Origin of the sequence: Luteibacter yeojuensis (assembly GCF_000964085.1) — a bacterium.
Taxonomy (GTDB): domain Bacteria; phylum Pseudomonadota; class Gammaproteobacteria; order Xanthomonadales; family Rhodanobacteraceae; genus Luteibacter; species Luteibacter yeojuensis_A.
The window spans coordinates 1-55045 of record NZ_JZRB01000008.1 but is presented as its reverse complement, the minus strand read 5'-3'; the positions used below and the strand labels follow the sequence as shown (position 1 = coordinate 55045).

General features: G+C 68.1%; 59 protein-coding genes and 1 other RNA gene (1 of these 60 cut by a window edge). 36 read left to right on the top strand and 24 right to left on the bottom strand.

All coding sequences use genetic code 11. From position 1 onward, the window contains the following. The 9 genes from hemW to cydX form a co-directional block, all read left to right on the top strand. Positions 1-278 carry the 3' portion of a radical SAM family heme chaperone HemW gene (gene hemW, locus VI08_RS04760; RefSeq protein WP_045828412.1) on the top strand. Its footprint begins 880 nt before the window's first position, so the window shows 278 of its 1158 coding nt (coding positions 881-1158); its start codon lies beyond the left edge, outside the window; it ends in the stop codon at positions 276-278. A 101-nt stretch (positions 279-379) separates the two neighbouring features. After that, positions 380-2614 (top strand): DUF1631 family protein, encoded by a 2235-nt coding sequence (locus VI08_RS04755; RefSeq protein WP_045828411.1) that lies wholly within the window; start codon positions 380-382, stop codon positions 2612-2614. Then, complete coding sequence (locus VI08_RS04750; protein ID WP_045828410.1) at positions 2611-2958, top strand: PilZ domain-containing protein; 348 nt, start codon at positions 2611-2613, stop codon at positions 2956-2958. The genes VI08_RS04755 and VI08_RS04750 overlap by 4 nt, the downstream gene beginning before the upstream one ends. Positions 2959-3015: 57 nt before the next feature. Beyond that, positions 3016-3624, top strand: a complete 609-nt coding sequence (locus VI08_RS04745; protein ID WP_045828409.1) for a hypothetical protein — start codon at positions 3016-3018, stop codon at positions 3622-3624. A 91-nt stretch (positions 3625-3715) separates the two neighbouring features. Then, entirely contained in the window at positions 3716-5041 is a 1326-nt protein-coding gene (gene pepQ, locus VI08_RS04740) for a Xaa-Pro dipeptidase (protein ID WP_045828408.1), read from the top strand. Positions 5042-5375: 334 nt separating this feature from the next. Beyond that, positions 5376-5594: a cytochrome oxidase putative small subunit CydP gene (gene cydP / locus VI08_RS04735; protein WP_045828407.1), complete on the top strand. Its 219-nt coding sequence runs from the start codon at positions 5376-5378 to the stop codon at positions 5592-5594. Continuing rightward, on the top strand, positions 5594-7162 hold the full coding sequence (locus VI08_RS04730) for a cytochrome ubiquinol oxidase subunit I (protein ID WP_198148838.1): 1569 nt from the start codon (positions 5594-5596) through the stop codon (positions 7160-7162). The genes cydP and VI08_RS04730 overlap by 1 nt, the downstream gene beginning before the upstream one ends. Positions 7163-7172: 10 nt before the next feature. Then, the gene (gene cydB, locus VI08_RS04725; protein ID WP_045828405.1) at positions 7173-8303 is read left to right on the top strand and encodes a cytochrome d ubiquinol oxidase subunit II; all 1131 of its coding nucleotides are present in this window, start codon (positions 7173-7175) and stop codon (positions 8301-8303) included. A 14-nt stretch (positions 8304-8317) separates the two neighbouring features. After that, the gene (gene cydX, locus VI08_RS20730; RefSeq protein ID WP_052697687.1) at positions 8318-8446 is read left to right on the top strand and encodes a cytochrome bd-I oxidase subunit CydX; all 129 of its coding nucleotides are present in this window, start codon (positions 8318-8320) and stop codon (positions 8444-8446) included. Between the two features lie 11 nt (positions 8447-8457). Here the strand turns inward: cydX and VI08_RS04720 are convergent, their stop codons facing one another. Both VI08_RS04720 and VI08_RS22170 read right to left on the bottom strand, forming a co-directional pair. After that, positions 8458-9681, bottom strand: coding sequence for an aminopeptidase P N-terminal domain-containing protein (locus VI08_RS04720; protein WP_232309464.1), 1224 nt, complete (start codon positions 9679-9681; stop codon positions 8458-8460). A 44-nt stretch (positions 9682-9725) separates the two neighbouring features. Next, positions 9726-10292 (bottom strand): UPF0149 family protein, encoded by a 567-nt coding sequence (locus VI08_RS22170; protein ID WP_045828403.1) that lies wholly within the window; start codon positions 10290-10292, stop codon positions 9726-9728. Positions 10293-10377: 85 nt separating this feature from the next. Between VI08_RS22170 and VI08_RS04710 the strand changes: the two genes are divergently transcribed. From VI08_RS04710 to VI08_RS04665, 11 genes are all read left to right on the top strand, one after another. After that, positions 10378-10602 (top strand): TIGR02449 family protein, encoded by a 225-nt coding sequence (locus VI08_RS04710; protein ID WP_045828402.1) that lies wholly within the window; start codon positions 10378-10380, stop codon positions 10600-10602. An 8-nt stretch (positions 10603-10610) separates the two neighbouring features. Next, complete coding sequence (locus tag VI08_RS04705; protein ID WP_045828401.1) at positions 10611-10919, top strand: cell division protein ZapA; 309 nt, start codon at positions 10611-10613, stop codon at positions 10917-10919. Positions 10920-10927: 8 nt separating this feature from the next. After that, positions 10928-11111, top strand: a non-coding RNA gene (gene ssrS, locus VI08_RS21170) — 6S RNA. A 107-nt stretch (positions 11112-11218) separates the two neighbouring features. After that, a complete protein-coding gene (locus VI08_RS04700; protein WP_045828400.1) occupies positions 11219-11830 on the top strand; it encodes a 5-formyltetrahydrofolate cyclo-ligase in 612 nt (203 codons plus the stop codon). Continuing rightward, positions 11827-12285 (top strand): EVE domain-containing protein, encoded by a 459-nt coding sequence (locus VI08_RS04695; protein WP_045828399.1) that lies wholly within the window; start codon positions 11827-11829, stop codon positions 12283-12285. The genes VI08_RS04700 and VI08_RS04695 overlap by 4 nt, the downstream gene beginning before the upstream one ends. Continuing rightward, positions 12282-12935 (top strand): ribose-5-phosphate isomerase RpiA, encoded by a 654-nt coding sequence (rpiA, locus tag VI08_RS04690; protein WP_045828398.1) that lies wholly within the window; start codon positions 12282-12284, stop codon positions 12933-12935. Before VI08_RS04695 ends, rpiA begins: the two co-directional genes overlap by 4 nt. 109 nt (positions 12936-13044) lie before the next feature. Continuing rightward, entirely contained in the window at positions 13045-14493 is a 1449-nt protein-coding gene (gene rmuC, locus VI08_RS04685; RefSeq protein ID WP_045828397.1) for a DNA recombination protein RmuC, read from the top strand. A 78-nt stretch (positions 14494-14571) separates the two neighbouring features. Beyond that, the gene (gene folE, locus VI08_RS04680) at positions 14572-15168 is read left to right on the top strand and encodes a GTP cyclohydrolase I FolE (RefSeq protein WP_045828396.1); all 597 of its coding nucleotides are present in this window, start codon (positions 14572-14574) and stop codon (positions 15166-15168) included. 2 nt (positions 15169-15170) lie between these two features. Continuing rightward, positions 15171-16484 carry a hypothetical protein gene (locus VI08_RS04675; RefSeq protein ID WP_045828395.1) on the top strand — a complete coding sequence of 438 codons (1314 nt, stop codon included), beginning with the start codon at positions 15171-15173 and terminating at the stop codon, positions 16482-16484. Further along, the gene (locus tag VI08_RS04670) at positions 16477-17211 is read left to right on the top strand and encodes a hypothetical protein (protein ID WP_045828394.1); all 735 of its coding nucleotides are present in this window, start codon (positions 16477-16479) and stop codon (positions 17209-17211) included. The genes VI08_RS04675 and VI08_RS04670 overlap by 8 nt, the downstream gene beginning before the upstream one ends. After that, complete coding sequence (locus VI08_RS04665; RefSeq protein WP_045828393.1) at positions 17204-19996, top strand: AAA family ATPase; 2793 nt, start codon at positions 17204-17206, stop codon at positions 19994-19996. Before VI08_RS04670 ends, VI08_RS04665 begins: the two co-directional genes overlap by 8 nt. Positions 19997-20009: 13 nt before the next feature. On the opposite strand, the gene VI08_RS04660 is transcribed toward VI08_RS04665, so the two are convergent. The 4 genes from VI08_RS04660 to cysK form a co-directional block, all read right to left on the bottom strand. Continuing rightward, entirely contained in the window at positions 20010-20411 is a 402-nt protein-coding gene (locus tag VI08_RS04660; RefSeq protein ID WP_045828447.1) for a hypothetical protein, read from the bottom strand. Continuing rightward, positions 20408-21112 (bottom strand): DUF433 domain-containing protein, encoded by a 705-nt coding sequence (locus VI08_RS04655; protein ID WP_045828392.1) that lies wholly within the window; start codon positions 21110-21112, stop codon positions 20408-20410. Before VI08_RS04655 ends, VI08_RS04660 begins: the two co-directional genes overlap by 4 nt. A gap of 84 nt (positions 21113-21196) precedes the next feature. Continuing rightward, a complete protein-coding gene (locus VI08_RS04650; protein WP_045828391.1) occupies positions 21197-21622 on the bottom strand; it encodes a hypothetical protein in 426 nt (141 codons plus the stop codon). 148 nt (positions 21623-21770) lie between these two features. After that, positions 21771-22724 carry a cysteine synthase A gene (gene cysK, locus VI08_RS04645; RefSeq protein WP_045828390.1) on the bottom strand — a complete coding sequence of 318 codons (954 nt, stop codon included), beginning with the start codon at positions 22722-22724 and terminating at the stop codon, positions 21771-21773. Positions 22725-22807: 83 nt separating this feature from the next. On the opposite strand from cysK, the gene VI08_RS04640 reads away from it, so the two are divergent. The 4 genes from VI08_RS04640 to VI08_RS04625 all read left to right on the top strand — a co-directional run bounded on the left by VI08_RS04640 (position 22808) and on the right by VI08_RS04625 (position 27081). Further along, a complete protein-coding gene (locus tag VI08_RS04640) occupies positions 22808-23155 on the top strand; it encodes a hypothetical protein (protein WP_045828389.1) in 348 nt (115 codons plus the stop codon). 43 nt (positions 23156-23198) lie between these two features. Next, a complete protein-coding gene (locus VI08_RS04635; protein ID WP_045828388.1) occupies positions 23199-24386 on the top strand; it encodes a cation:proton antiporter in 1188 nt (395 codons plus the stop codon). After that, positions 24379-25641 carry a TCR/Tet family MFS transporter gene (locus VI08_RS04630; protein WP_045828387.1) on the top strand — a complete coding sequence of 421 codons (1263 nt, stop codon included), beginning with the start codon at positions 24379-24381 and terminating at the stop codon, positions 25639-25641. The genes VI08_RS04635 and VI08_RS04630 overlap by 8 nt, the downstream gene beginning before the upstream one ends. Before the next feature lie 78 nt (positions 25642-25719). Continuing rightward, positions 25720-27081 (top strand): GGDEF domain-containing protein, encoded by a 1362-nt coding sequence (locus VI08_RS04625; RefSeq protein WP_045828386.1) that lies wholly within the window; start codon positions 25720-25722, stop codon positions 27079-27081. 90 nt (positions 27082-27171) lie between these two features. On the opposite strand, the gene VI08_RS04620 is transcribed toward VI08_RS04625, so the two are convergent. The 4 genes from VI08_RS04620 to VI08_RS04605 all read right to left on the bottom strand — a co-directional run bounded on the left by VI08_RS04620 (position 27172) and on the right by VI08_RS04605 (position 30320). Then, positions 27172-27867: a VIT1/CCC1 transporter family protein gene (locus VI08_RS04620; protein ID WP_045828385.1), complete on the bottom strand. Its 696-nt coding sequence runs from the start codon at positions 27865-27867 to the stop codon at positions 27172-27174. After that, positions 27864-28472, bottom strand: a complete 609-nt coding sequence (locus tag VI08_RS04615) for an FUSC family protein (protein WP_045828446.1) — start codon at positions 28470-28472, stop codon at positions 27864-27866. The genes VI08_RS04620 and VI08_RS04615 overlap by 4 nt, the downstream gene beginning before the upstream one ends. A 142-nt stretch (positions 28473-28614) precedes the next feature. Further along, complete coding sequence (locus tag VI08_RS04610; protein WP_045828384.1) at positions 28615-29376, bottom strand: ABC transporter permease; 762 nt, start codon at positions 29374-29376, stop codon at positions 28615-28617. After that, entirely contained in the window at positions 29373-30320 is a 948-nt protein-coding gene (locus VI08_RS04605; protein WP_045828383.1) for an ABC transporter ATP-binding protein, read from the bottom strand. Before VI08_RS04605 ends, VI08_RS04610 begins: the two co-directional genes overlap by 4 nt. A gap of 120 nt (positions 30321-30440) precedes the next feature. On the opposite strand from VI08_RS04605, the gene VI08_RS04600 reads away from it, so the two are divergent. From VI08_RS04600 to VI08_RS04580, 5 genes are all read left to right on the top strand, one after another. Beyond that, positions 30441-30932 (top strand): DUF1993 domain-containing protein, encoded by a 492-nt coding sequence (locus VI08_RS04600; RefSeq protein ID WP_045828382.1) that lies wholly within the window; start codon positions 30441-30443, stop codon positions 30930-30932. Further along, the gene (locus tag VI08_RS04595) at positions 30929-31513 is read left to right on the top strand and encodes a DNA-3-methyladenine glycosylase I (protein WP_045828381.1); all 585 of its coding nucleotides are present in this window, start codon (positions 30929-30931) and stop codon (positions 31511-31513) included. The genes VI08_RS04600 and VI08_RS04595 overlap by 4 nt, the downstream gene beginning before the upstream one ends. A gap of 75 nt (positions 31514-31588) precedes the next feature. Then, the gene (locus tag VI08_RS04590; protein ID WP_045828380.1) at positions 31589-31864 is read left to right on the top strand and encodes a DUF2188 domain-containing protein; all 276 of its coding nucleotides are present in this window, start codon (positions 31589-31591) and stop codon (positions 31862-31864) included. A gap of 17 nt (positions 31865-31881) precedes the next feature. Then, on the top strand, positions 31882-33978 hold the full coding sequence (dinG, locus tag VI08_RS04585) for an ATP-dependent DNA helicase DinG (RefSeq protein ID WP_045828379.1): 2097 nt from the start codon (positions 31882-31884) through the stop codon (positions 33976-33978). Continuing rightward, positions 33975-34502 carry a HutD/Ves family protein gene (locus VI08_RS04580; RefSeq protein WP_045828378.1) on the top strand — a complete coding sequence of 176 codons (528 nt, stop codon included), beginning with the start codon at positions 33975-33977 and terminating at the stop codon, positions 34500-34502. Before dinG ends, VI08_RS04580 begins: the two co-directional genes overlap by 4 nt. An 86-nt stretch (positions 34503-34588) precedes the next feature. Here the strand turns inward: VI08_RS04580 and VI08_RS04575 are convergent, their stop codons facing one another. Then, on the bottom strand, positions 34589-35026 hold the full coding sequence (locus VI08_RS04575; protein ID WP_045828377.1) for a hypothetical protein: 438 nt from the start codon (positions 35024-35026) through the stop codon (positions 34589-34591). Positions 35027-35108: 82 nt separating this feature from the next. Here VI08_RS04575 and VI08_RS04570 point away from each other — a divergent pair, with 82 nt between their 5' ends. Then, entirely contained in the window at positions 35109-35609 is a 501-nt protein-coding gene (locus VI08_RS04570; protein ID WP_045828376.1) for a lipocalin family protein, read from the top strand. On the opposite strand, the gene VI08_RS04565 is transcribed toward VI08_RS04570, so the two are convergent. Both VI08_RS04565 and VI08_RS04560 read right to left on the bottom strand, forming a co-directional pair. Continuing rightward, entirely contained in the window at positions 35604-36203 is a 600-nt protein-coding gene (locus tag VI08_RS04565; protein WP_045828375.1) for a hypothetical protein, read from the bottom strand. The genes VI08_RS04570 and VI08_RS04565 overlap by 6 nt on opposite strands. A 222-nt stretch (positions 36204-36425) precedes the next feature. Beyond that, positions 36426-36866: a hypothetical protein gene (locus tag VI08_RS04560; protein WP_045828374.1), complete on the bottom strand. Its 441-nt coding sequence runs from the start codon at positions 36864-36866 to the stop codon at positions 36426-36428. A gap of 660 nt (positions 36867-37526) precedes the next feature. Between VI08_RS04560 and VI08_RS04555 the strand changes: the two genes are divergently transcribed. Beyond that, positions 37527-38027 (top strand): hypothetical protein, encoded by a 501-nt coding sequence (locus tag VI08_RS04555; RefSeq protein WP_157006331.1) that lies wholly within the window; start codon positions 37527-37529, stop codon positions 38025-38027. 32 nt (positions 38028-38059) lie between these two features. Further along, entirely contained in the window at positions 38060-38452 is a 393-nt protein-coding gene (locus VI08_RS04550) for a YchJ family protein (RefSeq protein ID WP_084621258.1), read from the top strand. Here the strand turns inward: VI08_RS04550 and VI08_RS04545 are convergent. From VI08_RS04545 to gltB, 6 genes are all read right to left on the bottom strand, one after another. After that, positions 38449-38898, bottom strand: a complete 450-nt coding sequence (locus VI08_RS04545; RefSeq protein ID WP_045828371.1) for a hypothetical protein — start codon at positions 38896-38898, stop codon at positions 38449-38451. The two genes, VI08_RS04550 and VI08_RS04545, sit on opposite strands and share 4 nt — an antisense overlap. Further along, positions 38895-39323: a hypothetical protein gene (locus tag VI08_RS04540; protein ID WP_157006328.1), complete on the bottom strand. Its 429-nt coding sequence runs from the start codon at positions 39321-39323 to the stop codon at positions 38895-38897. Before VI08_RS04540 ends, VI08_RS04545 begins: the two co-directional genes overlap by 4 nt. A gap of 128 nt (positions 39324-39451) precedes the next feature. Then, a complete protein-coding gene (locus VI08_RS04535; RefSeq protein ID WP_045828369.1) occupies positions 39452-40246 on the bottom strand; it encodes an SDR family NAD(P)-dependent oxidoreductase in 795 nt (264 codons plus the stop codon). Positions 40247-40355: 109 nt separating this feature from the next. Continuing rightward, complete coding sequence (locus VI08_RS04530) at positions 40356-41117, bottom strand: NRDE family protein (RefSeq protein ID WP_045828368.1); 762 nt, start codon at positions 41115-41117, stop codon at positions 40356-40358. Between the two features lie 151 nt (positions 41118-41268). Next, positions 41269-42705 (bottom strand): FAD-dependent oxidoreductase, encoded by a 1437-nt coding sequence (locus tag VI08_RS04525; RefSeq protein ID WP_045828367.1) that lies wholly within the window; start codon positions 42703-42705, stop codon positions 41269-41271. Beyond that, a complete protein-coding gene (gene gltB / locus VI08_RS04520; protein ID WP_045828366.1) occupies positions 42702-47150 on the bottom strand; it encodes a glutamate synthase large subunit in 4449 nt (1482 codons plus the stop codon). The genes VI08_RS04525 and gltB overlap by 4 nt, the downstream gene beginning before the upstream one ends. A gap of 348 nt (positions 47151-47498) precedes the next feature. Between gltB and VI08_RS04515 the strand changes: the two genes are divergently transcribed. Further along, positions 47499-48674, top strand: coding sequence for a murein hydrolase activator EnvC family protein (locus VI08_RS04515; RefSeq protein WP_045828365.1), 1176 nt, complete (start codon positions 47499-47501; stop codon positions 48672-48674). Between the two features lie 14 nt (positions 48675-48688). Further along, the gene (locus VI08_RS04510; protein ID WP_045828364.1) at positions 48689-50044 is read left to right on the top strand and encodes a S41 family peptidase; all 1356 of its coding nucleotides are present in this window, start codon (positions 48689-48691) and stop codon (positions 50042-50044) included. A gap of 72 nt (positions 50045-50116) precedes the next feature. On the opposite strand, the gene VI08_RS04505 is transcribed toward VI08_RS04510, so the two are convergent. The 5 genes from VI08_RS04505 to VI08_RS04485 all read right to left on the bottom strand — a co-directional run bounded on the left by VI08_RS04505 (position 50117) and on the right by VI08_RS04485 (position 52942). Then, entirely contained in the window at positions 50117-50728 is a 612-nt protein-coding gene (locus VI08_RS04505; RefSeq protein ID WP_045828363.1) for a hypothetical protein, read from the bottom strand. 5 nt (positions 50729-50733) lie between these two features. Beyond that, complete coding sequence (gene tatC, locus VI08_RS04500) at positions 50734-51486, bottom strand: twin-arginine translocase subunit TatC (protein WP_045828362.1); 753 nt, start codon at positions 51484-51486, stop codon at positions 50734-50736. Beyond that, positions 51473-51919 carry a Sec-independent protein translocase protein TatB gene (gene tatB / locus VI08_RS22165; RefSeq protein ID WP_084621256.1) on the bottom strand — a complete coding sequence of 149 codons (447 nt, stop codon included), beginning with the start codon at positions 51917-51919 and terminating at the stop codon, positions 51473-51475. The genes tatC and tatB overlap by 14 nt, the downstream gene beginning before the upstream one ends. A gap of 15 nt (positions 51920-51934) precedes the next feature. After that, positions 51935-52180: a twin-arginine translocase TatA/TatE family subunit gene (tatA, locus tag VI08_RS04490; protein ID WP_045828361.1), complete on the bottom strand. Its 246-nt coding sequence runs from the start codon at positions 52178-52180 to the stop codon at positions 51935-51937. A gap of 72 nt (positions 52181-52252) precedes the next feature. Next, entirely contained in the window at positions 52253-52942 is a 690-nt protein-coding gene (locus VI08_RS04485) for a lipid-binding SYLF domain-containing protein (protein WP_045828360.1), read from the bottom strand. A gap of 106 nt (positions 52943-53048) precedes the next feature. Between VI08_RS04485 and hemH the strand changes: the two genes are divergently transcribed. Next, a complete protein-coding gene (hemH, locus tag VI08_RS04480) occupies positions 53049-54170 on the top strand; it encodes a ferrochelatase (protein ID WP_045828359.1) in 1122 nt (373 codons plus the stop codon). Next, positions 54163-54999 carry an alpha/beta fold hydrolase gene (locus tag VI08_RS04475; RefSeq protein WP_045828444.1) on the top strand — a complete coding sequence of 279 codons (837 nt, stop codon included), beginning with the start codon at positions 54163-54165 and terminating at the stop codon, positions 54997-54999. The genes hemH and VI08_RS04475 overlap by 8 nt, the downstream gene beginning before the upstream one ends. Positions 55000-55045: the final 46 nt, after the last annotated feature.

Here is a 55045-nt window from a genome sequence, read left to right as displayed (position 1 = left end):
ACCTCGCCGCGGCCGGCGGCCCGGCCCGCATCGGCGGCGATAGCCTCGTCGAGGGCGCCGACCTGCCCTTCGAATACATGCTCAACGCCCTGCGCCTCATCGACGGGGTGCCCATGGCCGATTTCGCCGAGCGCACCGGCCTGCCGGCGAGCGCCATGGCCGCCGGGCTGGATGAGGGGCGGCGCAAGGGCTGGCTGGAGGCCGACCCGGCGCGGCTGAAGGCTACCGACCTGGGCCAGCGGTTCCTCAATGACGTGATCGAAGCCTTCATGGCGTGACCCCACCTTTTGGATAGGCCCAATGCCCTTCACGCCCCCGCTGGCGCGGGGGGTGGATGGCCGTCTAAACTTGCGCCCAAGGCCGGGGAGGGGCCTATCTCATGAATGCTTCTGGCACGCCGCCGTTCGGTCGGACGGGTCCGCATCCCGTCGCCCTATCGCCGCGTGCCGAACGCGAAGCGCAGCAGGGTCTTTCCCTTTGCCTCACCTGGCTCGACATGCCGCTGCGCGATGCGCTGCGCGACTTCGACCAGCGGATGTTCGCCATCGCCGAAAGCAGCCGCAACCACCTCGAGCAGCAGGATTGCTTCGAGAGCCGCGGCATCGTGCAGCGCGAGGGCCCGGCGTTCCGCAACCGCTTCGCGTCGCATCTTTCCGAGCGGTTCCGCGGGCTGGGCAATACGCCCGATAGCCGCCCGTCCACGAATGAATACGGCGGCCTCAACCTGAGCCTGGTCGACCCCGAGGAGCAGGAACAGACCGACGCCCTAAGCAGCATGGCCGCCCGCGCGGAAGCGCGCAGCGCCAGCAGCCTGTTCGAGCTGGGTTACCGTCTTGCCGTGCTGGCCGGCACGCCGCCGCTGGAGGGCGAGGCCCTGCCCGCCGGCCCGCGCGCGCTCACGGCCGCGCTGCGCGCCGCCATGGAGACCATGCCGCTGACCCCGGCGCACCGGCTCATCCTGTTCCAGGCCGTGGATACCCGCGTGCTCGGCCACAGCGAATCGTTCTACGGCGCCCTCAACGAGCATTACCGCACCCGCGGCATCCTGCCGGGTTTCCGCGTGTACCCCAACGTGCGCGTGGCCAGCACGCCCGCCGGCGACCGCCGCCGTGCGGCCGAGGCCGCCGGCGAGGGCGCGGGTGGCATGGGCGCCGGCGGTGGCGCGGGTGGTGCCGGCGGTGCCGCCCCGGAAGGCAACATCGGCGTGCTCGAAAGCCTGCGCCAGTTGCTCGCCGAGCGCGCGCAGACCGGCCGCGGCGCCGGCTTCGCGCCGGGCCGCCTGGCATCCGACGACGAACTGCAGACCGCGCTGCTGGCCCTGCAGGGCCACGTCAGCGACGTGACCGACGCCGCGCAGCGCGAAATCCGCAGCGCCTCGGCCCTGCGCGACGAACTGCTGGCCCAGCTCAACCGCGGCCGCCCGGCCGGGTCGCCGCAGGCCGAGCTCACGCCGGAACAGGGCGATACGGTGGAACTCACCGCCATGCTGTTCCAGAACCTGGGCCACGAACTCAGCGACGAAAGCGCCGGCCGCCGCGTGCTGGGCGGCCTGCAGTGGCCCATGCTGCGCGCGGCCGTCAACGATCGCGGCTTCTTCGACAAGGCCGAGCACCCGGCGCGCCAGCTGCTCAACACCGTGAGCGAAGCCGCGCACCACTGGCTCGACCCGGTGGAAGGCGAGCCCGACGCGGCCCTGCTCGACCGCCTGGAGCGCCTTGTGGTCGATGCCAGCATCGCGCAGGTGATCGACCCGTCGTGGCGCGCCGACATCGAGGCGCAGATCGCCCAGCTGACGCGCAAGGCCCACGTGGCCGAACGCCGCCAGATCGAAGCGATGGAGGGCCGCGACCGCCTCGAGCGCGCCCGCCAGCGCGCCAGCGAAGTGATGGGCGAGCGCCTCGGCGAGGGCGCGGGCGCGCCCCGGGGCGTGTTGCGCATCCTGCTCGAGCGCACCTGGGCCGACGTGCTGGCCCTGCACATCTTGCGTGGTGGCGAAACCGGCGAGGCCTACCTGCACTGCCTGGGCGTCACCGACCAGCTCCTCGGCCGCCGTCCCGTCCCCGACACGCTCAAGCTGCGCCAGGAAGTGGAGCGCGGGCTCGAACACCTGGGGATGCACCCCTCCGAAGCCGCGCAGGTGGCCGCCGGCCTGTTCGAGCCGGCGCAGGCGCGCCAGGGCGACGAAAGCCTCACCACCACCGACGTGGCCATGCGCCTCAAGCAGCGCCCGCGGCTGGGCGAAGGCACCGCGCACGGCGAACCCGTGGCGCCGATGGAGCCCACGCCGCTCGACCCTGCCGCCCGCGAGGTTTACGACGGCTTCGCCAGCCTGCGCTTCGGCACCTGGTTCGAGTTCGACCAGGCCGATGGCGAGCCCGTGCGCCGCAAGCTGGCCTGGTTCTCGCCGGCCACCGGCCGCTGCCTGTTCGTGAACCAGCGCGGCGTCCGTGCCGAGGACATGGACCTCACCCGCCTGGCCCGGCTGGTTTCGACCGGGGTGGCGAGGGAATGGCGCGAGGAGCGCGTACCGCTGATCGACCGCGCCTGGCACGCCGTGGCGCGCGCGCTGCGCCGCGAGCGCATGGCGAATGAACGCATGGCAGGCCACGCATGAAATCCGAATTCGAACAGCGCCGCGCCCCGCGCAAGCGCGCCAGCTCGCCCATGCCCGTCGTCGATGTCATGACCGACGCCGTCCTGGGCCAGCTGGGCAACCTTTCCGCCACCGGCATGATGCTGCTGGGCACCCGCGAGCCGCGCAGCGGCGCCGTGCACCAGGTGACGTTCCAGTTGCCCGACGCGCAGCACCGCGAGCACGCGGTGGTCATCGGCATCCAGGAGCAGTGGCACGAGCCCGCCGCCTCCGCGGGCCAGTTCTGGTCCGGCTACCGCATCATCTCGGGTAGCGAGGACGACGTGCGCGCCATCGATGAATGGATCGGGCCGCCGGCTGACTGAACGGTGGCCATCGGGGCGGCTTTACCCCGGCGGCCACGAAGGGCGACCATCGCGCCGATGAGCCACGCCACCACCCTCCTCGTCGATACCGACCTCGAACGCGACGACGCCGCCGCGGCCGCCACCGCGCTTTACCTCCAGCTGGTGGGCGACGGCACCATCTCGGCCACCCCCGGCGAGGGCAGCGAGCCCACGTTCGCCGTCCTCGACGTGCGGCTGGCTACCGACACGGGCATCACGGCCATCGGCCTGCACGCCAGCGGCCACCGCTGGCGGCCGGATGGCCAGGGCGCGGAGATGGTGGACGGCGGCCCGGAGAACGGCATCTTCTGCCGCTACGACGGGGGGTTCACCATCCGCTGCCCGCAGTGCCGCGAGCTGTTGTCGCCCGGCGACGAGGGCAGCGATGCGCTGGAGGATGCGCTGGCGGTGTGGTGTGATTCGCCGGATTCGGCGTTCGTGGCGTGTCCTGCATGCTCGACGTGGACGCCGCTGACGTCGTGGCGGTCGCCGGCGCACGATTTCGCGGTGGGGCATTTCGCCATCAGCTTGCACGGCGCGCACCTGCATGCCTTCACGGCCGGCCGCGACCACGCGGCCACGGCGCTGCGCCTTCGGCTCGGCGATATCGCTGGCGATTACACCGTCGTGTATTCCTCCGCCTGAGCGCCCGCCTCCCGTGGGCGCAAGGGTTGGATAAGCGCCTGCGGAGGCGCACCATTGGGGTTTGCCCCACCTCTCGTCCCCGGAGAACCCCATGAACGACGCGCTGGCCGCGCTGTACCCCCAACACCTCGCCACCCTTCGCGAGCGCGCCGACACCGCGCTCGCCCGTGGCGGCTTCGACCACCTCGTGGTGCCCGCCGGCCGCCCCATCACCAAGTTCATGGACGACCTCGACTACCCGTTCACCGTGAACCCGCACTTCAAGCACTGGCTGCCGCTGGTCGACGCGCCGGGCAGCTGGCTGGTCTACACCCCGGGCAACAAGCCCAAGCTGGTGTTCCTGCAGCCGCACGATTACTGGCATGTCGTGCCCGAAGCCCCCACCGGCTACTGGGTCGAGCACTTCGACATCGTCACCGTGCGCAAGCCGGCCGATGCCATCGCGGAGCTGCCGGCCATGGTGTCGCGCTGCGCGATCATCGGCGACCAGTACTGCGGCGCGGAGCAGGTGCAACCGAACAACCCGCCGGCCGTCATCGATTACCTGCACTACCACCGTGCGTTCAAGACGCCGTACGAGCTTGAGCTGATGCGCGAGGCCAGCCGCCGTGGCACGCGTGGCCACCGTGCGGCCGAGCAGGCGTTCCGCGAGGGCGCCAGCGAACTGGGCATCCACCAGGCTTACCTCGCCGCCGTGGGCCAGACCGATGCCGAGCTGCCGTACGCCAGCATCGTTTGCCTCAACGAGCACGCGGCCATCCTGCATTACACGCATTTCGGTCGCACGCCCCCGGCGGAAAGCCGCTCGTTCCTCATCGATGCCGGCGCCAGCGCGGCGGGCTACGCCAGCGACATCACCCGCACCTACGCGGGCAAGGGCGCGGGCGAATTCCAGGCACTGGTCGATTCGATGGATGCCGCGGAGCGCTCGTTCGTGGCGAAGGTGCGCGCGGGGCAGAGCTACCCCGAGCTGCACGTGCATGCCCACCATGTCATCGCCGGCGTGCTGCGCGAGCATGGTTTCATCCGCATGAGCCCGGAAAGCGCCGTGGAATCGGGCGTCACCTCGGCCTTCTTCCCGCATGGCCTGGGCCATGGCATCGGCATGCAGGTGCACGACGTGGCCGGCTTCCACGCCTCCGATGCCGGCGGCACCATCGCCCGGCCCGAGGGCCACCCGTACCTGCGCCTCACGCGCCAGCTCGAGCCGGGCATGGTGGTCACGATCGAGCCGGGCCTGTACTTCATCGACATGCTGCTCGCCGAGCTGAAGGACAAGCCGGTCGCCAGCGACATCGACTGGGCGAAGGTGGATGCGTTCCGCAAGTACGGCGGCATCCGCATCGAGGACGACGTGGTGTGCACCACGGGCGAGCCGGAAAACATGACGCGGGATGCGTTCGCGCTGCTTCCGTAAAACTACTGGCCACCTGATGTAGGAGCCCACTTTGTGGGCGACATGTTTCGCGAAACCGCCGCAAGTGTGCAGGCTTCTCGCGAGGAGCTGTCGCCCACAAGTGGGCTCCTACAGTTTTTTGGGCCCACGATTTTTTGTCCTGGCGTGGCAGATGGCCGCATGGCATGCCACCCCACCCCCGCTTCAACCCGCGCCAACCCGGCGTATGCTCGCACCAGGGGATGTGGGCGGCGTGCGCGGTCAGGCCGATGCGACAAAAGGCCATGCTCCGCGCCTGGGTGGCCGGGCATATGCTGCCGGCGAATGGTCCAAGGCTTTCGCTGGAGTCGCACCGATGGATGTCGACGTTCCCCCCAGGCGCCCGCGCTGGCGCGATAAACCGCTGCCGCGGCTCGCGCTCGAGCTGTCGGTCATCGTCGTCGCCAAGCTCGCCCTGTTGATGCTCATCTGGTACGTGGCCATCCGGCCCCTGCCCCGCGCGGATGTCTCGCCCGCCGGCGTCGGCAAAGCCCTTGCCCCTGCTTCCGCCTCCCCCCAGGAAACCAAGCCATGATCGTCGACCCCGAAGTCGTCGGCCTCTCACGCCTGCAGTTCGCACTGACGGCGCTCTACCACTTCCTGTTCGTGCCGTTGACGCTCGGCATGGCGTTCATGCTCGCCATCATGGAGAGCGTCTACGTGATGACCCGCCGCGAGGTGTGGAAACGCATGACCCAGTTCTGGGGCGTGCTGTTCGGCATCAACTCCGCGATGGGCGTGGCCACGGGCGTCACGATGGAATTCCAGTTCGGCACCAACTGGGCCTATTACTCGCACTACGTGGGCGATATCTTCGGCGCGCCGCTTGCCATCGAGGGCATGATGGCCTTCTTCCTCGAATCCACGCTGGTCGGCGTGTTCTTCTTCGGCTGGGAACGCACCACGCCGCTGAAGCACCTCATCGCCACCTGGTTCATGGCACTGGGCACGTCGCTCTCCGCGTTGTGGATCCTCATCGCCAATGGCTGGATGCAGAACCCCGTGGGCGCCGCGTTCAATGCCGAGACGATGCGCATGGAGGTGACGAAGTTCAGCGATGTCATCTTCAACCCAGTGGCGCAGGCGAAGTTCGTGCACACGGTGAGCGCCGGATACACCATGGGCGCGATGTTCGTGATGTCGATCAGCGCGTGGTACCTGCTGCGCGGGCGCAACATCGATTTCGCGAAACGCTCGATGACGGTGGCGGCCAGCTTCGGCCTGGCCGCGTCCCTCTCGGTGGTGGTGCTGGGCGATGAGTCGGGCTACACGGTCTCGGAGAACCAGAAGATGAAGATGGCCGCCATCGAGGCCATGTGGGAAACCGAGCCCGCGCCGGCATCGTTCACCCTCGTCGGCTTCCCCGACGTGGCGAAGCGCGAGACCCATGCGGCCATCCGCGTGCCCTGGCTGATGGGCCTCATCGGCACGCGTTCCATCGACGAACCCATCCTCGGCATCGATGCGTTGGTGAAGGACGCCACGGTGCGCATCGGCAACGGCATCAAGGCCTACGACGCGATGCTGGTGCTGCGCGAGGACAAGAACGATGCGCAGGCGCGGATGCTGCTGGCCGCGCATGACAAGGACATGGGCTACGCCTTGCTGCTGAAGCGTTTCATGGACGACCCCCGCAAGGCCACGCCCGCCGATATCGAGCGCGCGGCGGAGAGCACCATCCCCAACGTGCCCGTGCTGTTCTGGTCGTTCCGCCTCATGGTGGCGTGCGGGCTGTGGTTCATCGGGCTGTTCGCCTATGCGTTCTGGCGCGCGAGCAAGCGCCGGCTCGAAGGCCGCACCTTCCTCCGCCTGGCGCTGTGGAGCCTGCCGCTGCCATGGGTGGCCGCGGAGCTGGGCTGGATCGTCGCCGAGTACGGCCGCCAGCCGTGGGCGATCGAGGGCGTGCTGCCCACCGCGCTGGGCGCCTCGTCGCTGGCCCCGGGCCAGGTGTGGCTCTCGATCGGCGGCTTCGTGCTGTTCTACACGGCGCTGGCCGCGGTCGATGGCTACCTGATGGTGAAGTTCGCTAGAAAGGGGCCGGATGGGCTGGGCATGTGGCCACCCGCGCCGGAACCGTTGCCCGCCACCGCGCAGGCCGCCTGAGGAGACCGCCATGTTCGACTACGACACGCTCCGCGTCATCTGGTGGGCCCTGATCGGGGTGCTGCTCGCCGCCTTCGCCATCATGGATGGCTTTGATTTCGGCGTGGCCGCCCTGCTGCGCGTGCTGGGCCGCGACGAGCACGAGCGCCACGTGCTGTTGCAGACCATCGAGCCCACGTGGGAGGGGAACCAGGTGTGGTTCATCCTCGGCGGCGGCGCGGTGTTCGCGGCGTGGCCGCTGCTGTACGCCGCCTCGTTCTCCGGCCTGTACGTGGCCATGTTCGTGCTGCTGCTCGCCTTCATCATCCGCCCCGTGGGCTTCAACTTCCGCGAGAAGGTGGAAGACACGCGATGGACGCGGGCATGGGATTACGCGCTGGTGGCCTCGGGCGTCATCGTCATGACGGTGTGTGGCGTGGCGTTCGGCAACCTGTTCCTTGGCCTGCCGTTCCATTACGACGCCGACCTGCGCATGGCGTGGGACGGTGGCTTCTTCGACCTGTTCCACCCGTTCGCCCTGCTCTGCGGCCTGGTGAGCCTCAGCATGCTGCTGGCACACGGCGCGGCGTGGGTGTCGCTGAAAGCGGATGAGCGCATCGCGGCGCGGGCGGCGAACCTCGCGCGCGTTTTTTCGCTGGTGTACCTGGTGCTGTTCGTCGGCGCGGGCATCTGGCTCGCCTACGGCATGCCGGGCTACGCGGTGGCCGGGCCCGTGGTCACCGACGGCATCTCCAACCCGCTGGCGAAGCAGGTGGCCGTCGGTGCGTCGTGGTTCGCGGGGTACATGGAACGGCCGTACTTCTGGGCGGCGCCGGTGGTGGCGTTCGCCGGCGCGCTGGGCGTGCAACTGTTCGTGGCGCGCCAGGGTTTCCTCGGGTTCTTCAGCAGCTGCCTGTCGGTGGCGGGCACCATCGCCGCGGCGGGCTTCGCGCTGTTCCCGTTCCTCATGCCATCGTCGGTCGACCCGCGCTCGAGCCTCACGGTGTGGGATGCGTCGAGCAGCCAGGGCACGCTGTTCCTGATGATGTGCCTGGTGGTGGTGTTCCTGCCCATCATCCTGCTCTACACGACGTGGGTATTCCGCATCATGCGCGGCCGCGTCAGCCTCGAACAGGTGCGCAAGTCGCACCATATGTACTGAAGGAGCTGCACGCCATGTGGTATTTCGCCTGGATCCTCGGCCTTGGGCTCGCCTGTGCGTTCGCCATCCTCAACGCGATGTGGTTTGAGGTGCATGCGGATGACGAGGCGCATCAGAAGAAGGACGTACACGCCGATCTCTAGTCCTTCTGTGGTTATTTCGGCACCATCGCCGTCATGACTTCAGGCGCGCCCTTCGTCACGATCACGTCGTCTTCGATGCGGATGCCGATGCCGCGCCATTTCTCGGCCACGCCCTTGTCGTTGGGCGGCACGTAGATGCCCGGCTCCACCGTCAGCACCATGCCTTCCTCCAGCACGCGGGGTTCGCCGTCGATGCGGTAATCGCCCACGTCGTGCACATCCAGGCCCAGCCAGTGGCCGGTCTTGCTGGGGAAATACGGCTTGTAGGCGCCCTCGGCGATGGCGCGATCCACGCTGCCCTTCACCAGGCCCAGCGCGCAGAGGCCGCTGGCGATGACGCGGACGGCGGCGTGGTGCGAATCGGCGAAGGCGCGGCCGGGGCGCACGGCGTCGATGGCCGCCAGTTGCGCTTCGTGGACGATGTCGTACAACGCGCGCTGCTCTGCCGTGAAACGGCCATCGACCGGGTAGGTGCGGGTGATGTCGGAGGCGTAGCAATCGACCTCGGCGCCGGCATCGACCAGCAGCAGGTCGCCGGCCTTCAGCGTGGCGCGGTTGGCCTGGTAGTGCATGACGCAGGCGTTGGCGCCGCCGGCGATGGTGGGCGGGAACGCCGGCACCGCGCCGCGGCCGCGGATGGTGCGGAGGATCTCGCCCTCGATCTCGTATTCGGCCACGCCGGGGGCGGCCATGGCCATGGCCGCGAGGTGGGCGGCGCCGGCCACCTCGGCGGAACGGCGCATCAGCGCCAGCTCGTCGCGCGACTTGAACAGGCGCAGGTCGTGGAGCAGGTGGCCCAGGGCCACCAGGTCCTTCGGCACCACGCCGCCACCGCGGGCGGTGCGCAGCCGGCGCATCCACGCCAGCAGGCGGGCGTCGAAATCCGGCTCCTGGCCAAAATGGCAGTACACCCGCGCCCGGCCCTCGATCATCCCGGGCAGGATGTCGTCGATATCGTCGATGGGGAACGCGTCGTCGAGCTTCAGCTCGCGGGCGGCGCGATCGGTGCCCATGCGCTCGCCATCCCAGCGTTCACGCTCGGCGTCGCGCTCGCGGCAGAACAGCACGGTCTCGCCATGGGCGCGACCCGGCAGCAGGGCCAGCACGGCCTCGGGTTCGCCGAAACCGGTGAGGTAGTGGAAATCGGAATCCTGGCGGTACGGCCACGGGGCGTCCGCGTTGCGCATGCGCTCGGGGGCGGTGGCGAGGATCAGCACCGCGTCCTCGCCCGCCATGCGCATCAGCTCCCGGCGGCGCCGGGCGTATTCCGCTGGCGCGATCAATGCAGGGTATCGCTGGCCGGTTCCTGGCGCGGCGCAAGCTCGGCATGCAGGGTGAGCGCGCCCACGCGCACGTACTCTTCCAGTTCGGTGAGCGATGCTTCGTCGCCTTCCACGTCCTCGTCCAGCGTGACCTCGGTGGCGGCGAGGGTGGCCATGTCGCGGAGGATCTCCTTGGCATCGTCGCTGAGGCCCTTGGCCGCCTCGGGCGAACCACCCAGGCCGAAGCCACCCAGGAAGCCGCGCGTCCAGTCGGCCAGGCCCTCGACGCGCTCGTGCAGCGGGGCCTCGTCGTCGGGGATCCACGGCATGAAGCTGAGATCGGCATCGGCCAGCCATTCTTCGGTCTGGTGGCGCAGGCGCGCCAGCATGGCCTGTTCATCGGCGGTGGGCGCCGGGTCGGGCTCGAACTTCAGTGCGTCGAGGATGTTATCCGCCGGAAACGCGCCGCCCGCGCTGATGTAACCCACGAGCGAGCCATGGAATTCGCTGACCGACGTGGACAGGTTGCAGCGCCCGATGAGTTCGGCGATGTCTTCGGGGTCGACGGTCTGGTTGCTGGGCATGGCGCTGGCTCCTGGTGTCCTATTCCGTGAAGTCTAAGCCTTCACGGCCTGCTGACAAGGCGCGAACCCCTGTTATAGTCCGCGCATGACGAACCCGGACGCCTTCAAGACTGAATTGGAAAGCCTGAGCGCCACGCTCGACCGGCTCGTCGACACCGTCCGCCGCCTGACGGAAGAAAACCGCAGCCTGCGGCATAGCCAGGAGCAGCTCGCCAACGAGCGCTCCAGCCTCATGGCCCGCAACGAGCAGGCCCGCAGCCGCGTCGAAGCCATGATCCAGCGCCTGAAGGCGCTCGAGAACACGGGTTGAACCCCAGCATGAACGCCCAGACCCACGAACCCGTCTCCCTGCGGCTCCTCGACCGTGAATTCCACATCGCCTGCGCGCCGGATGAGCGTGAAGGCCTGGTGGCGGCGGCGCGCTTCCTCGATGACAAGATGCGTGAGCTGAAGTCCAGCGCCAAGGTGCCGGGCTTCGACCGCATCGCCGTCCTGGCGGCCGTCAGCATCGCCCACGAGCTGCTCACGCTGCGCGGCCAGCACAACTCGCAGGAACAAGCCCTGACCGACGGCCTGGCCGCTTTGCGCCGAAAGCTTGATGGCTTGCTCGACGCATCGGTAAAATAAGCGCCGGGCGTTCCCTGCGGTGCCCGCCAGCGCACTTTACATTTGCCTTGTTCCTACATACGACCCCGGGTCGGCCTTACACGGTTGTTGCGCATGTCCGCCTTCGTACGGAAAGCCTTGAGACCGTGTGGCTCTCCCACCTGATCCTTTGGATCAAGGTCGTTTGGTGCGCAGCGACATCGCGGAGAACGCCTCTTTCTTTTGCCGGCCGGCCCCTTGGGGCCGGTCAGCGCCTTGCCCGCGGCACCGGGCGTGGCGGCTCGCGGGCGCCCAGGCCAGTGCCGTTCGGCTGAACGACCATGTCAAAGCTTCCCGAGAGACGTGAACTCCGCGCCGATCTCGTCCAGCGCCGCCGCGAGCTCAAGCCCGCCGAGCGCGTCGCGGCGGCCTCCGGGCTGCGCGCCTCGCTGGAACAGCTCCCCGAGTTCCTCACCGACAAGCACGTGGCCGGCTACTGGGCCACGGGCGGCGAGCTGCCGCTGAACGTCGCCATCGGCCCCCTCGCCGAGCGCGGGCAAACCTTCTACCTGCCCATCGTCACCAAGATCGGTGGCAAGCGCCGCCTCACCTTCGCGCCGTGGACCACGGGCGAGGACGTCGAGACCAACGAGCTCGGCATCCCCGAGCCCAAGGCCGCCGCCCACGTCATCGAGGCCGACAAGCTCGACCTGGTGCTGGTGCCGCTGCTGGGTTTCGACCGCAAGGGCAACCGCCTCGGTTTCGGTGGTGGCTACTACGACCGCAGCTTCGAGTTCCTCCGCGACCAGGCGCGCCCCGCGCAGCCGTTGCTGGTGGGCGTGGGCTATGCGTTCCAGGAGCTGCCCGCCATCGAAACGGCCGAGTGGGATATCAAGCTCGATTACATCGCCACCGATAAAGAACTCATCGACTGCACGGGCGGCGCCGCATGAAGTACTGGCTCATGAAGTCCGAGCCCGATGCGTTCTCCATCGACGACCTGAAACGCAAGGGCGTGGAACCGTGGGATGGCGTGCGCAACTACCAGGCGCGGAACTTCATGCGCGACGGCATGAAGGTGGGCGACAAGATCTTCTTCTACCACTCGAACACCGACGTGCCCGGCATCGTCGGCATCGCCACGGTGGCCTCGCCCGCCTACCCCGATGAAAGCCAGTTCAACCCGAAATCGAAATACTTCGACGAAACGGCGAAGCGCGAAGAACCGCGCTGGATGCTGGTCGATGTCAAATTCGACCGCAAGCTGAAGCGCACCATCTCGCTCGACGAGCTGAAGGGCCACGACGAACTGGCCGACATGCCGCTCGTGCGCAAGGGCAACCGCCTCTCCGTCATGCCCGTCGCCAAGCACGACTGGGATTACATCCTGAAGCTGGAAAAAGCATGAGCCAGGACAACGAGAAGCGCCTCGCCGCCGAAACAGCCGCGTTCAAGTACGTGGGCAACGGCCCCAGGGGCCGCATCATCGGTGTCGGCACGGGCTCCACGGTCAACTTCTTCATCGATGAGTTGCCGCAGTACCGCGACTACATCAAAGCCTGCGTCTCCAGCTCCGAGGCCTCCAGCGAGCGCCTGCGCAAGCTGGGCTTCGACGTGATGGACCTCAACGCCGCCGGCCGCCTCGATCTTTACGTCGACGGCGCCGACGAGTGCGATGCGAACAAGTGCCTCATCAAGGGCGGCGGCGCCGCGCTCACGCGCGAGAAGATCGTCGCGGCGGCGTCCGACAAATTCGTCTGCATCATCGACGCCACCAAGCAGGTCGAGGTGCTGGGCAAGTTCCCGCTGCCCATCGAGGTCATCCCGATGGCCCGTAGCCTCGTGGCGCGCGAAATCACCGCCATGGGCGGCACGCCCGTGTGGCGCGACGGCGTCACCACCGATAACGGCAACTGGATCATCGACGTGCATAACTGGCGTATCGCCGATCCGGTGGGCCTGGAAGCCAAGCTCAACCAGATCACCGGCATCGTGTGCGTCGGCCTCTTCGCCGCCCGCCGCGCCGACGTGGTCATCGTGGGCAATCGCGAGATCTGATACCCGCTACAAGCATGCTGCTGTAGGAGCCCCCCCTGTGGGCGATTCCCGCTTCCATCGCGGCCCGAAATCGCCCACAGGGTGGGCTCCTACACGTTAAGCTCACTGCATGACTTTCGAATCCATCCTCCTCATCGCCCTGCTGGTGGTCGCCCTCGCCTGCCTGGGCCTGCTTATCGCCCTGCTCGGCCGGCGCGGCCGCGACGACGGCAGCGCGGCGCGCCTGGATGCCCTGCGTGACGATACGCGCCGCCTCGAGGGCGTGCTGCGCGACGAGCAGCGCGCGGGCCGTGGCGAGCTGGGCGATAGCTTCGGCCAGTTCCGCGGGCATGTGCAGGAACAGCTGCAGGCCGCGGCCACGCAGCAGCACGAGCGCATCGAGGGCTTCGGCCGCCGGCTCGACCAGCTCACCGAGCGCACCGATATCGGCCTGCAGGGCCTGCGCCAGGGGCTGGCCGACGACGCGCGCAAGACGCGAGAGGAATCGGCGCTTACGCTGAAGCACTTCGGTGAGTTGCTCGACCAGCGCTTCACCGCGCTTACCGGCGATAACGAAAAGCGCATGGCCGACATGCGCGGCACGCTCGAAACCCGCCTGGCCGCCATCCAGCAGGATAACGCCGCCAAGCTCGAACAGATGCGCGCCACGGTGGATGAGAAACTGCAGGCCACGCTGGAAACCCGCCTGGGCCAGTCGTTCCAGCTGGTGTCCGAGCGCCTGGAAGCCGTGCAGCGTGGCCTGGGCGAGATGCAGGCCCTGGCCGCCGGCGTGGGCGACCTCAAGCGCGTCCTCACCAACGTGAAAACCCGCGGCACCTTCGGCGAGGTGCAGCTGGGCGCCCTGCTCGAGCAGGTGCTGATCGCCGAGCAGTACGACGCCAACGTGGCCACCATCCCCGGCTCCACCGAGCGCGTGGAGTTCGCCATCCGCCTGCCGGGCGCCGACGATGGCGCGCCCGTGTGGCTACCCATCGACGCCAAGTACCCGGTCGAGGATTACCAGCGCCTGCTGGAGGCCCAGGACGCCGCCGACGCCGAGGGCGTGGCCAGCGCCGGCAAGGCCCTGGAGCTGCGGGTTCGCGAAGAAGCCAAGCGCATCCGCACCAAGTACGTGGCGCCGCCGCACACCACCGATTTCGCCATCCTGTTCCTGCCCACCGAGGGCCTCTACGCCGAGGTCATCCGCCGGCCGGGCCTCTCCGACCAGTTGCAGCGCGACCACCGCGTCACCGTGGCCGGCCCCACCACCCTCACCGCCCTGCTGAACAGCCTGCAGATGGGCTTCCGCACGCTGGCCATCGAGAAGCGCTCGTCCGAGGTGTGGCAGGTGCTGGGGGCGGTGAAGACCGAGTTCGGCAAGTTCGGGGCCGTGCTGGACAAGACCCGCAAGCAGCTCGATACGGTGCGCAACAGCATCGACAGCGCCGGCGTGCGTACCCGGGCCATCGAGCGGCGCCTGAAGGGGGTCGAAACCCTGGGGGGCGAGGAGTCGCAGCGGTTGCTGGATATCGTCCCCGAGGCGGACGAGGGTGAGGCGGGGGCCGAAGCCGAGGATTGAGGCAGGCCCCATCGCGCGCAAGCGCGCTCCCACAGGGGGTAGAATGCGCGATTGCATTGATGCCGAGGAAGCCACCCGATGAGCGACGAGTCCAGGTCCCGTCCGGTCACCCGCGAACAGGCCGAGGAGGCCGTGCGCACCCTGCTGCTGTGGGCCGGTGAGGATCCGAAGCGCGAGGGCCTGCTCGACACGCCCAAGCGCGTGGTCAAGGCCTATGGCGACTGGTTCAAGGGCTACGACGAGGATCCGGCCGAGTACCTGCGCCGCACCTTCAAGGAAGTGGAAGGCTACGACGAGATGATCGTGCTGCGCGACATCGAGTTCGAGAGCCACTGCGAGCACCACATGGCGCCGATCATCGGCCGCGCCCACGTGGGTTACGTGCCCACCGACCGCGTGGTCGGCATCAGCAAGCTGGCCCGCGTCGTCGATGGCTTCGCCCGCCGCTTCCAGGTGCAGGAGAAACTCACCGCGCAGATCGCGCACTGCATCGAAGATACCCTGCGCCCTCGCGGCGTGGGCGTGGTCATCGATGCCAGCCACGAATGCATGACCACGCGCGGCGTGCACAAGCGCGGCGTCTCGATGGTCACCAGCCAGATGCTCGGCAGCTTCCGCGAGGATCCACGCACGCGCGGCGAGTTCCTCCGCTTCGTCGGCGTCGACCGTCGCTGACCTTGGGCGGCCCGACCGACACCACCGTCCACGACGAACGCCTGCAGGATCTCTTCCGCGACGGCGTCGTCGCCGAGGACCTCCCCGCCGTCTTCCCGCTGCTGCGCGGGCGTGGCCTGCTGCGCGCGTTCTCCGCGCTGTTCCATGGCGGCGAGGCGCAGGTGCTGCTGCGCCTGCTCGTGCTGCGCACCCTCGGTGGGCGCACGCACGCCACCGAGTGGACACCGCAGGAGATCCGCGACCACCTCGCCTTCGTCGATGCGGTGAAGCTCGAGACCGTGGTGCAGCGCCTGAAGGACCACGAGCTGCTGGTGTACGACACCGAAACCCAGCGCTACCGCGTGGGCCCGGTCGGCCGCAAGGCGCTGGGCGCGCTGGCCACCATGCTCGAGTTCGAGCAGGACGATGACGACGGCCTGGGTTACCTCACCGCCCAGCTCGCCGCGGGCCAGGCGGTGGGCCGCGTCTCGGTCGACGAACTGGGCCACCTGCTGTCCCGCCTCAGCGAGCTGAAGGAAGACTTCGACCGCGCCGTGCTCTCCGGCTCCGAGCACCGCATCCGCCGCGCCGCCGTGCGCCTGGATTCGGTGTGGACATGGGTGGAGAAAGGCACCGAGGTGGTCGCCGCCATCACCGAAGGCGACGACCTCGAACCGGCGGCGCACCGCCTCGCCCAGGCGGTGGGCCGTGCGCAGAGCGCGCTGCTGCGCCAGGCCGGCGTGTTCCAGCGCGAACTCAACAAGATCGACCAGCACCGCGTTCACCTGGGCCGTACCGGCCTGTCGTCGTCCGACCTGGTCGGCTGGCTGCGCGCGCAGCCGGTCGAGACGCTGGCCGGCTTCGAGGAAGGCCAGCTCACGCTGCCGCTGCCCGCGCCCTTCCTGCACGACCAGATCGCCCTGGACGTGGCCGAGTACGAGCTGCTCGAGCGCGAGCGCCTCGCCGCCGAGGTCACGACGCTGCCGGCCGCCGAAGCCCCGCCCGATACCGCCGACCTGCCGATGGGCGAGGAAGACCTGCGCTACCTCGAGGCATGGCACGCCGAGCTCGCCGCCATCGCGGCGCCACGCGAGCTGGCCGAGACGCTGATCGGCACGGACTACGCGCTATCCGCCTACCGCCTCTCGCTGCTCGGCCTGCTTGGCGACCCGGAATCCGCCGCGCTGGAAGGCGGCACCGCCGAGCTCGCCCGCCTGCCACTCGCGCTCGAGATCGAGCCCGTGCTGGTCGACCCCGAACTGCCCCAGATCGCGCTCGTGAGCGCCGGGCGCCTGCGCCCGCGCACCGCCGCGAAGGACACCACCGAAGATGCATGACGAAACCGCCAGCCTGGTGACCCGCCTGCTCGCGCAGCGCTGGCTGCCCCGCGACGACGCCCAGGCGCGCAAGGCGCTGCTCGACGAGGCGTTCCGCGAAGACCTCGACCGCCGCCTCGAGGCGGTGGGCCTGGAACTGCGCGAACACCCCTATGCCGCCTACATCGGCCTCGCCGTGGCGCGCAAGAGCGAGCGCGCCGTGTTCGGCGGCAGCGATAGCTGGATCAGCAACACCATGCAGCTCGACCGCGATGGCGTGGCGCTGCTCGTGGTCATCTGGGCGCTCATCGTGCTGCCCAAGCGCCAGCGCCAGGTCGAGCGCCAGGAAGTGGAAGCCGCCGCCTCGCAATCGCAGATGTTCGCCGAGGCGAAGCCGATCCCGCGCGACCCGACCATTTCGCCGGTGATCCCCGAGCGCACGCTGTTCGCCGATTTCGGCGACAAGGTGGGCGGCAAGATGCGCTTCGGCATGCTCATCGGCACGCTGGCCAAGCTGGGTTTCATCGTGCGCAAGCGCGGCGACGGCCCCGATGGCCGCCTGATCGCCGAGGGCCCCTTGCTCGACCTCGCCTTCGATTACGAGCGCACGGCGCGCCGCATCCTCGACGGCGCGCTGGGCGACCTGCTGGCCGACGCCACCACGCGCGCGAAGAACCTGCCCACCGCCGAGCTCGGCGACGACGAACCCCTGGACGACACCGACGCCGAGGAGCTGGACGATGTTTGATTTCCGCAGCCTCGAAGTCGTCCACTGGGATTACTGGCAGCGCTTCAGCCTGCCGCTCGACACCAACATCGTCACCGTCGTGGGCCCGAACGGCTCCGGCAAGACGACCCTGCTCGATGCGCTGCGCACGCTGCTCACCATCGACTGCGCCGGCAACCGCGATTACAAGAGCTACCTGCGCCACAACGGCAAGCCGTTCGCGTGGCTGCGCGCCCGGGTCGGTAACATCCCCGGCCCCAACGGCGAGCGCCCGTTCTTCCCGCTGATGGACCGCGAGGTGACGCTGGCCTGCCGCATCCAGAAGAAGGGTGGCGAGTGGACGCGCCAGTACGCCGTGCTCGGCGGCGACGTGAGCGTGGAGGAGATCGAGGCGCGCAACGATTTCCTCGGCCTGCGCGAGTACCGCGTGCGCCTGGAAGGCGCGGGCCTGTCGCAGGCGATCCGCCGCGTGCTCACCCTGGAACAGGGTGCCACCGACAAACTGTGCCAGCTGCCACCGAAGGCCCTGCTCGATCTTGTCTTCGATGTGTTCGGTGACAAGGCCGTGCTGGACGACTACCAGCGCGCCCGCAACGAACAGGCCGAGGCCGACCGCGAGCAGCATGGGCTGGAGCACCAGCTGTCGCTCATCGGCGTGAGCCTGCAGGAAGCCGAGGCACGCGCCCGCTCCTACCAGGAATGGAACGCGCTGAAGGACGAGCGCGTGTCGCTGGTGGCCGAGGTGCTGCCGCGCACGGAATTCGCCGACCTCGCCGCCAGCGTCCGTGGCGCCCGCCCCGCGTTGAATGGCGTGAAGCGCCGCGTCGCCGAGCTCGAGCAGCGCGACGCCGACCTGACGCGCCAGCTGGCCGAGCTCGACGCCACGGGCGAAACGCTCCGCGGCGAGCAGCACGAGGCCGACATGGCCCGCCAGGCTACGCAGAAGAGCCTCGACGCGGCCCGCGCCGCGCTCGCCCAGAACGACCTGGTCATCCGCCAGGAAAACCGCCTGCGCGAGATGGTGGCCGCGCAGGGCGGCGCCGACCACGAGCGCCTCGCCGATATCGCGCGCGACGCCCGCGCGCGGCTCAACGCGCTGCAGCACGAAGAAACCACGCTGCGCCAGGAGCTGGGCACCCTCACCACCAAGCTCACCGCGTGGCGCAGCGGCCGCCGCTACACGCCGGAGTTTGAAGCCGGCTTCCGCCGCGCGCTCGACGACGCCGGCATCCGCCACAGCATGCTCAGCGAGATCGTCGAGATCACGCAGGCGCGGTGGCAGCCGGCGGTCGAGGCGGTGCTGGCCGGTTACCGCCACGTGGTGCTGCTCGACGATCCACGCGACCGCGAGGCGGCGTGGAAGCTCGGCGAGGCCATGCGTTACAAGCACTTCGTGGTGGCCGACCGCGCACCGGCCGAGAAACCGGTGAAGGGCTCGCTGCACGAGGTGGTGGCCTTCTCCGCCGCGGCGCCGGACTGGCTGCTGCGCAACCTCGACCGCATCCAGCGTGTCGAGGACGTGCCCGAAGGCTCGAAGCTCGGCCGTGACCAGGACTGGATCACGCCTCAGGGTTACTTCCGCGAACGCCGTGGCGGCCGCCACCTCGGCGTGGACGATATGTACTTCGGCGCGTCGGCGCGCGAGCGCCAGCTGCGCGACGGCGAGGCAAAGCTACGTGAGGTGGAGGGCCGCCTCCGCGCCATCGCCGACGAGCGGAAAACCGCCTCCGCGCAGGCGAGCGACGCGGAAAGCATCCTCCGGGGCGCCAACGCCAGCAGCCAGCTCGCCGACCGAGCGGAAGAATTCAACGACGCGCGCGAGCAGCAACCGCGCCTGCAGGAAGACGTGCAGCGCACGGCCGACAGCCACGCCGCCGCCGAGCAGTACTACGAAGGGGTGCGCGAGAAGCGCCTCAAGACGTCGAACGCGCGCGACAACGGCGCGCGTGAGCAGCGCACCGTGCAAGGCCAGCTGGCCGACTCGGTGCGCCATTACGCGCAGGCGCGGGGCGAGCAGGTCGACCGGCTGAAGGCCTTCCGCGCGAAGCACAGGCACGTGCCGCTCGCTCATCGCTCGCGCGCCGCCATCGCCATGCTGCGCGAGCGGTTCGAATCGCCCGCCGCCGTGCGCCGCGAGATGGACCGCGTCGAGCGCCGTCTGGAAGAAGGCCACTGGGAACAGGATGCCAGCGTGCTGGCCCTGCGCGAGAAGCTCGGCGCCGACCACGACGGCCTGAAGCGCGACCTCGAAAAGCGCCGCCTGCACCTGGAACGCGCCAGCCGCATCACGCACGAAGCGCGTGGCGCCTACATCCAGGTGCTGCGCAACACGGTGCGCCGCTACGCCAGGAACCTGAAGGTGCTCGCCGACCTCGCGGGCATCGGCGTCGACGTCGATCTGCCCGAACTCACCAACGACGACCTCGCCCTCGCCTCGGCCGCGCTGAACGTGCGCTTCGAATTCGACAAGAAGGGCTGGATCGGCATGGATGACGGCGAGGCCTCGGGCGGCCAGCAGGTGATGAAGTCGCTGCTGCTGCTCGTGGCCCTGATGCGCGACGAAGACCGCCCCGGCGGCTTCGTGTTCATCGACGAGCCGTTCGCCCATCTCGATATCTTCAACATCGACAAGGTGGGCGCGTTCCTCAAGAGCACCCGTGCGCAGTACATCCTGACCACGCCAGCGACGCACAACGTCAACGTGTTCCAGCCATCGGAGCTGACGCTGGTGACGAGCAAGCGCCGACCGGGCGCGACGTGGGCGCAGCCACTGGCGGTGCTACGTCGGCGTGCCGACGCGGCTTAGTGCAAAACGACCGCTAGCCGACCCTCTCGAATCGCCGACTCTCCGATCGCCACGGCACGATATAAATGCCGGGGCGACGCGGTGTTACGCAGGCGGCAAGGATTCGCGGCCACCAGTGGATCAGGCGCGATGCCTTCTCAAAGAAGGTGTGCGGCGACCAGCTCTTCGAGAGGATGAAGACAAGCAAGTTGCCTTCGACGATCGCATCGCGCTCGTCCTGACTCTTGTGATGGTAGTCGTGGGTCACGTGGATATCGACTCCAAGCTTACCGGCGAGCGACAGCATCCGGGTGTCGGCCGTGCCCCGCGCATGCATGGTCGTGACGTGCACGACACGGTGGCCCGCGTCTTCAACGAGGCAATCCAGGGCCCGCGCCAGGGCGGGCGAGATGTTCTCGTCGACCTGCGCTTTCACGCGGAACACCACCTGGTCTCGAAGTGCACCGCCGCCCGGACGTCCGCCTCCGTGATCTCGTATTGCCACGCGACGAACCGGGCGTCTTCCTTGTCCGCCTTGTATGCCGCAGCGATGGCGACGGTCGGCACCCCCGAGTCGGTAAGGATCGGGTCACCGGCTCTTCGATCCGGATCAAGGACGACCACCTGGCTTCGCGGCAGGGGAAACCAACGCGTCGCCTGGTCCTGCGCATTCAGTTCAATGCCTCGACGAAGGTGCGTACCTGCGACGATCCTCAAAACGCGACGCCGCGCTACATCGTCGAAGCGGGCATGCGTGATGCCCTCGGTGGCCAGCGCTTCGAGGAAAATCTGCTTGCCGATCTCGCGAAAGCGGTCGCAGGTGATCGGATAAGGCGTACGCAGGCTCTCGCGACCAAGTTGGAGAACCCGGCGAATGACCGGCAACGTCACACCCTCGGCTCGCATGGCGCGAACGAAGCGGAGCTCGACGAGATCGCGGAAACCCACGCCCCGCCGTCGCCACTCAAGCAGTTGGGAATCCCAAAGTGGAATGGGGTTACCGGCCCGCGGGCTGGGGCTGTAGGCACGGATCCACCGCCGCACGTCGCGACTGGTGGCTCCGATATACCGAGCGGCATCCCAGAACGAGTAGATGCCGATACCGAACGGAAAAGGGCGGGGTTCGAACGTAGTCATGCGCGCATCCTATGGATTGCGCGCATGAAACGAAATCAGACAACTCCGCGATCTTGTGTAGGGTTTTCGCTACACGATATGTGGTCAGTACACACCCGACTCGCCGGGTACCGGGTTGTCCTCGCCGGTGCCATCCAGCGCATCGCCTGCGGCGTTCGTCGCGCGGTAGCGCGTCGGGTCGTGTTCGTCGTGCTCGAGGCTCGCCAGGTGTTGCTTGTGCTGGTAGCGGCGTAGTAGCCAGGCGGCGGTGATGGCGGCGACGCCGAGGCCGGCGCCCACGGCGATGGACCCACGCGGGTGGCTGCGCAGCTGCTTGCCGGCGCGCGCGGCGGCGCGGGTGGCCTGCTTGCTGGCGCGCGTCGCGGCACGGCTGGCGACGACACCGGCGTGGCCGGCGTACTGGCGCACGGCGCCGCTGGCTTCGCGGGTGCGGTCATGGGTGATGGCACCCGCGAGGCGCTCGGCGCGGCCGGTGAGTTCTGTCGCGAGGCTCTTGCGGAAGAAGATCATGGGGTGGGCTCCTTGGCGTTCGAGGAACCCACCGTGCCGGTGCGGGTGTGATGGCGATGCGTGCGGGATGTTCCCGGAACGTCACTGGTTCAGGAGCTATCGCCAGCAAGCTGGCTCCCACAGGGCTTGCACAGGGGTCCTGGCAGGCTCAGAGGGTGGCCAGCCAGTCTTCGTCGCTGCCTTCGTTCATGCCTTCCGTGAGGAACGTCGACAGGTAGCGCTCGCCCGTGTCGGGCAGCATCGCGAGGATGACGGTGCCCTCGCCCGCCCCCCTGGCGTACTCGAGCGCGGCCGCCACGGTGGCGCCGGCGGAGATGCCCACGAAGAGGCCTTCCTCCGCGGCGAGGCGGCGGGCGGTGTCGCGGGCCAGCACCTCGTCCACCGGGATGTTCTGGTCGGGCACGGCGCGGTTGAGCACCTCGGGCACGAAATCCGGGGTCCAGCCCTGGATCTTGTGCGGGGACCATGGTTTGTCCTGCAGCAGCGGCGCGGCGGTGGGCTCGCTGACGATGATGCGGGTCTCCGGCCGCGCCACCTTCAGCACCTCGCCCACGCCCGTGAGGGTGCCGCCCGTGCCCCATCCGGTGACGAAGGCATCCAGGCGCCGGCCGGCGAAATCCTGGAGGATCTCCGCGGCCGTGGTCTGGCGGTGGTAGGCGGGGTTGGCCGGGTTCTGGAACTGGCGCGGCAGGAACCAGCCGTGTTTCGCGGCCAGCGCCTCGGCCTTGCGGACCATGCCGCTGCCGCGCTCGGCGGCGGGCGTGAGAATGACCTTGGCGCCATACGCGCGCATCAGCTTGCGGCGCTCCATGGAGAACGAATCGGCCATGGTGGCCACGAACTTGTAGCCTTTCGCCGCGCAGACCATGGCGAGGGCGACGCCCGTATTGCCCGAGGTGGCCTCGATGACGGTATCGCCGGGCTTCAGCAGGCCCTGGCGCTCGGCGTCGAGGATGACGGCGATGGCCAGGCGATCCTTGACGGAACCGCCGGGATTGAAGGATTCGACCTTGGCGTACAGACTGACGTGGGCCGGGGCCACGCGATGCAGGCGCACGATGGGCGTACGGCCGATCGTGTCGAGGATGCTCTCGTAGATCATGGTCGGTTCCTTGGGGGCAGGGGCAAGGCGTTCGAGCCTACTCCGAGCCCGCCCGGCCGCACAAACCACCATTAGGGCTATGCATGAACCGTGGTACCCGCGCCGCCTTCGCCGGCCTGTGCCTCGCCACCACGGCCGCCATGGCGCAGGGCCTGCCCGGCACCCCGAAAGAATACTTACAACGGATGGACGGCAACGGCGACGGCAAGGTCGACGAGGCGGAGTACGTGCGCTACATGAGCCAGGGGTTCATGCGCATGGACATCAACGGCGACGGCGTCATCGATGCCAACGACGGCCCCATGCGCCCCGGCGCGCGGCCCATCCGCCTCGACGCGTTCCAGCGCAGCCTCATCCAGCAGTTCCACAAGCTGGACAAGAACAAGGACGGCTACCTCAGCGCGAAAGAGCTGGCGCAGCCTCCGCAATAGCGCCGCGTTCCGCTACCCTTGCGCGATCCTTGGGAGGGGCTGCATGAGTACGACGGAACTGTTCCTGATCGCCATGGTGATCATCCTTGGCGTGCCTTACCTGGTCTGGCGGGTGTTCCGCACCGATTACTGGGCACCGCTGGTGGTGGTGCAGATCCTCACCGGCATCCTGCTCGGGCCGGGGGTGCTCGGCAAGGTGTTCCCTGAGTACTACTCCACGGTGTTCGCGCCGCCGGTCATCGGCGCGCTCAATGGCATCGCGTGGTGGGCGGTGATGGCGTTCGTATGGATCGCCGGCATCGAGCTCGACCCGCGCGAAGTGTGGCGCCAGCGGCGGGAGTGCGGCACCACGGCGGCCCTGGCCCTGGGCGTGCCCATGCTGGCCGGCTGCGCCGCGGCCTTCGGCCTGCTCGCCTGGCGCGACGGCTGGATGGGCCCCGAGGCGCAGACGTGGCAGTTCGTCGCCGGCATCGGCATGGCCTGCGCGGTCACCGCCCTGCCCATCCTCATCCTGCTCATGAACAAGCTGGGCATGCTGCGCGAGCCGCTGGGCCAGCGCGTGTTGCGCTACGCGAGCCTGGACGACCTCGCCATCTGGGCCGTGTTGGCGATCCTGCTGCTCGACTGGAAGCGCGTGGGCCACCAGGCGGCGTTCCTGGCGGTGTTCGCCGTGGCGTCGTGGGGCTTCCGCCGCCTCATGGCCCGGGTGACCGAAGACGACCGCTACTACATCGGCCTGGTGTGGCTTGCCGCCTGCGGCTACGGCGCCGACTGGTGCGGCCTGCACTTCATGGTGGGCGCGTTCCTCGCCGGTGCCGTGATGGAGCGCGACTGGTTCACGCTCTCGCGCCTCGACCAGTTGCGCGACAACGTGCTGCTGGTGGTCATGCCGGTGTTCTTCCTCTCCACGGGCCTGCGCACGAACTGGAACGTGGGCGGCGCCGCGGTGTTCGTCGCCGCGGGCATCCTCCTGGTGGCCTCGGTGCTGGGCAAGCTCGCGGGCGTGGGCCTCGCGGGCAAGCTGCTGGGCTGGCAGCGCGGCGATGCATGGATCATCGGCTGGCTGCTGCAGACGAAGGCGCTGATCATGATCATCTTCGTCAACGTGCTGCTCGACAAGCACATGATCACGAGCGAGACGTTCACCGCGCTGCTGCTCATGGCCGTGGCGAGCACCATGCTCACCGTGCCGTTCGTCGCGCCCCGCCTCAAGCTGCGCGGCCATGGCTGACGACGCGACGCACACACCGCTGCCCACCCCGGTGCGCCGCGCCGCGGTGGCGTTCGTCTTCGTCACGGTGCTGATCGACATCCTGGCCTTCGGCATCATCATCCCGGTGTTGCCGCACCTCATCGAGGCGATGACGGGCGGCGGCGTCAGCAACGCCGCCTGGTGGGTCGGCATCTTCGGCACGGTGTTCGCCGCGGTGCAATTCGTGTCCTCGCCCATCCAGGGCGCGCTCTCCGACCGGTTCGGCCGCCGCCCCGTCATCCTGCTGTCGAACCTCGGCCTGGGCCTCGACTTCGTGCTGATGGCCCTGGCGCCGTCGCTGTGGCTGCTGTTCGTGGGCCGCATCATCTCGGGCATGACGGCCGCCAGCTTCACCACCGCCAATGCCTACATCGCGGACGTGACGCCGCCGGAGAAACGCGCCGGCGCCTTCGGCCTGCTCGGTGGCGCCTTCGGCATCGGCTTCATCATCGGCCCGGCGCTGGGCGGCTTCCTCGGCACCATCGACCTGCGCCTGCCGTTCTGGGTGGCGGCGGGCCTGGCGCTCACCAACTTCCTGTATGGCTTCTTCATCCTGCCCGAGTCGCTGCCGCCGGAACGGCGCGCCGCCCGGTTCGAGCCGCACAGCGCCCACCCGCTGGGCGCCCTGCGCCTGCTCCGCTGCAGCCCCACGGTGTTCGGGCTGGCCATCGTCATGTTCCTGTTCTACCTGGCGCACTACGTGCTCCAGACCACGTTCGTGCTGTACGCCGATTACCGCTACCACTGGGGCGCCCAGGCCGTGGGCTTCGTGCTGGCCCTGGTCGGCGCCTGCGACGGCTCGGTGCAGGCGTTCCTCACCGGCAAGCTGACCGGCCGCTTCGGCGAGCGCCCGGTGCTGGTCGCTGGCATGGTCTTCGGCACGGCGGCCTTCGCCGTCATGGGCCTGGCCAGCGTGGGCTGGGTGTTCCTCGTCGGTATCCCGCTGATGTCGCTCTGGGGCCTGGCCGGGCCGCCCATCCAGTCGATCATGACTCGCTGCGTGCCGCCCGACCAGCAAGGCCGCCTGCAGGGCGCCATTACCAGCATGGGCAGCTTCGCCGGCATCTTCGGGCCTTACCTGTTCGCGCAGATCTTCGCGTTCTCGATTGCCCCGGAGCGGCAGGTCCACCTGCCGGGCATCGCGTTCCTGCTGGCGGCGGGCCTCGTGGCGGTGGGCGCCGTGGTGGCGGCAAGGGCTACTCGGCACGTCGCGCCGGCGGCACCTCCGCCATAAGACAGATCGAAATTGCCAGATTTCGTCGTATGATGCGCGAAGTACTTAAGAAACTTCACGCGAAAGTTGGGGCCGCGTTTGGACAACCAGCTCTGGGAAAGCAAATACCGCGAAGCCCTCGACCGGCTGACCCGCGAAGAAGCCCAGTGGCGGGCCGTGGAGTCGGTGCTGAGGCAGCTCGTCGGTAGCCTCACCCGTGCCGCCCATGGGGCGCATGACCAGGTCGACCCGCACATCGAGCGCCTCACCGCCGCCCTCGCCACCGGCCCCGCCGATGCGATGGTGCTGGAATCCCTTTCCAATGGCCTGCGCGATGCGCTGGAGGCCCTGGCCGCGCGCCCTTTGCGCGGGCCCGAGGAACGCGCCATCCCCATCACCCGGCCGCAGCGCGGGGAGTACGGCTCGTCCGTGCAATCCTCCCTGCACCGCCTGGTCGACCGCATCGTGGTGCAGCCCAAGCTGGCCGACCGTGCCAACGACCTGCGCCGCGACGTGGCCGATGCCGGCGACCTGGTGGCCCTGGCCGCCTGCGGCGATCGCCTCGCCGACCTGGTGAACGAGCAGCGCATCGGCATGCAGCGCGAGATCGATGCGCTCCAGGCCGTGCTGCGCCACATCGCCGGCCGCCTCGACGAGATGACCCAGTACATGGCCCGCGAGCTGGCCGACCAGAGCACGGGCGAGGCCAATGGCCAGGCGCTGGATGCCTCCGTGGCCCACGAGATGCGCCTGCTGGGCGAGGCCGCGCTGGAGAGCGAAGACGCGCACGAGCTGCGCGAGCGGGTGAACGCCAGCCTCGAGACCATCGCCGCGTGCTTCCGCGATTTCCGCGAGCGCGAGGGGGCCCGCCTCACCGCCTACCGCGACCGCGCCGAAAAAATGCGCATGCGCGTGGAGCAGCTGGAAACCGAGCGCAACGCACTGCAGCGCTCGCTGGAACGCGAGCACGAGCTGGCCCAGACCGATACGATGATCGGCATGCCCAACCGCCTCGCGTACGAAAAACGCATCGAGGCGGCGTTCGAGAGCTGGCTGACCACGTCGCGCCCGCTCTCCATCGCGGCCATCGACATCGACCACTTCAAGAGCATCAACGACACCTACGGCCACACCGCGGGCGATGCCGTCCTGCGCGTCATCGGCCAGGCGTTGCTGAAGCACGTGCGGCCGGTGGATTTCGTGGCCCGCTACGGCGGCGAGGAATTCATCGTCATCTTCGACGGCGCGGACGAGGCCGAATCGCTGCAGGTATGCGAACGCCTGCGCGGCAAGATCCAGCACCTGGCCTTCCACGCCAGCCGCCAGCCCGTGCGCGTCACCGCCTCGATCGGCGTGGCCCAGTTCCGCCAGGGCGATACGCCGCAGGCGGTGTTCGAGCGGGCGGATCTTGCGTTGTATACGGCGAAGAACGGTGGGCGTAACCGCTGCGTGGCGGGCTGACTAAACGCATCGCGCGCAAGCGCGCTCCCACAAAAGCAGAGTCAGAGCCCGCCCCCCTTGTGGGAGCGCGCTCGCGCGCGATGACACCCCTCAGGCGGCCACCCCAAAAAGCCGCCCGACAACCGCCGTAAGCCCCATCGCCGCCGCACCCCAAAACACGATCCGCCCCACCCCGCGCCACACGGCCGCCCCGGCCAGCCTTGCCGACACGGCGCCCAGCACGGCCAGCGCACCCAGCGACACCACCACCGTCACCTTCGCCATGTGCTCGCGTGGCGCAGCGGCCGTGGCGAGGATCGGCACGATGGCGCCGGCGGCGAAGCTCACGGCCGAGGCCGCGGCCGCCTGCAGTGGCCGCGCCGCCGTCGCCGACGACAGCCCCAGCTCATCGCGCGCGTGTGCCGCCAGCGCGTCGTGCGCCATCAGCTGGCTGGCCACCTCGTGCGCCAGCGCGCGGTCGAGGCCACGGTGCACGTAGATTTCGGTGAGTTCGCGGTGCTCGCCCGTCGGGTCCTCGCGTAGCTCGCGTGATTCCACGGCCAGCTCGGCGCGCTCGCTGTCGGCCTGCGAGCTGACGGAGACGTACTCACCCGCGCCCATCGACATGGCGCCGGCCACGAGGCCCGCGACACCGGCCACCATGACGCTGGCCGCACCCGCCTCCGCCGAGGCCACGCCCACCAGCAGGCTGGCCGTGGAGAGGATGCCGTCGTTGGCGCCGAGCACGGCGGCGCGCAGCCAGCCCAGGCGATCGAGCCGGTGGTGTTCGGAATGCTTGCGGATCAACCCTGCTCCCCTTCTGCCTTGTGTTCCACGCGCTCTTCGAGGCGCGATACCAGCCAGCCTACCGCGAGCGCACAGGCCGTGCCGAACACCACTTCACCGAGGCGCCATGCCGCTACCTCCCAGCGCGGGCCGGTGGCGGGCACGAGCAACACGATGGCCGTGGTGATGCCGCCGATGCGGGCGGCGGCACCCGCGTTGGCGGTCCAGCAGGCGAGCGTCACGAGCGCCAGCGCGGCGCCGAACGAAAGGAGGTTGCCACTGCCGCCCATCCACAGGCCGAGCAGCCCGGCGATGGCGCCGAAGAACGTGCCGAGGATGCGGTCGCGGCCCGCGCCGCGTGTGTCGCCGTAGTGCGGCTGGGTGACCGCCACGGCAGTGATCGCGGCCCAGAAGGCTTCATGGGGGTTGAGCAGGAAACCGACGGCGTACGCGAACACGGCGGCCAGCACGGTCTTGAACGCCATGAAGGCCCCCACGCGCATGCGCGGGCCCAATGGCAGGTCGCGGAACAGGTGGTCGAGCACGCGCTGCGCGCGGCGCAGCCGGAGGATCTCCAGGGTGCCCCGGGGCTTGGTCGGCGGCGCGGGCGTGGCAGGTTCGCTCATGCGCCCATCGTAGCTTTTCGCGCCGCCAACGCGCGCGCACAACGCCGCGCGATTCCTGTAGGAGCCCACGCCCGTGGGCGACCCCTCGAAGCGCATCGCGACAGGATGTCGCCCACAGGGTGGGCTCCTACAGCAGCCGCGGTCAGTTCTTGAGCTTCCAGCCTGTGCGGAAGATCCACCACACCGTGGCGAGGCACACGAGCATGAAGGCGAGCGTGGCCGAGACGCTCACCACCACGTTCACGTCGGCCTGCCCATAGAAGCTCCAGCGGAACCCGTTCACCAGGTACACCACCGGGTTGAACAGCGTCACCTTCTGCCAGAACGGCGGCAGCATGTTGATGGAATAGAAGCTGCCACCGAGGAAGGTGAGCGGCGTGATCACCATCAGCGGAACCACCTGCAGTTTCTGGAAGTCGTCCGCCCACAGGCCGATGATGAAACCGAACAGGCTGAAGGTCACCGCGGTGAGCAGCAGGAACGCCAGCATCCAGAACGGGTGCTGGATCTCGTAATCGACGAACAGCCGCGAGGTGGCGAGGATGAGCAGCCCAAGGATCATCGACTTCGTGGCCGCCGCACCCACGTAGCCCAGCACCACCTCCACGAAGTTCACGGGGGCCGAGAGCAGCTCGTAGATGGTGCCCGCCCACTTCGGCATGTAGATGCCGAACGACGCGTTGCTGATGCTCTCGTTGAGCAGCGACAACATGATGAGGCCGGGGATGATGAAGGCGCCGTAGCTCACGCCGCCGATGGCGCCCATGCGCGAACCGATGGCCGCGCCGAACACGACGAAGTACAGCGACGTGGAGAGCACCGGCGACGCGATGCTCTGGGTCAGCGTACGGAACGTGCGGGCCATCTCGAAGCGGTAGATGGCGCGGATGCCGTGGAAGTTCATGCGCCGCTCCTTACCAGGCTAACGAAGATGTCTTCCAGCGAGCTCTCGCTGGAGTGCAGGTCCTTGAAGTCGATGCCCAGCGCGCCAAGCGTCTTGAAGAGTTCGGCGATGCCCGTGTCCTCGCCTTGCGTGTCGAAGGTGTACGTGAGGCACAGGCCATCCTGCGACAGCTCGAGCGGCCAGTGCTCCAGGCCCGCGGGCACCGATGGCAGCGGCGCCTGCAGCGACAGCGTCAGCTGCTTCTTGCCCAGCTTCCGCATCAGGGTGTGCTTCTCTTCCACCAGCACCAGTTCACCGCGGTTGATGACGCCGATGCGGTCGGCCATCTCCTCGGCTTCCTCGATGTAATGCGTAGTGAGGATGATGGTGACGCCGGCTTCGCGCAGGCGCCGCACCATCTGCCACATATCGTGGCGCAGCTCGACATCGACGCCCGCGGTGGGCTCGTCGAGGAACAGCACGCGCGGCTCGTGCGCGAGCGCCTTGGCGATCAGCACGCGGCGCTTCATGCCGCCGCTGAGCGCCATGATCTTCGAATCTTTCTTCTCCCACAGCGAGAGCTCGCGCAGGATCTTCTCGAGGTAACCGGGGTTCGGCGCCTTGCCGAACAGGCCCCGGCTGAACTTCACCGTGGCCCACACGGTTTCGAACGCGTCGGTGGAAAGCTCCTGCGGCACCAGGCCGATGAGGCCGCGCGCCGCGCGGTAGTCGCGGACGATGTCGTGCCCATCCACGTGCACGCTGCCGCCGGTGCCGTTGACGATGCCGCAGATGATGCTGATGAGGGTGGTCTTGCCCGCGCCATTGGGGCCGAGCAGCGCGAAGATCTCGCCGCGCCTGATCTCGAGGTCGACGTGCTTCAGCGCCTGGAAACCCGTCTTGTAGGCCTTGGACAGGCCACGCACCGCGACGATGGCGTCGGGTGCCGGTTCATTGGGGGACATGGGGGGCCGTTCGTAGCGGAGTTGGCCGGTGATGGTAGTCGCTTGGGTAGCCCTGCGCACGGGCCTTGAAGCGGTGCCCCGGCCACCCCACCATCGACGGATACCCAAGGAGCCGCCCCCATGAGCATCTCGCTGCACGAAGCTTCCGCCGTCGCCTACATCCGCGGCTTCCGCGCCCTCGCCGCCCTGCTGGTGAAGGCGAAAGACCACGGCGGCGACGCCCTCGTCGACAAGCGCCTCGCCCCCGACATGCTCACCCTGGCAGGCCAGGTGCAGCGCGCCAGCGACACGGCCAAGTTCGGCATCGCGCGCGTGGCCGACGTGGCACCGCCCGCGTTCGAAGACAATGAAACCACCATCGACCAGTTGCTCGCCCGCATCGATGGCACGGTGAAGTGGATCGAATCGGTGCCGGCCGAAACGGTGGACGCCGGGGCCTCGCGCACCATCACGCGCAAGCTGGGCCCGCAGGAGCGCACGTTCAGCGCCAGCGAATACCTGCTCGCCTTCGCCTTGCCCAACTTCTATTTCCACGTCACCACGGCCTACGACATCCTCCGCCACAACGGCCTGCCCGTGGGCAAGATGGATTACCTCGGCTTCACCGGGTGAACGACGGGCGGCCGCGCTGCGCGTGGGGCGACGCCGACGACCTGATGCGGGCGTACCACGACCGCGAGTGGGGCGTACCCGAGCGCGACGGCCGCAAGCTGTGGGAGAAGCTGGTGCTCGACGGCTTCCAGGCGGGGCTGTCGTGGCGGACCATCCTGGCCCGCCGCGATGGTTTCCGCCGTGCCTTCGAGGGCTTCGAGCCGGCGGTGGTCGCCGCCTACGGGCCCCGCGACGTGGAACGGCTCCTGGCCGACCCGGGCATCATCCGCTCGCGCAGCAAGGTCGGCGCGGCCATCAACAACGCGAAGGCCTACCTGGCCATGGCGGCGGCCGGCGAGGATTTCGCCCCCTTCTGCTGGGGCTTCGTGGGCGGGGCGCCGCTGGCCTGGGAGGGCCCGGTGCCGCCCAACAGCCCCCTTTCCGAGCAGGTCTCCAGGGCGTTGAAGAAACGGGGTTTCACGTTCGTCGGCCCCACCATCGTCTTCGCCTGGATGGAGGCCACCGGCCTGCTGAACACCCATGCGCCGGCGTGTTTTCGCCGGGCGGAATTGCTTCGTAAACCCTTACGTAACAAGGGTTAATGCTTTTTTTAGCCGTCCTGGCGTAGCGTCGAACCGTAGGGCCGAAGTTACCCACCGTCACTTTGCGAGGGTTCCATGGCATCCAGTTCCGCCCAACTGTTCATTCCGTACAGCGAATCGGCGCAGGGCCCGTGGATCGTGCGCCGCGACGCCAGCGCCATCGGTAGCTACGGCAGCCAGGCCGACGCCGTGCATGCCGCCGAGGCCCTGGCGCCCGGCCTCTCCGACAGCCTGGGCCGCCCCGTGGCCATCCATGTGCAGAACGCCGACGGCACGTGGGAGGAGCACACCTGGGTGGTCGCCGGCATGGTCGCTGGCGCGCCTGCCAGCCCACGGGCACACGCGCTATAAGGTAACCTTGGTGGGCTATGCTCACCGAAGAGACCAAAGCCGCGATCCGCGCCGCCTATGCGCGCCTGAAGGACGGCCTGGCGGGCTTCCGCGGGCGCCCGTCGCAGCTGAAGATGATCGCCGAGGTCGCCAAGGCGCTGGCCGAGCCGGCCGGCGCGGCCGTCATCGAGGCGCCCACCGGTACCGGTAAATCCATGGCCTACCTCATCGGTGGGCTCGAGGTGGCGCGCGCGCAGAAGAAGAAACTGGTGATCGCCACCGCCACGGTGGCGCTGCAGGAGCAGCTGGTCCAGCGCGATATCCCCCAGTTCATGGCCCTGTGCGGCGTGGAAGCCAAGGTGGCGCTGGCCAAGGGCCGTGCCCGCTACCTCTGCCCGCGCAACCTGCGCATGGCCAGCAGCGAGCCCAGCGCGCAGGGCGGTTTCGACTTCGATGCCGACGTCGCCCTGTGGTCACGCCCGCCCGCCGAGCGCGATACCAAGGCCATCGAAAAGCTCGGCAAGGCCTTCGAATCGCGCGAGTGGAACGGCGACATCGACACCAGCCCCGAGCCGCTGTCCGATCTCGTCCGCGGCATGGTCACCACCAGCGCCGGCGGCTGCACGGGCCGCAAGTGCAACGCGTTCGCGGTGTGCCCGTTCTTCCTCGCGCGCCGCGCCATCGGTGAAGCCGACATCGTGGTGGCCAACCAGGACCTCGTGCTGGCCGACCTCACCATGCCGCGCGACGAGGACACGTTCGGCGGCGTGATCCTGCCCAAGCCCGAAGACACGCTCTACATCTTCGACGAAGCGCACCACGTGCCGTCGAAAGCCATCGACCGCGGCGCGGCCGATGTGCACATCGCCAGCACCGTGCGCCGCATCGGCCGCCTGCAGAACCAGGTGCACGCGGCGTATTCGCTCACCGACAAGGAAAGCATCGGCAACCTCACGCTGGAGGAGGGCGACGAGAAGTTGCTCGAGATGTCGAACGCGCTGGAAGAGATGGAGCGCGAGATCCGCCTGTCGTGGACGCCCTCGTCCAGTGAACTCGAGCCTGTGTTCCGCGCCTCCCTGGGCCAGTTGCCCGAGAACTGGAAGGTGCATGCTTCGTTCCTGCATGCGGTGACGCGCGACGTGCAGCGCTGGCTGCGCACCGTGCGCCGCACGGTGGTGGAGATGGAAGCCGGTGGCCCCACGCAGGAGGCGCTGTCGCGTGAACTGGGCATGGCGCTGGAGCGCCTCGAACGCCAGGTGCGCACGTGGTACGCGTGGTCCACCGACGATCGCGAGAACGGCCCGCCGCTCGCGCGGTGGGTCAGCATGGGCTCCGACCAGGCCCTCATCTGCCATGCCTCCGCCGTATCGGCGGGTGGGCTGCTGCGCACCGTGCTATGGGACAACGCCTCAGCCGTGGTGCTCACCTCGGCCACGCTGAGCGCCGGCGGCAATTTCCGCGGCTTCGCCGATTCGGTGGGCCTGCCGAACGAAGCGGTGACCATCAGCCTGCCCTCGCCGTTCGACCTGGAACGGCAGGCCCGGCTGGAGGTGCCCGCGTTCGCCACGCTGCCGGATGACCGCGAAGGCCATGCGCGTGAAGTGGCGAGCTGGCTGGCGAAGCACCTGGACTGGGATGCGGGCAACCTCGTGCTGTTCACCTCGCGCGCGAAGCTCGACCGCGTGCTGCAGGTGCTGCCCATCGACCACGTGCGCAAGGTGCGTGCGCAGGGTTCGCTGGCGAAGACGCAGCTCATCGCCGAGCATTGCGCCGACATCGAAGCCGGCAAGGGCAGCACCATCTTTGGCCTGGCCTCGTTTGGCGAAGGCCTGGACCTGCCCGGCAAGCTTTGCGAAACCGTGGTGGTGACCCAGCTGCCGTTCGCGGTGCCGACCGACCCGGTGGGGGCCACGTACGCCGAGTGGCTCGAATCGCGCGGCCGCAATCCCTTCATCGAGGTGAGCGTGCCGGATGCGACGCGCATCCTCACGCAGTACTGCGGCCGCCTGATCCGCACCGAGACCGACACGGGCCGCATCGTGCTGCTCGACCGCCGCGTCATCACCAAGCGTTACGGCACCGGCATGCTGCGCGCGCTGCCGCCGTTCGCCCGCGAGATCGAGCGCGTCGCATGACCATCATTCCTTTCGACCAGTTGAAAGCCGTGCCGTGGAAGAACGGCCTGGGCATCACGCGCGAACTGGCCGTCGAACCACCAGGTGCGTCGATGGACACCTTCGCGTGGCGCGTGAGCATCGCGGACGTGGATACGGCCTCGCCCTTCTCCACGTTCCCGGGCATCGATCGCACCATCGTGCTGCTCGATGGCGCAGGCTTCACCATGGTGCTCGATGGCGAACGCGAACATGCGCTCACTGCGCCACTGGTGCCTTTTGCATTCCCCGGCGAAGCATCGGTGGATGTCCGCCTCGCCGGCGGCGCCACGCGCGACTTCAACCTGATGGTGCGGCGAGGGGTGGGCACCGCGCGCGTTGAAGTGCTGCACGGGCCTGGGGTGTACGACGGCGTGAAGATCGCTTACGTGGCCGAAGGAAACGGCACGGCCGATGGCCAGCCAGTAACGGCAGGCGATGCGGTCTTCGACGCCACGAGCCTTGCCCTCACCGCAGGCACCAAAGCGCTGGCAATCTACCTGTAGGAGCGCGCTTGCGCGCGACATCTTTTCGCGAAGCGCAACAGGCCCTGTGGCTCTTTCGCGAAAAGATGTCGCCCACGCGTGGGCTCCTACAGGCGATCCGGCGGTTCCGGGGGGTCCGTCGACTCGGGCGCTTCCGCCACATCCCGCCGCCACAAATCCACCGACGTCAGCTGGAACTTCACCGGCGGGATGGCGGATTCCCAGCCTTCGATGCCGGGGAATGTCTCGCGCAGGTCGGCTACCAGTTGTTTGAAGCCCTTGTCAGCTTCGGACAACACGAGGGTCTCGTCATCGTCGACGTGGAAGAACAGGAAGACGGTATCCCACGAATCGCTACCGCTATCGCGGTTGCCGGCCTCGACGCGGGACACCCGGGCCAACGGCACCTCGCGCATGCGGAAGCCGCCCGGCGTGGCCACGATGAGGCCGGCCAGCAGGTCGACGTGGGCCGCGCCGCGCGACACCAGCCGCTCGCGCAGCCGCGTGAAAAGCGGACGTCTGGCGGGGGTGTCGTCGTGGTCCATGGAGCCTTTCCGGTGGCGCGGTTTAAACCTGATTCACCCGATATCGGCATCGTAGTGCGTTCGCTTTAACGGAACCGACGCCATGGCCCATCCCGGCATAGCGACCACCCCCGTCACCGCGGTGGCCGACCTGGACCTCGAACGCTACGCCGGCACGTGGCACGAAATCGCCCGCCTGCCCATGTATTTCCAGCGGAAATGCACGGGCAACGTCACCGCCCGCTACACGCCCAACGTCGACGGCACGGTCACCGTCGAGAACCGCTGCGGCACCGAAGGCGGCGAGATCGCCAGCACGGGCGTCGCCCGCCGCCCCGAGGCCTTCGCCCGCGGCAAGCTCGAGGTGACCTTCGTGCCGCCCTGGCTGCGCTGGCTGCCGCTCGTGTGGGCCGACTACTGGGTCATCGCCCTGGACGAGAACTACCAGTGGTCGATGGTGGGCCAGCCGGGGCGGAAGTACCTGTGGATCCTGTCGCGCACGCCAACGCTGGACGAAGCCACGGTCGAGCGGCTCAAGGCAGAGGCCGTGGCCATGGGTTACGACCTGTCGGCGCTGATCCTGTCCGGGGGTACAGTGTCATAGCGCGTCGTGCCAGCCCAGGGCTGCCCACCCGACCAGGCAGAGGATGCCGACGAGCAGGGCCCAGCGCGTGATGCCGCGAAAGATCCGGGCCATGCGATCGATCGGGGCAGCCTCATCGACGAAGATCATGCGGAGCGCCATGCGAAGCTTCCTCACATCGAGGGGAGCACCTGACTCTTCTCGCTTATCCACGTCCGCCCGGTAAACCATCATACCGGCGACGTTCACGCCCGCAAGCACGCTTACGACACCCAGGTAGCCAAGCCAAAAATGCGGCGTCTTGGCAGTGGGATCTAGCAGGCATGCAGCACACGTCGAGTCATCCTGTACGCCCGAGAAGGTCACGTAGAGGAGCCCGCAGAACGCGACGAAGAGCAACTCTGTCGTGATCCGGAGAAACCAGCAAAGCACGTTAAGGTAGCCAGCTGGAACGGGGTGGGCGCCCACCAGAGCTCGGGTCGCATAGCGATGGTAGGGCCTGTCTTCATCAGGCGTCCCTCCAAGCGAGCGAACGAGACGCTCCGTGAACATCATCGACAAAACGTGGTTAAGCACAGCAGCGAATGCCAGCAACACGAAGGCTGCGGATACCATCGACCTGACCCTCGAACATGCGTAGCGAATCCGGCCACGGCGGCTAATTCGCTTTCACTTCCTCGCACAGTTCCGCCCGTTGCAAGCCGAAATCGTCACTTTCCAGGCGCGTGAAGTGGAGACGTCGCAATCTTTTCAATAGCCGCAACGTTGAGAACGATGCGACCGCCCCGTCTTCCGCTAGCCCAGTCAATGAGCAACCGAATGACACCAACCCGTACGTCACCTAGCAGGCGCCCTTCCGAAACACATGACATCTTCGAACGTGAGATTCGCACACCAGTCAAGTGATGGGAACGGGAACACGTATGTGTGCTGAGGAAAACCTGTGATCAGCGGCATGACCTCGAGCAAATCATCAAACCGACCGAGAATGGCGAAGTTAACCTGATTATCACCGATAGCAACTAGCTCACCACCTATGTCCTCGCCAGCCAGAGTATTGCGTACAAAGTGTACGAATGCCTCGGAGGGGTCGAGGCCGGCTGGGGCGGAAATTATTGAAGCACCGGGCACCTCCTCCCATGCGATGCGATTTCCACCAAACGGAAATGCTGACTGCAAGGCGCTGAAGAATCCTTCGACGTCTCTGGTAGTCCGGACTCTTCCCATAGCGATATAGGCGCTGAGCGCCTCCAAAAGGTTCACTTCCGCCCACGTCATGCTGTGCGTTCTTTCCGTCATGCGATAGCACTCACCGGTTTAGCCCCTTGGTTATCGAATCAACAGTGGATTGATCGCCTTGAAAATAGAAGTGTTCCTTCTCCTTCCCAGAGAAAGTGTTGATATGGGCGCCGCTTCGCGCATCATATTCGACGCGGTAGCCCGTCATGCCATCTTCTGTTGCGCGGCCAATCACCCTCTGCCCTCTGGAAGCGGTCGGGAACCTGTTTAACACCGGAGTTGCTGCTTTGAAGCCGCGAGCCTCAAGCCACCTTAGAGCTGCGTTTCGGGCCTGACTAAACTCCAACCTGCCGCCTGCGAGGACGAGACCCTCCTTCCCAATCCCTTCGCCAGGAATTGCGCCAAGCGCGGCAAATGTCCAACCCGCCGGGGAGCAGCCGTCGACTTGACAACCGAGGAGATCGCCACCCGGAACGCTGCCCAAAGCAACATCTGAGTACGCTGATGCTGCACTGGCACTCTCCGCGAGATCTCCATAGGCTTGCGAAACGACTATCTTTTCAGAAGCGTCAGCTTGTGCCAGTGGCGCTGATATCCCACCCGCCCCGGAGCCGACCGAGCGGAACGGTGCGCTATCCAGCCCCGCCTCCCCCGCCTCCTCCGCCCAAGCCCACGTTCTAGTACGCGACGCATCTCCCCATGACTAATGTCCCCTCAATGACCGCTGCCGCTGCAAGATTGCACTTCTTTGATGAAGGCGAGGGTACGAACAGGGCTTTCCGCCTTCCTGGCTGGCGCGGGGCCGCGCTTGATCGCAATATGTACGATATCCACCGGATGCCGCGCGTCCTCTGGGATGCGATCGCGCACGCGTCTGCAACGGAGAGGTGGTTCGTTTGCGGATACGCGCCGGTCGGCCAGCCCGAACCGGTCGCCGAGCTCATCGGCAATAGCTGGGAAGTGTTCGGTGAGGACGAGAAAAACCCGGCCAGGAAATCACCGGAGTGGATCGCTTATAGCCCCTTGCTTCCTGTCGCCATCCTGGCGGGATTCGACGTCACTCTCGTGGGTGCTTCGGCAGAACTAGCTGACGAAGTCGACTGCATATTGAACGGCAAAGGCACAAGCCTTCGTGACCTGACTCTACGCGACTTCGGGCCAGAAGAGAGCTGGGCATTCCTCAACACCGTACTCGGATAAAATCGTTCGGCCTGGACCCGGAAGCCCCTCGCGTGATCGACACCCAACTCGGCTGCCCATGCGGCAGCGGCAAACCCTATGCCGCCTGCTGCGGTCGCTGGCATGGCGGCGAGCCCGCTCCTACCGCCGAGGCGCTGATGCGTTCGCGCTACAGCGCGTACGTGATAGGCCTGGAAGATTATCTGCTGGCATCGTGGCATCCCTCGACGCGGCCGCCTGCCCTCTATCTCGCCAACCAGTCACCCACGCCTACGTGGCTTGGGCTGACAGTGAAGCGTCATGAAAACCCCTCGCCCGATACCGCAGTGGTCGAGTTCATCGCGCGCCTACGCCACGGCGGCGGCAGCGCGAAGAAGATGCACGAAGTGAGCCGTTTCGTCCGCGAAGACGGGCGGTGGTACTACGTCGACGGTGACGTGGATTAATCCCGCGCGGGCGCGCACCCGAAGCACATGTCGTGCTCGGACGTAAGGCTCGCGCACCAGGCGACGCCAGGATACGGGAAGACATAGGTGTGTTGCGGGAAGGCTGTGATCGTCGGCAGTGCGGCGAGAATTGCGTCGATGGGACCCAGGACGGCGAATCGGACCTGGTTGTCGCCCAGGACGACGACCTGCTGCGCGGCGTCGACGTGCCCCACGGCTTTGCGCAGGAAGGCGACGAACGCCGCGGCGACATCGCCCTTGGCTTGGACGACCTCCGCGCCGGGGACCCTGCACCAGTCGAGGCGGCCCTTGGGGAAGGGGAACACGTTCGCGAGGGCTTGAGCGAAAGCGTCGAAGTCACCCGACACCGCTAACCGGCCAGACGCGACAGCGTCATTGAGTGAACGCCGTAGCTCGGCCTCTGCCCAAGTGGGGCCAGCCATCATCGGACGTCCTTTGGCGTGACGACGATATCGTCGACTGCCTCGACCACTAGCGTCGTCCGGCCCCTGGGCCGCTCGATGGTGGCCGTCAAGCGGGCTTGCAATGTTTTGTCGATCGTACCCGGAATGCCGGAAAGCACCGCGTCATTCAACGCATCCATGGCCTTCTCCGCCGAATTGTCATCGATACCCATCCCACCGCTGCAGGCCGGATCAGTGATGATCGTGCGGTGTATGCCGTCGCTCATCACTTCGGCGCGAAAGAAGACACGACGATGGGCGAACGCGGCCGGGTCGGCTTGCACGGCACAGAAGGTGGTTGAGACCGGCGGTTCTGCCCTATCGTCGGGGCGCACCATCGGCGGGTGGCTCGTGCAGCCTGTTGTCCCTGCCAGTATCGCGACGCGTAACCAGATCAATCGTGCCATGCCGACCCCGGTGGTTTCCCCGGGCAGCAGTGTACGTGTGTGGGAGCGCGCTCGCGCGCGATCGCGCGCAAGCGCGCCCCCACATGGCTGGGTTTGAACCACCAGGAGGTTTAAGCCACCTGCCGGGTTCAGACCACCTGGCGGGCCACGCCGCCGTCGACGCGCACCGCGGCGCCGGTGGTGCCGCTGGCCTGTTCGGAGGCGAGGTAGACCGACATGTTGGCCACTTCTTCCACCGTCAGCAGGCGTTCGATCAGCGAGGTCGGGCGGTGGGTGCTGATGAAGTCCTTCTCGACTTCCTCGAGCGACTTGCCCTGGTCCTTCGCGATCTTGTTGAAGAACTCGCCCACGCCTTCCGACAGCGTCGGGCCGGGGAGCACCGAGTTCACGGTGACACCGGTGCCCGATAGCGTCTCGGCCAGGCCGCGCGAGACGGCGAGCTGGGCGGTCTTGGTCATGCCGTAATGGACCATCTCGGCGGGGATCTGCAGGGCCGATTCGCTGGAGATGAACTGCACGCGGCCCCAGCCACGGTCGGCCATGCCCTTGGCGTAATGGCGCGACAGGCGCACGCCCGAGTTGACGTTCACTTCGAAGAAGCGCGACCACTCCTCGTCGGTGATGTCGAAGAAGCCCTTCGGCTCGAAGATGCCGAGGTTGTTCACGAGGATGTCGGTGCTGGGCACGGCCTTGATGAGCGCCGCGGCGCCTTCGGCGGTACCGAGGTCGGCGGCGACGCCGCTCAGCTTCGCGGCGGGCACATGCTTCTTGATCTCGGCGATGGCGGCATCGACGCGGCCCTGGGTGCGGCCGGTAACGACGACGCTGGCGCCGGCGGCGGCGAGGCCCTGGGCGATGGCCAGGCCGATGCCGGCGGTGGAACCGGTGACGATAGCGCTGCGCTTGGAAAGGTCGATGTTCATGGGTGGCTCCGACGTAGGAAAGGTGATTCCAACATCGTCGGGGCGATAGGGGCTTGGATCAATCGCTGGCGGGGCGAAAGACTTTTGCCTCAGTGCGAAGGATCGAGGCCTATGGAGCCAGGTCGAGGCGGGTTTCGCCGGCGGGTGTGCCGTTGGGGCCGAAGCGGCGCTCGATGATGGTGGCGGCATCGTCGTGGCCCACGAGGATCACCGTGCTGGCACGGGTGCCGTAGTTCTCGCCGACGATGAACGCGCTGGAGAGGAAGCGTTCGCGCTCGATGCCGATGCCTGTGTCGGGCAGCAGGTCGTCGGGCCAGCGGCCCTGGTCGGAGAGCATGCGGAACAGTGAGTCCGTGTCGTCGCGGCCTTCCTCGATCCACGCTTCGAGGCGGTGCACCAGCGCGCGCGTCTTCGGCCACGGTGCGTTGAAGTCGGCGTTGGAGAGGCCGTGCACGCCATCGGTGACCTGCTCGTAGCGCGCTTCGGGCTGGTTGCCGAGGTAGAACGCGTGTTCGTGGTCGAACGTGAGCAGGTTGAAGGGGCGGTAATCCTTCGCGGTGGCGGCAAGTTCTTGCGCGTGCACCGCCGCGGGCAGGTTCGAGCCAAGGTAATCGGCGACGAGCAGGCCGCGCGACATGCCGCTGTGGTCGGCTTTCAGGTCGCGTACGTTGGTGATGACGCTGGCACGGCCGTGGGGCGCGACGCCGATCCACGTGCCGCCGGCCTCGAGATCGCGGCCGGCCGCCACCTGCGGGGCTTCGTCCCAGTGCGCCAGCGGCGCCGTGGGGCGGGCGTGGAACTCATCGCGATTACCGAGCAGGACAAGGCGCCAGCGCGGGTGCGCGCGCCATGCGAAAGCGATCAGGCACATGGGCGAAAGGGGGCCGTGGAGGGCATGGTGGCCATTGTGCGCTTATTTTCCCTTGGATGTAGGAGCCCACTCCGTGGGCGACATCTTTGCGCGACCACGCAACAGGATCGTGCGGGTCTTCGCGAAAAGCTGTCGCCCACGGGGTGGGCTCCTACGCGGCGACGGTAGTGCTCGTCCTCTTGTTCGCCAGCATTTTCACGATGGAACCTGCGGCTTCGCGGCCATCGTAGACGGCGCGCACCACGAGGTCGGCGCCGCGCACGTTGTCGCCGCCGGCGAAGATCTTCGCGTGGCTGGTCTGGTGCGGCAGGTGGCCTTCCGCACCGGTGACGATGCGGCCGCTGCGGTCGCGGGCGATGCCGAAGGCGTCGCACCAATCGGGTGGGCTCGGCTGGAAGCCGAAGGCCTGGATCACCACGTCGGCACGCAGGTCGGTCTCGCTGCCTTCGACATTGCGCGGCCGCGGGCGGCCGTCGCCGTCATCGACCAGTTGCGTCTCGACCACGCGCACGCCCTTCACCTTGCCGCCCTCGCCCACCAGGGCCACCGGCTGACGCTGGAACAGGAAGCGCACGCCCTCGTCGCGGCTGTAGCCCACTTCGCGGCGCGAGCCCGGCATGCTCGGTTCGTCACGGCGATACACGCAGGTCACCGACGCGGCGCCGAGGCGGATAGCCGTGCGGTTGCAGTCCATGCCGGTATCGCCGCCACCGAGCACCACGACGTGCTTGCCGGCGAGGTCGTACTCGGGCGCGGGCGGCTTTTCGCGCAGCAGGCGTTCCGTGTTGGCGATGAGGAAGGGCAGCGCATCGTGCACGCCCACCAGGTCACGGCCATCGAGCTGGCCATCGACATACGTGTACGCACCCGTGCCGACGAACACGGCGTCGTAATCGTTGAGCAGCTCATCGAACTCGATGTCGCGGCCGATCTCCACGCCGAGGTGGAAGCGCACGCCCATGCCTTCGAGCACCATGCGCCGCGTCTTCACCACGGTCTTGTCGAGCTTGAACGGCGGGATGCCGAAGGTGAGCAGGCCACCGATCTCGTGCTGGCGATCGAACACGTCGGCGGCGATGCCCGCGCGGCGCAGGCGGTCGGCGCAGGCGAGGCCCGCGGGGCCAGCGCCGACGATGGCGACGCGCGCACCGGTTTCCTTCACGCGGGAAAGGTCGGGACGCCAGCCCTGGCGGAAGGCCTCGTCAGTGACCCAGCGCTCGACGCTGCCGATGGTGACCGCGCCGAACTCGCCCTGCTCGAGCGTGCACGCGCCTTCGCAGAGGCGATCCTGCGGGCACACGCGGCCGCAGATCTCGGGCAGCGGGTTGGTTTCATGCATGAGCGTGGCGGCCTCGAACAGGCGGCCGTCCTGCACCAGCTTCAGCCAGTTAGGGATGTAGTTGTGCACCGGGCACGCGTGCTCGCAGTACGGGTTGCCGCAATCGATGCAGCGGCCCGATTGCGTGGATGCCTCGCCCGACGCGAAATCACCGGAGATCTCGCCGTAGCCCAGCACGCGGACGGCGACGGGCACCGTGCGCGGCACTTGCCGCGGCACCTCGAGGAAACGGAAATCCTTCGCGCTCATGCCGCGCTCCGCAGTTCTTCGGCCAGGGCATCGAGGCTGGCGGCCTTGGGCTTCACCAGCCAGAAGCGCTGCAGCAGGCCGCGGAAATCGCCGAGCACGCGGCGGCCCCAGGCGCTGCCGGTGAGTTCGGCGTGGCGGGCAATGAGCTGGCGCAGGTGCTGCATGTAGTGTTCCATGCCCTCGTGCGAAATACGCACGATGTCGACGAGTTCGTGGTTGTAGCAATCGACGAAGTTGCGCTCCATGTCGAGTACGTAGGCGAAGCCGCCCGTCATGCCCGCGCCGAAGTTCAGGCCGGTGCGGCCGAGCACCGCGACGACGCCGCCGGTCATGTATTCACAGCAGTGGTCGCCCGCGCCTTCCACCACGGCCAGGGCGCCGGAGTTGCGGACGGCGAAGCGCTCGCCAGCCTGGCCCGCGGCGTACAGCTCGCCGCCGGTGGCGCCGTAGAGGCAGGTGTTGCCGATGATCGACGCATCCTGGCTCGCGAAGGGGGAGTCCTCTGGCGGGCGGATGACGAGGCGGCCGCCGGCCATGCCCTTGCCCACGCCATCGTTGGCCTCGCCCACCAGGTCGATGTGCACGCCCGGTGCGTTCCATGCACCCAGGCTCTGGCCTGCGGCGCCGGTGAGGTGCAGGTTGATCGGGCGCCCGGCCATGCCGGCATCGCCCCAGCGGCGCGCGATGTCGCCGGAGAGGCGCGCACCGATGGCGCGATCGGTGTTGACGATGGGGTAGCTGAAGCTGCCGCCATGGCCTTCCTTCACGAGATCGCGCACGTCGGCGGAAATGCGCGACGCCAGCGCGGCCGGGTCGCGCATCGGGTTGCGTGCCAGGGTGCAGGCGAAGTCCACCTTTTCACCCAGGCCATCGTCCGCGATGAGCGGCGTGAGGTCGAGGCGCTCCTGCACCTGGGTGATGCCGCCGCGCTGCTCGAGCCGCGCCGACTGGCCGATGAGTTCGCCCAGCGAACGCACGCCCAGCTGCGCGAGGTGGCGGCGCACGTCCTCGGCGATGAAGCGGAAGTAGTTCATCACCATGTCGGGCAGGCCGACGAAGTGCTTGTTGCGCAGCACGGGGTGCTGCGTGGCCACGCCCGTGGCGCAGTTGTTGAGGTGGCAGATACGCAGGTATTTGCAGCCCAGGGCCACCATGGGGCCGGTGCCGAAACCAAAGCTCTCGGCGCCCAGCATCGCCGCCTTGATGACGTCGAGGCCGGTCTTGAGCCCGCCATCGGTCTGCAGGCGCACGCGGCCACGCAGGTCGTTGAGGCGCAGGGTCTGCTGCGTTTCGGCCAGGCCAAGCTCCCACGGCGTGCCGGCGTATTTGATGGAGGTGAGCGGGCTGGCGCCCGTGCCGCCATCATGGCCGGAGACCGTGATGAGGTCCGCGCCAGCCTTCACCACGCCCGCGGCCACGGTGCCTACGCCCGCGTGCGAGACCAGCTTCACCGAGACCAGGGCCTGCGGGTTCACTTCCTTCAGGTCGTGGATGAGCTGGGCAAGGTCTTCGATGGAATAGATATCGTGGTGCGGCGGCGGCGAGATGAGGCCGATGCCTGGCTTGGCATAGCGCAGCCGCGCGATGGTGGCGTCCACCTTGTGGCCGGGCAGCTGGCCACCTTCGCCGGGCTTCGCGCCCTGGGCGATCTTGATCTGCAGCACTTCGGCGTTGACGAGGTAGGCCGGCGTGACGCCGAAGCGGCCCGAGGCCACCTGCTTGATCTTCGACTGGCGGTCGGTGCCGTAGCGCGACGGATCCTCGCCACCCTCGCCTGAATTGCTGCGGGCGCCGAGGCGGTTCATGGCGACGGCGAGCGCTTCGTGCGCCTCGGGCGACAACGCGCCCAGCGACATGCCCGCCGAATCGAAACGTTTGAGGATGGCCTCGGCCGGTTCCACCTCGTCGAGCGGGATGGGCGTGGCCTCGCGTGGCACGAGCAGGTCGCGCAGCGCGGACGCGGGGCGCGAATCCACGTAGTGCGCGTACTTCTCGTAATCCTTCCACTCGCCCGTGCGCACCGCCACCTGCAGGGTGGCGATCACGTCGGGGTTGTACATGTGGTATTCGCCGCCGTGCACGTACTTGTACAGGCCGCCGGCGCGCAATGCCTGCGCCTCGTCCCATGCCTCGGCGGCCAGCAGCCGCTGCTCCTGTTCCAGGTCGGCGAAGGTGCTGCCACCGATGCGCGACGGGGTACCGGGGAAGCAGAGGTCCACCACGCCCTTCGACAGGCCCACGATCTCGAACAGCTGCGCGCCACGGTAGCCGGCCACCGTGGAGATGCCCATCTTGGAGAGGATCTTCAGCAGGCCCTTGCGGATGCCGCGGCGGTAGTTGCGGCCGATCTCGCGTGGCGCGCCCTCGCCCTTGCGCAGGTGGCCGCTGCGGCCCATGTCGAACAGGCTCTGGTACGCGAGCCAGGGATAGATGGCGGTGGCGCCGAAGCCGAGCAGGCAGGCGAACTGGTGCGGATCGCGCGGTGTGGCGGTCTCCACCACGATGTTGCACTGGCAACGCAGGCCGCGATCGACGAGGCGCGCGTGCACGGCACCCGTGGCGAGCAGCGAGTGGATGGGCAGCAGGTCGCGGCGCGGGTAGCGGTCGCTGAGGAACACGATGGTGACGCCGGCGCGCACGGCTGCTTCCACCTCGTCGCAGATGCGCCTGAGCGCCTGCTCGAGCGTCTCGTCGGCGCCATACATGAGGTCGAAGCGCGGCGTGTGCGCGTAGTCGCGGTTCGCCAGTATCTGGCGCAGCTTGCGCTGCGAGAGGATCGGCGAGTTCAGCAGGATCTGCTTCGCGTTCTCCGGGCCCAGGTCGAAGATATTGCGCTCCTGCCCGATCTGGGTCACCAGCGACATCACCAGCCGCTCGCGCAGCGGATCGATGGGCGGGTTGGTCACCTGCGCGAAGGCCTGGCGGAAGCGATCGAACAGCGGGCGCACCTGGCGCGACAGCACGGCCATGGGCGTGTCGTCGCCCATCGAGCCCGTGGCCTCGGCCTCGGTCTCGGCCAGGATCTTCAGCACCGATTCGCTTTCCTCGCGGGAAAGGCCGTACAGCTTCTGGTAGCGGCGCAGTTCCTCGGCCGGCAGCGGCTCGGCCGCGAGGCTTGGGTCGATCAGGTCGGATTCGAGGTAGGTGACGCCATCGCGCAGCCATTCGCGGAATGGCGCGCGCGCACGGTTGATGGCGTCGATGTCGGCATCGCGCAGCAGGCGGTGTTCGCGGAAATCGACGGCGATCATCTCGCCGGGCGCGAGGCGGCCCTTGGCGACGACGCGCGACGAAGGCACATCCCACAGGCCGGCCTCGGACGCGACGATGAGGTGGTTGTCGTCCGACAAGGCCCAGCGCGCGGGGCGCAGGCCGTTGCGATCAAGGGTGCACGCGGCGTAGCGGCCATCGCACATCACCAGGCCCGCGGGGCCGTCCCACGGTTCGCTGTGCAGCGCGTAGTACTCGTAGAACGCGGCGAGATCCTCGTCGATATCCTCGCGCGCGGCGTACGCCGGCGGCACCAGCACGCGCATGGCGGTGAGCAGGTCCATGCCGCCCATGAGCAGCACTTCGAGTGCGTTATCGAGGCTCTCGGAGTCCGAGCCGTCCTGGGTCACCAGCGGGCCGATGTCGGCCAGCTCGACCTGGGGCGAACGCATGACGGTGCCACGCGCCTGCATCCAGCGACGGTTCGCGCGGATGGTGTTGATCTCGCCATTGTGCGCGAGGAAACGGAACGGCTGCGCCAGGCGCCACTTCGGCGAGGTGTTGGTCGAGAAGCGCTGGTGGAAGACCACCGCGTCGGCGACCAATGCCGGGTGGATGAGGTCGGGGTACACATCGCGCAGGCGGCCCGGCGCGGCCATGGCCTTGTAGCCAATGACTTCGCCCGACAGCGAGACGACATAGAACTGCCTGTCGCCACGCAACGCCTGCTCGGTGCGGCGGCGCGCACGGAACAGCGCGGCCTCGAACGTGGCCGGGGGCATGTCGGCCGGCGCGTCGACGAACACCTGGCGCACGAGCGGCATGGAAGCCGATGCGAGCGGGCCGCACGCGTCCTTGTTGACGGCCACGTCGCGCCAGCCGGCCACGCGCAGGCCCGCGGCGGCGAGTTCGGTTTCAAGTGCAACGATCGCACTGCCTTGCGTTTCCGGATCGAGGAACACGACGCCCGCCGCGAACTGCGTGGCGACCGTGATACCCGCCTCGCCCGCGAGCGCGCGCAGCCATTCGACCGGGCGGCGGATAAGCACGCCACAGCCGTCGCCGCTTACGCCATCGGCGTTGACGCCACCACGATGGGATAGCTTCGCCAGCGCGTCGAACGCGGTGGTGACGAGTTTCGCGCTGGCGTGGCCGTCGATCTGCGCGACGATGCCGAAACCGCAGCTATCGTGTTCAAACGCCTCGTCATAGAGGCGCGGAGTGCCTTGCTTCACCTTCCGCCTCCTCGTGGCATACGGTTGTGCTGGGAACTTGCCGCGTGCACGAGGCCCCCCGGCCAGGAACGGCCGACCTCACATGCACGCGAAGGGCATGCCCCCGAAGGTACACACAATTGCCGCGTTGCGTCAAAGCATTTGGACGTCCGAACGAAATACTTACGTCTCACGTCACGCTGGAGCCCGCCGGCGCCCCCTCAACTCCCCTGTGGGAGCGCGCTTGCGCGCGATAGGGCTTGCGGCAAGTACATCGCGCGCAAGCGCGCTCCCACACAAGGGCTCGAAGCGCCCCAAGGGGGCCATGCAGGGCCCATGCGCCGCCTCTGCTTGGGTCATAATCCCCCGATGCGCCCAAACTTCCGTCGCCCCGCCCTTTGCCTCGCCCTCGCCGCCGCCAGCCTTGCCCCCAACCCGCCGGCCCATGCCGCGCAGGATGGCAAGGCCCGGGCCGAGCAGGACGAGGCCCGGCAGAAGCTGCAGGGCGTGCGCCAGCAGATCGAGGCGCTCACGAAGGACCAGCGTGAAACGGCCAATTCCCGCGATAGCGCCAACGCGGGCCTGGCGAAGAAAGCCGAGGAGGTCTCGGCGGCGGCGCGGGCGGTGCGCGAAACCGACGGCGAGCTGGCCCAGCGCCAGCACGACCTCGACCAGCTGAACCAGCAGCGCGCGGCCATGCAGGGCGACCTGGGCAAGCACAAGGGCGCCCTGGACGATCTCCTGCGCGCCACCTACACCCTGGGCCGCGGGTCCGACCTGCAACTGCTGCTGGGCGACGAGGACATCGACCGCATCTCGCGTGCCCTGGCCTACTCGCGCTATTTCCAGGAGAACCGCGTCGAGCGCATCAAGGGCCTCCTCGCGGATCTTTCCCGCCTGCAGGATGTCGAAAACGCGATCACCGCCGAGCAGCAGAAGCTGGAGGCGACGAAAGCGGAGCGGCAAAAACGTGCGGGCGACCTCGAAAAGCAACGCACCGACCAGCAAAAGCTCGTGGCCGAGGCCGATGCGAAGTACAAGGACCAGGGCCAGCGCATGGCCGCGCTGAAGCAGAACGAGCAGGACATGAACGCCCTGGTGGCAAAGCTGCAGAGGGTGATCGACGAGGCCGCGAAGGCGGCCGAGCCGGCACCGGCGCCCAAGGGCGCCCCGGCGGGCCCGGCGCTGGGCAACCTGCGCGGCAACCTGCCCTGGCCCGCCAATGGCCCCGTCCACGCGTACGGCAACGGCGTCATCATCGTGGCGCCGCGCGGCAGCGAGGTGAAGGCCGTGGCCCGTGGCCGCGTGGTCTTCGCCAACTTCCTGCGCGGCTACGGCATGATGATCATCGTGAACCACGGCAACGGCTTCATGAGCATGTATGGCAACAACGAGACGCTGCTGCACGGCGTGGGCGACATGGTGGAGGCCGGCGAAGCCGTCGGCACCGCCGCGGCGCCGGCCGGCGACAACGGCGCGTATTTCGAGCTGCGCCAGGGTGGCAAGCCCATCGACGCGCGCGGCTGGTTCGCGAAAAAGCACTGACCCCGGAGACAGGCATGCGCCAGCACCCCCTTCGCCTCGCCCTTGCCCTGGCCCTCGCCGGCGCGCTGGCGTTGCCGGCCACCGCGCAGGACCAGGCCCAGAAAAAAGCCCCCGTGCGGCAACCCGATGCGCCCGCCGCGTCGGGCAGCGCGGCGGCGGCCGTGGCCGCGAAGGCCGACGACAGCGTCGACCTGGATGACATCCGCAATTTCACGCGGGTGTACCACATCATCCAGCAGGCCTACGTCGAGAAGCTCGACAACAAGACGATCATGAAAGCCGCCATCTCCGGCATGCTGCAGAACCTGGACCCGCACAGCGAGTACCTGGACAAGGAGGGCCTGGACGAACTGGACGAAGACACCACCGGCCAGTACGGCGGCCTGGGCATCGAGGTGCTGCAGGTCGACGGCATGCTGAAGATCGTGTCGCCCATCGACGACACGCCGGCATCGCGCGCGGGCATCAAGCCGGGCGATACCATCCTCAAGGTCGATGGCATGGTCGTCGACCAGCAGAACATCGACGACGCCTTCAAGAAGCTGCGCGGCGACCCGGGCTCGAAGGTGGTGCTCACCATCCTGCACGAGAAATCCGACAAGCCCATCGACATGCCGCTGGTGCGCGAGCGCATCAATGTCACGTCGGTGAAGGTGCGCCAGCTCGAGCCGGGCTATGTCTACATCCGCCTCAGCCAGTTCCAGGAGGATACGGCCACGGATATGGAAACGAAGCTCGGCGATTACATCAAGAAGAACGGTGCGCCGCGCGGCGCCGTGCTCGACCTGCGCTCGAACCCGGGCGGGCTGCTCACCACCGCGGTGGGCGTGGCCGATGCCTTCCTCGATTCAGGCACCATCGTCACCACGAAGGGCCGCCTGCCCGACGCCAACCTGCATTTCGACGCGCACCCGGGCGACATGCTCAAGGGCGCGCCCATCGTCATCCTGGCCGATAACGGCACCGCCTCGGCGGCGGAGATCGTCTCTGGCGCCCTGAAGGACAACCACCGCGCGCTCATCATGGGCCGGCGCACGTTCGGCAAGGGCGTGGTGCAGACCGTGCTGCCGCTCGACCAGGACAGCGCGGTGAAGATCACCACGGCGCGGTACTACACGCCCAACGGCACGTCGATCCAGGCGGAAGGCATCAAGCCCGATATCGCCCTGGCCGACCTGGCGGTGAACAAGAGCGACACGGCGCCCTCGCTGATCGGCTCCGAGGCTGACCTGCCGAACCACCTGGCCAACGAGAAGGCATCGGACGGCGACAAGGCGGCCAGCGACGATGATGGCAAGCTGGCGCTGGAGGATTACGCGCTGTCGCAGGCCCTGAATGTGTTGAAGGGGCTGGCGCTTAACCGGCGGTGAGAGCCATCGCGCGCAAGCGCGCTCCCACGAGGGGCACTGGCTTTCGGTGGGAGCGCGCTTGCGCGCGATGCCCTACCAGAACCGCCACCACGGCTTGGCCGACCGCGCCATGCGCCGCTGCAACCGCCGCGAGGCGGCGCGCGGAATGGCCTCTTGCCCCATCTTCCAGCCGTCGAACGCGGGCACGCCGTAGGCCTTGGCCGCCAGGTCGTATTCGAACCCGGTGATGGTTTCGGCCAGTTCGACGGGCAAGGCGTGGAAGCAATCCACGTCATCGCCCGCCATGTCGGCCGCATCCTGCTCGGCCTCGAAGCGGGCGTGCAGGCTGTCGAACGGCGGCGGCAGCTCGCCGCTGGTGACCAGCACGCGGACCCCGCTTTCGCCGTTGTGCTCGACGTGCCAGGCAGGCTTGCCGTCCTCCCACGCCGTGGCCACGCTGATGGAGGCCTCATCCCATTGCACGGCCACCACCTTGCAGCCCTTCGATAGCGGCAGCAGCGAATCCTCGGTGAGCAGGGGCGATGCGAAGCGGGTGATGACCACGAACCAGCCGTTGGGCAGCGCGATGCATGCGCCGCGTTGCGCCAGCGGGTAGGTATCACCGTTGCCGACGAGGTCAAGCTCGGCGAGTACCGCCGCGCCCTCCTTGCCCTTGACGGCCAGCCAGCCGCGGGTACCGGCCATCGCGCTTACTCCCGGGTGGGGGCCTTCAGCAGGAAGCGTACCGAAAGCAGGCCCAGTTCATAAAGCAGGCACATCGGCACCGCGAGCATCACCATCGACAGCAGGTCGGGCGGGGTGATGAAAGCGGCGATGGCGAAGGCGCCGACGATGGCGTAGCCGCGGCCTTTGCTGAGCTTTTCGGCGTCGACGACGCCGATGGCGGCCAGGATCACCACGGCCACCGGCACCTCGAAGCAGAGCCCGAAGGCGAAGAACATGAGGGTGACGAAATCGAGGTAGTGCGTGATGTCCGTCATCATGGCCACGCCATCGGGCGTCACCGCGTTGAGGAACTTGAACGCGGCCGGCATGACGACGAAGTACGCGAAGGCGCAGCCCGCGTAGAACAGCACCAGCGATGCCACCAGCAGCGGCCGGGCCAGGCGTTTCTCGTGCTTGTACAGGCCGGGGCTGACGAAGGCCCAGAGCTGGTACAGGATCATCGGCATGCTGATGAACAGCGCCACGTAGAATGCGAGCTTCAATGGCGTGACGAAGGGCGCGGCCACCTCGGTGGCGATGAGATGCGCGCCATTGGGCATCTTTTCGACCAGCGGCTTCGCCAGCTCCGCATACAGGTGGTTGGCGAGGGGCACCAGGGCGAGCAGCACGACGAGCAGCACGACGATGGCCCGCAGCAGGCGGCCGCGGAGCTCGATCAGGTGGGAGAACAGGCCTTCCTCAAGCTGGTCTTCGGCCGACGGATCACGTGCGGTCATGCGGTTCGTTCCGGCCGGGCGCATCGCCGCCCTGGTTCAGCGGGAGCATGTCGCGCTCCGGGTCGGGTTCGCGCCGGCCCGCGTGGCCGGCCTGGGCATCGGTGTAAGCATCGCGCACCTGCGCCCCGGTGTCCTTGAAGGCGCCCGTGACACCTTCGTGGGCGTCGCGAAACCCCTGCTGGGCATCGCGGAACCCCTGTTGCGCATCGTTCTGGGCACTGCGGGCCGTCTCGGCCGTCTCGCGCAGGGTGCGCTTGATCTCCTCGGCCTGGATCTCGCGCTCCACCTCGGACTTGACGCTATCCCAGCCGTTGCGCACGCGGCGCAGCAGCGCACCCGCCGTGCGGGCGGCGTGCGGCAGGCGCTCGGGGCCGAGGACGATGAGCGCCACCAGGGCGAGCAGCAGCAGCTTGCCGAAGCTGATCTCGATCATGGCGCGGGGTGCCCGTCAGGGCGTGCGGTCGTGGGTCTCGGTGCTCTCGCGCCGGACGTTTTCCTGCGGCGCGGCCGTGGTGTCCGCGCGGAGCTTCTCGGCATCGCGGCGGCGGCGTTCTTCCTCCTCGTCGCCACCATCCATGCCCTTCTTGAAGTCGCGCATGGCCCCGCCGAGGTCCGAGCCGATGTTACGGAGCTTCTTGGTGCCGAAGATGAGGACGACGACCAGCAGCAGGAGGACGATGTGGGTAATGCTCATGGGAACCTCGGGGCACCCCGGGGGTACCTGTGGGACGGGTGCGGCGCCCGCGGGGCGCCGCACGGAACGGGATTACTTCTGAGTGTACTCCTCAAGTTTATCCCGGAATGCGACCACCTCGCTTGGGACGTTCGTCACACCGCCCTCGAAGATGCGCCGCGCCGTGATGCCCTTGCCGTAGATCTCCTCGTTGGAGTCATCATCGATGCTGATGCGGGAACCATCGAGGGAGATGCCGGCAAAAAGGCCCTTGGCGCGCGAATAGGTGTAGATCTCGGCGTTCATCTTGCCATTGGTGGCCGCCATGGCCGAGCGGCCCACCGGGCCCGCGGCCGCCGAGGCGCTGGCGCCCATGGTGAACTGGCCGTCGATGATCTGGTCGACGCCCTTGTGCGTGCGGAAGACCAGGATGACGTCGATGGACTGGATGCCGGCCTGGAAGCCGACCCCCGCCGCCGCCGTGGAGATGAAATTGGGGTTGGACCATTCGCCGGTGCAGTCGCGGCGCTCGGCGATGACGCCCTCGCCCTTGGCGCCTGAGAACACGAACCCACCCTTCACCATGCCGGGGATGATGGCCACGGCGCAGGCGTTCTTGAGCAGGTCGGACGGGACGGATTTATCCGGGGCGTCGTTGATCATCTCGTCCAGGACGCGGACGGCTTCGCTCGCCTGCTTGCGCGGCGGGTCGGCGGCCTGGACGGCCATGGACGGCACCAGGGCGGCGAGGCCCAGGGCAAGCAGGGAAAGGCGAGGGATCATCGGTGGCTCCTTTTGGGCGCTTTTAGGCAGGATCCGCGGCAATGTGTTGCGCAAGGCACCCGGCCACGTATGGCAGACTGGGCTCTCCCCGCGAACACCGAATCCGATGCCAGGTACCCCGAACTATACCGGCCTGAACGGGCATTCCCACGACCTTCCGGCGAAGGCGGCGGTGCTCTTGGTTAATCTTGGTACACCTGACGCGCCTACCGCGGCGGCCGTGCGCCCCTACCTCGCCCAGTTCCTGGGCGATCCGCGCGTCATCGAATACCCCCGCCTGGCGTGGAAGCTCATCCTCCACGGCATCATCCTGCGCATCCGCCCCAAACGCTCCGCCCACGCCTACCAGCGCATCTGGACACCCGAGGGCTCGCCCCTGCGCGTGGGCAGCGAGGCACTGGCCGCCGCGCTGGGCGCCGAACTGGCCCGGCGCCGCCCCGGCCCGGTGCATGTGGCGCTGGCCATGCGCTACGGCAAGCCCGCCGTGGCCGACGTGGTGGCGAAGCTGCAGCGCGAAGGCGTGCGCCGCCTGCTCGTGCTGCCGCTTTACCCGCAGTACTCCGCCACCAGCACGGGCAGCGTCTTCGACGCGGTGGCCGATACGGTGAAGGGCCTGCGCTGGCCACCGGAACTGCGCCAGGTCAACGATTACCACGACCGCCCCGGGTTCATCGCCGCGCTGGCCGAGAGCGTCCGCGCCCACTGGGCCGCGAACGGCCGTGGCGAAAAACTGCTCATGAGCTTCCACGGCATCCCCGAGCGCTACGTGCGCAACGGTGACCCTTATTTCTGCCAGTGCCACGCCACCGCGCGCCTGCTGCGCGAGGCGCTGGGCCTGTCGGAAGACGAAGCCCTCATCAGCTTCCAGAGCCGCGTGGGGCGCGAGCGCTGGCTGCACCCCTACACCGACGAGACAGTGAAGGCCCTCGGCGCGAAAGGCATCAAGCGCATCGATGTCATCAGCCCGGGCTTCGCCGTCGACTGCCTCGAGACCCTCGAGGAGATCGCCATGCAGAACGCCGATTTCTTCCGCGAGGCCGGCGGTGAAACGCTCAGCTATATCCCCTGCCTGAATACCGCGCCCGCGCATGTCGATGCGCTGGCCGACCTGGTGCTGGCCCACGCGCAGGGCTGGCCGGAATTCGACCCGGCGTACGATGCCGCCGCCGAAGCCGTCAAACTCGCCGCCGCCCGCGAACGCGCGCGAAAGGCAGGCGCCGGTGCGTGAGCTCACCGTTTCCATTCCTGGCCTGGAGCTGGGTGGCCTGGCCTGGGGCGAGCCCGACGCGCCGCCTTTGCTGATGGTGCACGGCTGGCTGGATAACGCCGCCAGTTTCGCCTTGCTCGCGCCGAAGCTGGCCGATCGCTTCCACGTCATCGCGCTCGACCTGCCGGGCCACGGGCACTCTGGCCACTTGCCGGATTCCAGCGTCTACCAGCACGTCGACTATGTGCGCGCCATGCTGGCCGCGGCCGATGCGCTCGCCCTGCCCCGCTTCCACCTGCTGGGCCATTCGCTGGGTGCCGGCATCGCCACGCTGCTCGCCATCGCGGCGCCGGAACGCGTGCGTGGCCTTGCCCTCATCGAGGGCCTGGGCCCGCTCGGCGACGACGGCTCGCGCACGCTCGATCGCTTCCGCGATGCCATGGCATTGAAAGCCACCGGCAACCGCCCGCTGCGCGTGTTCCCCACCATCGCCGCGGCGGCCGACGCCCGCGCCCTCGCCAGCGGCCTGGCACCGGCGCTCAGCCACTACATCGTCGAGCGCGGCCTGCGCGATGTCGACGGCGGCTGGAGCTGGCGCAGCGACCCGCGCCTGTCACGCCCCTCGGCCGTGCGCATGGCCGAAACGCAGATCATGTCGCTGTTGCTCGGCCTGGCCGCGCCCACGTCGCTGCTGCTGGCGCGGCCGCACCCGCCTTATCTCGAGCCGGAAGGCCTGCAGGTGCGCATCGATTGCGTGGAGAACATCCGCGTGACGCACATGGATGGTGGGCATCATTTGCACCTGGAGCAGCCCGAGGCCGTGGCGAGCTGGCTGCACTCGGCCCTATAACCGACTTCTGTGGGGCCTGCTTTTGTGGGAGCGCGCTTGTGGGGTG

Bases quoted from the DNA above. Each gene is read 5' to 3' on its own strand.
- VI08_RS04755 (WP_045828411.1), top strand. From the start codon at position 380: ATGAATGCTTCTGGCACGCCGCCGTTCGGTCGGACGGGTCCGCATCCC.
- VI08_RS04750 (WP_045828410.1), top strand. From the start codon at position 2,611: ATGAAATCCGAATTCGAACAGCGCCGCGCCCCGCGCAAGCGCGCCAGC.
- VI08_RS04745 (WP_045828409.1), top strand. From the start codon at position 3,016: ATGAGCCACGCCACCACCCTCCTCGTCGATACCGACCTCGAACGCGAC.
- pepQ (WP_045828408.1), top strand. From the start codon at position 3,716: ATGAACGACGCGCTGGCCGCGCTGTACCCCCAACACCTCGCCACCCTT.
- cydP (WP_045828407.1), top strand. From the start codon at position 5,376: ATGGATGTCGACGTTCCCCCCAGGCGCCCGCGCTGGCGCGATAAACCG.
- cydB (WP_045828405.1), top strand. From the start codon at position 7,173: ATGTTCGACTACGACACGCTCCGCGTCATCTGGTGGGCCCTGATCGGG.
- cydX (WP_052697687.1), top strand. From the start codon at position 8,318: ATGTGGTATTTCGCCTGGATCCTCGGCCTTGGGCTCGCCTGTGCGTTC.
- VI08_RS04720 (WP_232309464.1), bottom strand. From the start codon at position 9,681: ATGGCGGGCGAGGACGCGGTGCTGATCCTCGCCACCGCCCCCGAGCGC.
- VI08_RS22170 (WP_045828403.1), bottom strand. From the start codon at position 10,292: ATGCCCAGCAACCAGACCGTCGACCCCGAAGACATCGCCGAACTCATC.
- VI08_RS04710 (WP_045828402.1), top strand. From the start codon at position 10,378: ATGACGAACCCGGACGCCTTCAAGACTGAATTGGAAAGCCTGAGCGCC.
- VI08_RS04705 (WP_045828401.1), top strand. From the start codon at position 10,611: ATGAACGCCCAGACCCACGAACCCGTCTCCCTGCGGCTCCTCGACCGT.
- VI08_RS04700 (WP_045828400.1), top strand. From the start codon at position 11,219: ATGTCAAAGCTTCCCGAGAGACGTGAACTCCGCGCCGATCTCGTCCAG.
- VI08_RS04695 (WP_045828399.1), top strand. From the start codon at position 11,827: ATGAAGTACTGGCTCATGAAGTCCGAGCCCGATGCGTTCTCCATCGAC.
- rpiA (WP_045828398.1), top strand. From the start codon at position 12,282: ATGAGCCAGGACAACGAGAAGCGCCTCGCCGCCGAAACAGCCGCGTTC.
- rmuC (WP_045828397.1), top strand. From the start codon at position 13,045: ATGACTTTCGAATCCATCCTCCTCATCGCCCTGCTGGTGGTCGCCCTC.
- folE (WP_045828396.1), top strand. From the start codon at position 14,572: ATGAGCGACGAGTCCAGGTCCCGTCCGGTCACCCGCGAACAGGCCGAG.
- VI08_RS04670 (WP_045828394.1), top strand. From the start codon at position 16,477: ATGCATGACGAAACCGCCAGCCTGGTGACCCGCCTGCTCGCGCAGCGC.
- VI08_RS04665 (WP_045828393.1), top strand. From the start codon at position 17,204: ATGTTTGATTTCCGCAGCCTCGAAGTCGTCCACTGGGATTACTGGCAG.
- VI08_RS04655 (WP_045828392.1), bottom strand. From the start codon at position 21,112: ATGACTACGTTCGAACCCCGCCCTTTTCCGTTCGGTATCGGCATCTAC.
- VI08_RS04650 (WP_045828391.1), bottom strand. From the start codon at position 21,622: ATGATCTTCTTCCGCAAGAGCCTCGCGACAGAACTCACCGGCCGCGCC.
- cysK (WP_045828390.1), bottom strand. From the start codon at position 22,724: ATGATCTACGAGAGCATCCTCGACACGATCGGCCGTACGCCCATCGTG.
- VI08_RS04640 (WP_045828389.1), top strand. From the start codon at position 22,808: ATGAACCGTGGTACCCGCGCCGCCTTCGCCGGCCTGTGCCTCGCCACC.
- VI08_RS04635 (WP_045828388.1), top strand. From the start codon at position 23,199: ATGAGTACGACGGAACTGTTCCTGATCGCCATGGTGATCATCCTTGGC.
- VI08_RS04630 (WP_045828387.1), top strand. From the start codon at position 24,379: ATGGCTGACGACGCGACGCACACACCGCTGCCCACCCCGGTGCGCCGC.
- VI08_RS04615 (WP_045828446.1), bottom strand. From the start codon at position 28,472: ATGAGCGAACCTGCCACGCCCGCGCCGCCGACCAAGCCCCGGGGCACC.
- VI08_RS04610 (WP_045828384.1), bottom strand. From the start codon at position 29,376: ATGAACTTCCACGGCATCCGCGCCATCTACCGCTTCGAGATGGCCCGC.
- VI08_RS04605 (WP_045828383.1), bottom strand. From the start codon at position 30,320: ATGTCCCCCAATGAACCGGCACCCGACGCCATCGTCGCGGTGCGTGGC.
- VI08_RS04600 (WP_045828382.1), top strand. From the start codon at position 30,441: ATGAGCATCTCGCTGCACGAAGCTTCCGCCGTCGCCTACATCCGCGGC.
- VI08_RS04590 (WP_045828380.1), top strand. From the start codon at position 31,589: ATGGCATCCAGTTCCGCCCAACTGTTCATTCCGTACAGCGAATCGGCG.
- dinG (WP_045828379.1), top strand. From the start codon at position 31,882: ATGCTCACCGAAGAGACCAAAGCCGCGATCCGCGCCGCCTATGCGCGC.
- VI08_RS04580 (WP_045828378.1), top strand. From the start codon at position 33,975: ATGACCATCATTCCTTTCGACCAGTTGAAAGCCGTGCCGTGGAAGAAC.
- VI08_RS04575 (WP_045828377.1), bottom strand. From the start codon at position 35,026: ATGGACCACGACGACACCCCCGCCAGACGTCCGCTTTTCACGCGGCTG.
- VI08_RS04570 (WP_045828376.1), top strand. From the start codon at position 35,109: ATGGCCCATCCCGGCATAGCGACCACCCCCGTCACCGCGGTGGCCGAC.
- VI08_RS04565 (WP_045828375.1), bottom strand. From the start codon at position 36,203: ATGGTATCCGCAGCCTTCGTGTTGCTGGCATTCGCTGCTGTGCTTAAC.
- VI08_RS04560 (WP_045828374.1), bottom strand. From the start codon at position 36,866: ATGACGTGGGCGGAAGTGAACCTTTTGGAGGCGCTCAGCGCCTATATC.
- VI08_RS04555 (WP_157006331.1), top strand. From the start codon at position 37,527: ATGACTAATGTCCCCTCAATGACCGCTGCCGCTGCAAGATTGCACTTC.
- VI08_RS04545 (WP_045828371.1), bottom strand. From the start codon at position 38,898: ATGATGGCTGGCCCCACTTGGGCAGAGGCCGAGCTACGGCGTTCACTC.
- VI08_RS04540 (WP_157006328.1), bottom strand. From the start codon at position 39,323: ATGGCACGATTGATCTGGTTACGCGTCGCGATACTGGCAGGGACAACA.
- VI08_RS04535 (WP_045828369.1), bottom strand. From the start codon at position 40,246: ATGAACATCGACCTTTCCAAGCGCAGCGCTATCGTCACCGGTTCCACC.
- VI08_RS04530 (WP_045828368.1), bottom strand. From the start codon at position 41,117: ATGTGCCTGATCGCTTTCGCATGGCGCGCGCACCCGCGCTGGCGCCTT.
- VI08_RS04525 (WP_045828367.1), bottom strand. From the start codon at position 42,705: ATGAGCGCGAAGGATTTCCGTTTCCTCGAGGTGCCGCGGCAAGTGCCG.
- VI08_RS04515 (WP_045828365.1), top strand. From the start codon at position 47,499: ATGCGCCCAAACTTCCGTCGCCCCGCCCTTTGCCTCGCCCTCGCCGCC.
- VI08_RS04510 (WP_045828364.1), top strand. From the start codon at position 48,689: ATGCGCCAGCACCCCCTTCGCCTCGCCCTTGCCCTGGCCCTCGCCGGC.
- VI08_RS04505 (WP_045828363.1), bottom strand. From the start codon at position 50,728: ATGGCCGGTACCCGCGGCTGGCTGGCCGTCAAGGGCAAGGAGGGCGCG.
- tatC (WP_045828362.1), bottom strand. From the start codon at position 51,486: ATGACCGCACGTGATCCGTCGGCCGAAGACCAGCTTGAGGAAGGCCTG.
- tatB (WP_084621256.1), bottom strand. From the start codon at position 51,919: ATGATCGAGATCAGCTTCGGCAAGCTGCTGCTGCTCGCCCTGGTGGCG.
- tatA (WP_045828361.1), bottom strand. From the start codon at position 52,180: ATGAGCATTACCCACATCGTCCTCCTGCTGCTGGTCGTCGTCCTCATC.
- VI08_RS04485 (WP_045828360.1), bottom strand. From the start codon at position 52,942: ATGATCCCTCGCCTTTCCCTGCTTGCCCTGGGCCTCGCCGCCCTGGTG.
- hemH (WP_045828359.1), top strand. From the start codon at position 53,049: ATGCCAGGTACCCCGAACTATACCGGCCTGAACGGGCATTCCCACGAC.